At 62.9% G+C, this 57,671-nt stretch carries 48 protein-coding genes, 1 tRNA gene and 1 pseudogene (2 of these 50 cut by a window edge); 19 read left to right on the top strand and 31 right to left on the bottom strand.

Annotated elements, in window-relative coordinates:
• The 3 genes in view from ACQR1W_RS07445 to ACQR1W_RS07435 are tightly spaced (at most 12 nt apart) and all read right to left on the bottom strand, a layout consistent with a single transcriptional unit that may run on beyond the window.
• On the bottom strand, positions 1–247 hold the 5' portion of the coding sequence (locus ACQR1W_RS07445) for a succinate dehydrogenase/fumarate reductase iron-sulfur subunit (protein ID WP_434850167.1). It extends 512 nt beyond the left edge of the window; 247 of the gene's 759 nt are visible here — the first part of the coding sequence; it begins with the start codon at positions 245–247; its stop codon lies off the left edge, out of view.
• Positions 240–2,021 (bottom strand): fumarate reductase (quinol) flavoprotein subunit, encoded by a 1,782-nt coding sequence (gene frdA, locus ACQR1W_RS07440; protein ID WP_434850166.1) that lies wholly within the window; start codon positions 2,019–2,021, stop codon positions 240–242. The genes ACQR1W_RS07445 and frdA overlap by 8 nt, the downstream gene beginning before the upstream one ends.
• 12 nt (positions 2,022–2,033) lie before the next feature.
• On the bottom strand, positions 2,034–3,551 hold the full coding sequence (locus tag ACQR1W_RS07435; protein ID WP_434850165.1) for a DASS family sodium-coupled anion symporter: 1,518 nt from the start codon (positions 3,549–3,551) through the stop codon (positions 2,034–2,036).
• 357 nt (positions 3,552–3,908) lie between these two features.
• Here ACQR1W_RS07435 and ACQR1W_RS07430 point away from each other — a divergent pair, with 357 nt between their 5' ends.
• Positions 3,909–4,079 (top strand): Flp family type IVb pilin, encoded by a 171-nt coding sequence (locus ACQR1W_RS07430; protein ID WP_434850164.1) that lies wholly within the window; start codon positions 3,909–3,911, stop codon positions 4,077–4,079.
• A 97-nt stretch (positions 4,080–4,176) separates the two neighbouring features.
• Here the strand turns inward: ACQR1W_RS07430 and ACQR1W_RS07425 are convergent, their stop codons facing one another.
• Positions 4,177–4,581: a four-helix bundle copper-binding protein gene (locus ACQR1W_RS07425; RefSeq protein WP_434850163.1), complete on the bottom strand. Its 405-nt coding sequence runs from the start codon at positions 4,579–4,581 to the stop codon at positions 4,177–4,179.
• Between the two features lie 275 nt (positions 4,582–4,856).
• Between ACQR1W_RS07425 and ACQR1W_RS07420 the strand changes: the two genes are divergently transcribed.
• Entirely contained in the window at positions 4,857–6,374 is a 1,518-nt protein-coding gene (locus ACQR1W_RS07420) for an AMP-binding protein (RefSeq protein WP_434850162.1), read from the top strand.
• Positions 6,375–6,379: 5 nt separating this feature from the next.
• Here ACQR1W_RS07420 and ACQR1W_RS07415 read toward each other — a convergent pair whose 3' ends face one another.
• The gene (locus ACQR1W_RS07415; RefSeq protein WP_434850161.1) at positions 6,380–8,185 is read right to left on the bottom strand and encodes an ABC transporter ATP-binding protein/permease; all 1,806 of its coding nucleotides are present in this window, start codon (positions 8,183–8,185) and stop codon (positions 6,380–6,382) included.
• Between the two features lie 63 nt (positions 8,186–8,248).
• Positions 8,249–10,087, bottom strand: coding sequence for an ABC transporter ATP-binding protein (locus ACQR1W_RS07410; protein ID WP_434850160.1), 1,839 nt, complete (start codon positions 10,085–10,087; stop codon positions 8,249–8,251).
• A 530-nt stretch (positions 10,088–10,617) separates the two neighbouring features.
• On the opposite strand from ACQR1W_RS07410, the gene ACQR1W_RS07405 reads away from it, so the two are divergent.
• Positions 10,618–11,589 (top strand): S1C family serine protease, encoded by a 972-nt coding sequence (locus ACQR1W_RS07405; RefSeq protein WP_434850159.1) that lies wholly within the window; start codon positions 10,618–10,620, stop codon positions 11,587–11,589.
• Positions 11,590–11,656: 67 nt separating this feature from the next.
• Here ACQR1W_RS07405 and ACQR1W_RS07400 read toward each other — a convergent pair whose 3' ends face one another.
• Positions 11,657–13,597 carry a hypothetical protein gene (locus tag ACQR1W_RS07400; RefSeq protein ID WP_434850158.1) on the bottom strand — a complete coding sequence of 647 codons (1,941 nt, stop codon included), beginning with the start codon at positions 13,595–13,597 and terminating at the stop codon, positions 11,657–11,659.
• Positions 13,598–13,925: 328 nt separating this feature from the next.
• Between ACQR1W_RS07400 and ACQR1W_RS07395 the strand changes: the two genes are divergently transcribed.
• The 4 genes from ACQR1W_RS07395 (at position 13,926) to ACQR1W_RS07380 (ending at position 17,602) form a co-directional block, all read left to right on the top strand.
• The gene (locus tag ACQR1W_RS07395) at positions 13,926–14,996 is read left to right on the top strand and encodes a phospholipase (RefSeq protein WP_434850157.1); all 1,071 of its coding nucleotides are present in this window, start codon (positions 13,926–13,928) and stop codon (positions 14,994–14,996) included.
• Between the two features lie 139 nt (positions 14,997–15,135).
• Positions 15,136–16,485 (top strand): hypothetical protein, encoded by a 1,350-nt coding sequence (locus ACQR1W_RS07390; RefSeq protein ID WP_434850156.1) that lies wholly within the window; start codon positions 15,136–15,138, stop codon positions 16,483–16,485.
• A 3-nt stretch (positions 16,486–16,488) separates the two neighbouring features.
• The gene (locus ACQR1W_RS07385) at positions 16,489–17,307 is read left to right on the top strand and encodes a hypothetical protein (RefSeq protein WP_434850155.1); all 819 of its coding nucleotides are present in this window, start codon (positions 16,489–16,491) and stop codon (positions 17,305–17,307) included.
• Positions 17,308–17,395: 88 nt separating this feature from the next.
• Positions 17,396–17,602, top strand: a complete 207-nt coding sequence (locus tag ACQR1W_RS07380) for a hypothetical protein (RefSeq protein ID WP_008967721.1) — start codon at positions 17,396–17,398, stop codon at positions 17,600–17,602.
• A 72-nt stretch (positions 17,603–17,674) separates the two neighbouring features.
• On the opposite strand, the gene ACQR1W_RS07375 is transcribed toward ACQR1W_RS07380, so the two are convergent.
• From ACQR1W_RS07375 to ACQR1W_RS07355, 5 genes are all read right to left on the bottom strand, one after another.
• Complete coding sequence (locus ACQR1W_RS07375; protein WP_434850154.1) at positions 17,675–18,337, bottom strand: DsbA family protein; 663 nt, start codon at positions 18,335–18,337, stop codon at positions 17,675–17,677.
• Positions 18,338–18,359: 22 nt separating this feature from the next.
• Positions 18,360–19,145 (bottom strand): sulfite exporter TauE/SafE family protein, encoded by a 786-nt coding sequence (locus tag ACQR1W_RS07370; RefSeq protein ID WP_008967719.1) that lies wholly within the window; start codon positions 19,143–19,145, stop codon positions 18,360–18,362.
• A gap of 43 nt (positions 19,146–19,188) precedes the next feature.
• On the bottom strand, positions 19,189–19,911 hold the full coding sequence (locus ACQR1W_RS07365) for an LrgB family protein (protein ID WP_434850153.1): 723 nt from the start codon (positions 19,909–19,911) through the stop codon (positions 19,189–19,191).
• Positions 19,908–20,306 (bottom strand): CidA/LrgA family protein, encoded by a 399-nt coding sequence (locus ACQR1W_RS07360; protein ID WP_434850152.1) that lies wholly within the window; start codon positions 20,304–20,306, stop codon positions 19,908–19,910. The genes ACQR1W_RS07365 and ACQR1W_RS07360 overlap by 4 nt, the downstream gene beginning before the upstream one ends.
• Positions 20,307–20,408: 102 nt before the next feature.
• A complete protein-coding gene (locus ACQR1W_RS07355) occupies positions 20,409–20,897 on the bottom strand; it encodes a hypothetical protein (protein WP_434850151.1) in 489 nt (162 codons plus the stop codon).
• 194 nt (positions 20,898–21,091) lie between these two features.
• Between ACQR1W_RS07355 and ACQR1W_RS07350 the strand changes: the two genes are divergently transcribed.
• On the top strand, positions 21,092–21,358 hold the full coding sequence (locus tag ACQR1W_RS07350) for a PsiF family protein (RefSeq protein WP_434850150.1): 267 nt from the start codon (positions 21,092–21,094) through the stop codon (positions 21,356–21,358).
• A gap of 163 nt (positions 21,359–21,521) precedes the next feature.
• Complete coding sequence (locus ACQR1W_RS07345; RefSeq protein ID WP_434850149.1) at positions 21,522–22,607, top strand: AbrB family transcriptional regulator; 1,086 nt, start codon at positions 21,522–21,524, stop codon at positions 22,605–22,607.
• On the opposite strand, the gene ACQR1W_RS07340 is transcribed toward ACQR1W_RS07345, so the two are convergent.
• The gene (locus ACQR1W_RS07340) at positions 22,604–23,101 is read right to left on the bottom strand and encodes a disulfide bond formation protein B (RefSeq protein ID WP_434850457.1); all 498 of its coding nucleotides are present in this window, start codon (positions 23,099–23,101) and stop codon (positions 22,604–22,606) included. The two genes, ACQR1W_RS07345 and ACQR1W_RS07340, sit on opposite strands and share 4 nt — an antisense overlap.
• A 209-nt stretch (positions 23,102–23,310) precedes the next feature.
• Here ACQR1W_RS07340 and ACQR1W_RS07335 point away from each other — a divergent pair.
• Positions 23,311–23,395 (top strand) — tRNA-Leu (locus ACQR1W_RS07335).
• A gap of 1,167 nt (positions 23,396–24,562) precedes the next feature.
• Here ACQR1W_RS07335 and ACQR1W_RS07330 read toward each other — a convergent pair.
• The 7 genes from ACQR1W_RS07330 to ACQR1W_RS07300 form a co-directional block, all read right to left on the bottom strand.
• On the bottom strand, positions 24,563–26,026 hold the full coding sequence (locus ACQR1W_RS07330) for an FAD-dependent oxidoreductase (protein ID WP_434850148.1): 1,464 nt from the start codon (positions 26,024–26,026) through the stop codon (positions 24,563–24,565).
• A 96-nt stretch (positions 26,027–26,122) separates the two neighbouring features.
• Positions 26,123–26,986 carry an alpha/beta fold hydrolase gene (locus tag ACQR1W_RS07325; RefSeq protein ID WP_434850147.1) on the bottom strand — a complete coding sequence of 288 codons (864 nt, stop codon included), beginning with the start codon at positions 26,984–26,986 and terminating at the stop codon, positions 26,123–26,125.
• A 45-nt stretch (positions 26,987–27,031) separates the two neighbouring features.
• Positions 27,032–27,802, bottom strand: coding sequence for an SDR family oxidoreductase (locus ACQR1W_RS07320; protein WP_434850146.1), 771 nt, complete (start codon positions 27,800–27,802; stop codon positions 27,032–27,034).
• 24 nt (positions 27,803–27,826) lie between these two features.
• The gene (locus ACQR1W_RS07315) at positions 27,827–28,078 is read right to left on the bottom strand and encodes a DUF2798 domain-containing protein (protein ID WP_434850145.1); all 252 of its coding nucleotides are present in this window, start codon (positions 28,076–28,078) and stop codon (positions 27,827–27,829) included.
• A gap of 50 nt (positions 28,079–28,128) precedes the next feature.
• Entirely contained in the window at positions 28,129–29,382 is a 1,254-nt protein-coding gene (locus tag ACQR1W_RS07310) for a c-type cytochrome (RefSeq protein ID WP_434850144.1), read from the bottom strand.
• Entirely contained in the window at positions 29,375–31,153 is a 1,779-nt protein-coding gene (locus ACQR1W_RS07305; protein WP_434850143.1) for a GMC family oxidoreductase, read from the bottom strand. The genes ACQR1W_RS07310 and ACQR1W_RS07305 overlap by 8 nt, the downstream gene beginning before the upstream one ends.
• Positions 31,154–31,161: 8 nt before the next feature.
• On the bottom strand, positions 31,162–31,917 hold the full coding sequence (locus tag ACQR1W_RS07300) for a gluconate 2-dehydrogenase subunit 3 family protein (RefSeq protein WP_434850142.1): 756 nt from the start codon (positions 31,915–31,917) through the stop codon (positions 31,162–31,164).
• Positions 31,918–32,436: 519 nt separating this feature from the next.
• Between ACQR1W_RS07300 and ACQR1W_RS07295 the strand changes: the two genes are divergently transcribed.
• The 5 genes from ACQR1W_RS07295 (at position 32,437) to ACQR1W_RS07275 (ending at position 37,397) form a co-directional block, all read left to right on the top strand.
• Entirely contained in the window at positions 32,437–32,922 is a 486-nt protein-coding gene (locus ACQR1W_RS07295) for a sigma-70 family RNA polymerase sigma factor (protein ID WP_434850141.1), read from the top strand.
• A 293-nt stretch (positions 32,923–33,215) separates the two neighbouring features.
• On the top strand, positions 33,216–34,259 hold the full coding sequence (locus ACQR1W_RS07290) for a YkgB family protein (protein ID WP_434850140.1): 1,044 nt from the start codon (positions 33,216–33,218) through the stop codon (positions 34,257–34,259).
• A gap of 54 nt (positions 34,260–34,313) precedes the next feature.
• The gene (locus ACQR1W_RS07285; RefSeq protein ID WP_434850139.1) at positions 34,314–35,144 is read left to right on the top strand and encodes a haloacid dehalogenase type II; all 831 of its coding nucleotides are present in this window, start codon (positions 34,314–34,316) and stop codon (positions 35,142–35,144) included.
• Between the two features lie 326 nt (positions 35,145–35,470).
• The gene (locus ACQR1W_RS07280) at positions 35,471–36,475 is read left to right on the top strand and encodes an alpha/beta fold hydrolase (RefSeq protein ID WP_434850138.1); all 1,005 of its coding nucleotides are present in this window, start codon (positions 35,471–35,473) and stop codon (positions 36,473–36,475) included.
• Between the two features lie 85 nt (positions 36,476–36,560).
• Positions 36,561–37,397 (top strand): alpha/beta fold hydrolase, encoded by an 837-nt coding sequence (locus ACQR1W_RS07275; RefSeq protein ID WP_434850137.1) that lies wholly within the window; start codon positions 36,561–36,563, stop codon positions 37,395–37,397.
• A 56-nt stretch (positions 37,398–37,453) separates the two neighbouring features.
• Here ACQR1W_RS07275 and ACQR1W_RS07270 read toward each other — a convergent pair whose 3' ends face one another.
• From ACQR1W_RS07270 to ACQR1W_RS07245, 6 genes and pseudogenes are all read right to left on the bottom strand, one after another.
• On the bottom strand, positions 37,454–38,137 hold the full coding sequence (locus tag ACQR1W_RS07270) for a response regulator transcription factor (RefSeq protein ID WP_434850136.1): 684 nt from the start codon (positions 38,135–38,137) through the stop codon (positions 37,454–37,456).
• A 186-nt stretch (positions 38,138–38,323) separates the two neighbouring features.
• Positions 38,324–38,518 carry an ATP-binding protein gene (locus tag ACQR1W_RS07265; RefSeq protein WP_434850456.1) on the bottom strand — a complete coding sequence of 65 codons (195 nt, stop codon included), beginning with the start codon at positions 38,516–38,518 and terminating at the stop codon, positions 38,324–38,326.
• Between the two features lie 18 nt (positions 38,519–38,536).
• Positions 38,537–38,926, bottom strand: a complete 390-nt coding sequence (locus tag ACQR1W_RS07260; protein WP_434850135.1) for a response regulator transcription factor — start codon at positions 38,924–38,926, stop codon at positions 38,537–38,539.
• 89 nt (positions 38,927–39,015) lie between these two features.
• On the bottom strand, positions 39,016–39,687 hold the full coding sequence (locus ACQR1W_RS07255; RefSeq protein WP_434850134.1) for a response regulator transcription factor: 672 nt from the start codon (positions 39,685–39,687) through the stop codon (positions 39,016–39,018).
• Between the two features lie 103 nt (positions 39,688–39,790).
• The gene (locus ACQR1W_RS07250) at positions 39,791–45,316 is read right to left on the bottom strand and encodes a trifunctional serine/threonine-protein kinase/ATP-binding protein/sensor histidine kinase (protein WP_434850133.1); all 5,526 of its coding nucleotides are present in this window, start codon (positions 45,314–45,316) and stop codon (positions 39,791–39,793) included.
• A 491-nt stretch (positions 45,317–45,807) separates the two neighbouring features.
• Positions 45,808–46,256 (bottom strand): annotated as a pseudogene (locus tag ACQR1W_RS07245) (MarR family winged helix-turn-helix transcriptional regulator).
• Between the two features lie 935 nt (positions 46,257–47,191).
• Between ACQR1W_RS07245 and ACQR1W_RS07240 the strand changes: the two are divergent.
• Together ACQR1W_RS07240 and ACQR1W_RS07235 are read left to right on the top strand one after the other, a co-directional pair.
• A complete protein-coding gene (locus ACQR1W_RS07240; RefSeq protein WP_434850132.1) occupies positions 47,192–48,031 on the top strand; it encodes a hypothetical protein in 840 nt (279 codons plus the stop codon).
• A gap of 67 nt (positions 48,032–48,098) precedes the next feature.
• Positions 48,099–49,034, top strand: coding sequence for a LysR family transcriptional regulator (locus ACQR1W_RS07235; RefSeq protein ID WP_434850131.1), 936 nt, complete (start codon positions 48,099–48,101; stop codon positions 49,032–49,034).
• Positions 49,035–49,581: 547 nt separating this feature from the next.
• On the opposite strand, the gene ACQR1W_RS07230 is transcribed toward ACQR1W_RS07235, so the two are convergent.
• Entirely contained in the window at positions 49,582–50,985 is a 1,404-nt protein-coding gene (locus ACQR1W_RS07230) for a PLP-dependent aminotransferase family protein (protein ID WP_434850455.1), read from the bottom strand.
• A gap of 246 nt (positions 50,986–51,231) precedes the next feature.
• On the opposite strand from ACQR1W_RS07230, the gene ACQR1W_RS07225 reads away from it, so the two are divergent.
• Complete coding sequence (locus ACQR1W_RS07225) at positions 51,232–52,149, top strand: NADP-dependent oxidoreductase (protein WP_434850454.1); 918 nt, start codon at positions 51,232–51,234, stop codon at positions 52,147–52,149.
• Between the two features lie 292 nt (positions 52,150–52,441).
• On the opposite strand, the gene ACQR1W_RS07220 is transcribed toward ACQR1W_RS07225, so the two are convergent.
• From ACQR1W_RS07220 to ACQR1W_RS07205, 4 genes are all read right to left on the bottom strand, one after another.
• Positions 52,442–53,035, bottom strand: a complete 594-nt coding sequence (locus tag ACQR1W_RS07220; protein WP_434850130.1) for a DUF1349 domain-containing protein — start codon at positions 53,033–53,035, stop codon at positions 52,442–52,444.
• Between the two features lie 129 nt (positions 53,036–53,164).
• On the bottom strand, positions 53,165–54,088 hold the full coding sequence (locus ACQR1W_RS07215; RefSeq protein ID WP_434850453.1) for a substrate-binding domain-containing protein: 924 nt from the start codon (positions 54,086–54,088) through the stop codon (positions 53,165–53,167).
• 37 nt (positions 54,089–54,125) lie between these two features.
• Positions 54,126–55,463, bottom strand: coding sequence for an ABC transporter permease (locus ACQR1W_RS07210; RefSeq protein WP_434850129.1), 1,338 nt, complete (start codon positions 55,461–55,463; stop codon positions 54,126–54,128).
• The gene (locus ACQR1W_RS07205; RefSeq protein WP_434850128.1) at positions 55,460–57,091 is read right to left on the bottom strand and encodes a sugar ABC transporter ATP-binding protein; all 1,632 of its coding nucleotides are present in this window, start codon (positions 57,089–57,091) and stop codon (positions 55,460–55,462) included. Before ACQR1W_RS07205 ends, ACQR1W_RS07210 begins: the two co-directional genes overlap by 4 nt.
• A 166-nt stretch (positions 57,092–57,257) precedes the next feature.
• On the opposite strand from ACQR1W_RS07205, the gene ACQR1W_RS07200 reads away from it, so the two are divergent.
• A protein-coding gene (locus tag ACQR1W_RS07200) for a GntR family transcriptional regulator (protein WP_434850127.1) crosses the window boundary here: on the top strand, positions 57,258–57,671 show its 5' portion. Its footprint extends 300 nt past the window's final position; the window shows 414 of its 714 coding nt (coding positions 1–414); its start codon is at positions 57,258–57,260; the stop codon falls past the right edge of the window.

The following is a 57,671-nucleotide window of genomic DNA, read 5'->3' as shown; positions in this document are numbered from 1 at the left end:
TGTTGCAGGCCAGCATCGGCGCGCCGTTGACCATCATGCCGCAGCTGCCGCACACCGCCATCCGGCATGACCAACGGAAGGCAAGGCTGCCGTCGAGCTCCGCCTTGATCTGCTGCAGCCCTTGCAGCACCGACATGTCATCGGTGTAGGGCACCCGGAAGGATTGAAAGGTGGGCGCCGCGTCCTTGGATGGACAATAGCGCAGCACGCGCAACTCGATCGTCTTGTCAGATTTGGTCTCAGGCATGGGTCGTCTCTTTGCGGGCGGCTTCGAGTTGTTCGCCGAGCGCGCCATAGGCGCGCTGTCCGGGCAGCGAACGCGTGATCTTGACGGGCATCGTGCTGATGCGCGGCGCAGCGTCGTCCTGGTAGTGAGCCAGGCTGTGGCTGAGGAAGTTCACATCGTCGCGCGCATCGAAGCCATCGAGCCGCTGATGCGCGCCTCGCGACTCCTTGCGCGCAAGCGCCGCATGCGCCATCGCTTCGGCAACGTCGAGTTGGAAGCCGAGCTCGATCGCGGAGATCCAGTCGGTGTTCCAGGCCCGCGAGCGATCCTCCAGCGTGAGCGCCTGATAGCGCTGCTTCAGCCTGGCGAGCGCGTCGCAGGTCTCCTGCATCTCATCGCCTAGGCGATAGATGCCGCAGCCTTTCTCCATGCTGACCGCCATGTCGACCCGCAGCGCGGCGTGGCGCTCGCCGTCGCCTTGCCGCTGCAGCAGCGCAAGCGCCTTGGCTTCGGCCGCCTTGGCCGGATCACCGGCCTTGGCCGCGGGCGCCTGGCGCGCGAAGGCCGCCGCCTGCTCGCCGGCGACGCGGCCAAACACGGTCAGCTCGGCCAGCGAATTCGATCCCAGCCGGTTGGCACCGTGAATGCCGACGCTGGAACATTCGCCGGCCGCGAACAGGCCGGGCAGCGGCGAGGCGGTGTTGATGTCGACCAGAATGCCGCCCATCGTGTAGTGCACGGCGGGACGCACCGGGATCGGCGTGGTCGCAGCGTCGATCCCGGCGAAGTGCTGCGCCAGCTCGCAGATCAGCGGCAGTCGCTCCTGCAATTTCGCGCGGCCGAGATGGCGAAGGTCGAGCAGCACCGCCTCGCCCTGTGGCGTGGTGACCGTGCGGCCCTTGCGCTCCTCATGCCAGAACGCCTGGCTCAGCCGGTCGCGCGGACCAAGCTCCATGAACTTGTTGCGCGGCTCCGGCGTCACCGGGCCGAGGCCGTAATCCTGCAAGTAGCGGTAGTTGTCCTTGTTGACGAGCAGCGCGCCCTCGCCCCGGCAACCCTCGGTGATCAGGATGCCGGTGCCCGGCAGGCAGGTCGGGTGATATTGCACGAACTCCATGTCACGCAGCGGCACGCCGTGGCGATAAGCCAGCGCCATGCCGTCACCGGTGACGATGCCGCCATTGGTGTTCTGGCGAAACACGCGGCCGGCACCGCCGGTGGCGATCACCACCGCCCGCGCCGTGATCGCGGTGAACTCGCCGCTCGCCATCGACAGCACCACCGCGCCCTGAACACGGCCGTCGTCCACGATCAGGTCGACGCAGAAAAATTCGTCGAAGCGCCGAATCTGCGGATACTTGGTCGAAGTCTGAAACAGGGTGTGCAGGATGTGGAAGCCGCTTCGGTCGGCCGCGAACCAGGTGCGCTCGATCTTCATGCCGCCGAACTTGCGGACATTGACATGGCCGTCCGGCAGGCGGCTCCAGGGACAGCCCCAATGCTCGAGCTGGATCATCTCGCGCGTGCAGTGGCCGACGAAATAGTCCACCACGTCCTGCTCACAGAGCCAGTCGCCGCCCTCGACGGTGTCGTTGAAGTGATTGTCGAGGCTGTCGTTCGGCCTGACCACGCCGGCCGAACCACCTTCGGCCGCCACGGTGTGGCTACGCATTGGATAGACCTTCGAGACCAGCGCGATCGTCATGTCCGGCGCGGCCTCTGCGGCGGCGATCGCGGCCCGCAATCCAGCGCCGCCGGCACCAAGGATCAGGATATCGGCGTCAAACTGCTCCATCGTCTTTCCTTCTCAGCTCAGAAACATCAGGCTCGGCACGCCGACCAGCAGGAAGACCGCCAGGAAATAGGCGCCGAAGATCGCGCCGAGCCGCCAGTAGTCGCGTCCCGGAAGAAAGCCGCTGCCGGCATAGACCGGGCTCGGGCCCGTGCCGTAGGGTGTGATGATGCCCATGATCCCGAGGCTGAGCGCGAGCGCGAGCGCCGAGGTGGTGATCGACAGGCCGGGGATCTTGGTTGCCACGGTCAGCATCAGCGGCAGCAGCGCGGTGGTGTGCGCGGTCGTCGACGCGAACAGATAATGCAGGAGGAAGAACAGCCCGATCAGCCCGACCAGCCCCCCGATCGGCGACATCGTTGCCAGCATCGGACCGACAAGTCCGGCCAGCCATGCGACGAAGCCCGTCTGCGCCAGGCCGCTCGCCAGCGGCACCAAGGTGCCGAACCAGATCAGCGTGTTGAAGGCAGGCTTGTCGTCCAGCACGTCGCTCCAGGTGATGCAGCCGGTGATGACGAGCAGGCTGACCACGAGCAATGCGACGGTCGTGGGATCGAGCACGGCGGTGCCGAAGATCCACAGTCCCAGCGCCAGCAGCACCAGGATCAGAAGCGTGATCTCGTGCCCGGACAGCTTGCCCATTGCCGTCAGCTCCTGGCGCGCCCATTCCGGCACCTGGGGGCTTTCCTTCAATTCCGGCGGGTACAGGACATAGGCAAGCAGCGGCGTGGTCAGCAGCAGCACGAGACCCACCGGGAGAAAGGCTAAGAACCACTGCATCCAGCCAAGCTCGACATGCACGGTCTTGCGCACGAGTTCGATCGCGAGCACGTTGGGCGCGAGCGCCGTCAAGAACATCGATGACGTCACGCAGGTCGAGGCGATCGCGGTCCACATCAGGTAGCCGCCGATCCGGCGCGATGACGGGTCGTTCGGCCGCGACTGATAGAACCCCGGGATGTTCTTGATGATCGGAAAGATCGTGCCGCCACTGCGGGCCGTGTTCGACGGCATGAATGGCGCGAGGATGAGATCGGCGAGCATCACGGCGTAGCCCAGCGTCAATGTCCGTCCGCCGAGCCGGGACAGCAGGAGCAGCGAGAGACGCTTGCCGAGTCCCGTCTTCTCGTAGCCGAGCGAGAACACGAAGGCGGCGAAGATCAGCCAGACCGTCGCATTGGAGAAGCCGGACAAGGCCCAGTTGATGGCAGCGCTGGTCGGGTTCGTCGATGCGAGCTGCGCGGGAGAAAAGAGAATGTAGCGCCCGAGCACGGCCCCGATCGTGACGCCGAGAAAGCCGACGGCAGCCGCTGGGATGGGCTCCGTGATCAAGCCGATGATGACGGTGACGAACAGCGCGAGGTACCACCAGCTGTATTGCGCGAGGCCGGCGGGTGGCGGCAGCAACGCCATCGCGACGCCGACCGCCAGCGGAATTGCCGCGGCTGCGATACGTCGATTGAAATGAGGAAACAGACCTGCGCCGTCTTGGCGCGATTGCTCGAACAAAAAGGCAGCCGAGTGGAAGTTCATCCTACGTCCCGTTCTCGCGTGAGGCATTGCGGACGGGCACAAATCTGCACGGCAATGACAGACGCCGCTTGACTTGCCTCAAGACGGTGGAGGCCATCGCAAAATGTCACACGGCTGTGATGCTTCCGCAGTGTTCAGAACGCAGTTGCCGCTTGTTGTTGTGAGCACCTCACGTGAGTTGCACAGGGATCTGGCGCAACGACACGGGCGTGCACGGCGCTCGCATTTGCGCATTTTTTGCGCACATTGAAAAACTTGCAGCCCTCGTGTTTATACTACCTTAGGTTTTTCACGGCCATTCTGGCGCCCGAACAAGAGGACGGCTTGTTCGTTCAACCAGAGATTGGCGGGAAACTCATGAAGTCATTGATTTTGCGGTTCTTGCGCGACGAGTCCGGCGCAACCGCAATCGAATATGGCCTGATCGCGTGCGGAATTGCGCTCGCGCTGATCGCGATCATGAACAAGCTCGGTCTGACGCTGGTCGGCATCTTCACGTCGCTGACCAACCTGCTCGGCCCGAGTTGACCGATTTAAATTGTCTGCAAATCCGTTTTAGGATCGGGCAATATAGCGGCCAGTGATCGACAGGTCGGGCACCTGTGCCCGGCCTGTTGAGAACGCATCAATGCGCCATGCTGCGCCCGGCCTCCTCGCAGGCCTTCATGCAGCTGCGGCAGGCATCAGCGCAGATCCGGCAATGCTCATGCATCTGCGCATGCTTCTCGCATTCCTCGGCGCAGAGGCGACAGGCCGCCGCGCAGGTGTCGAGCATGCGCCGGATCACCTCCTGGTCCGACCCGGTGCGCCGCGTCGCGATCCGCCCCGTGATGTTGCAGATGTCGGCGCAATCGAGATCGAGCCGGATGCACTGCGTCAGCGACTTCACCATGTCCTCAGCAAGACAGGCGTCGGCGCAGGAGGTGCAGGTCTGGGCGCAGGAATAGCACTCTTCGATGCAGCGGATCAGCGCGTCATTGATCTGGCCGCGGACATGCGGATGGCTGGAGATCATCTCTTGAGCGTGCATAGGGAACTCCCATCAGCTAGGCCCCCGCCGCTTCAATGATCGCTGCCGGCAAAAGTTCGAATTGGACGTCTCATGTCGGCGACACGTTTCGGTGCACGCAAGACGAGCGCACACTGTTCGCCATTTCGCGGGGCGGCATTTCCCGAGGCGAGCTGCACGCATATGGACGAAGCAGCATGAGTTAGGGCACAACATCTCCCATCATGGGCGCGCGAACGATCCGCGCGACCAGAACAACAGGGCGCACGCGAACGCCTGATGATGTGGAGGAACCGATGCTGATCCCCCTGGCGGATGTGCCGCGCTGGTATGCCGAGCGCAAGCCGAAGGATACGATCGCGATCCAGCACGGCACTGAGGCGCTGACCTGGGAGCAGCTCGAGCGCCGCGCCAACGCCCGCGCCCGCGCGTTCATGGCCAAGGGCGTCCGGCCCGGCGACTTCGTCGCGATCGGTCTGCCCAACGGCAACGCGTTCTTCGAGACCAGCTTTGCGGTGTGGAAATGCGGTGCGACGCCGACCTCGCTGTCCTGGCGGCTGCCGCGCGGCGAGGCCGCCGCCGTGCTCGAGATCCTGCAACCCTCGCTCGTGGTCGGCGGCGAAGCCGACTGGAATGCGCCGAATTCGCTGCCCGCGACCTTCGTGCCCGAGGGTTTCTCCGAGGAGCCGCTGACCGCGCCGGTGGCACGCTATTGGAAGGCGATGACCTCGGGCGGCTCGACCGGCCGGCCCAAGGTGATCCTCGATCATCAGCCGGCGGTGACCGACACCGCGGCCGAGCCGCCGCTCGGGATCCCGAAAGATGTCTCGCTGCTCAATCCCGGTCCGCTCTACCACAACGCGCCGTTCATCGTGTCGCATTACGGGCTGTTCGCCGGCGGCCGGCTTACCGGCATGGTGAAGTTCGATGCGGAGGAGACGTTGCGCCTGATCCAGGCCGAGCGCATCCAATGGGTCAATTTCGTGCCGACCATGATGCACCGGATCTGGGCGCTGCCCGCCGCCGTGCGCAATTCCTACGACGTCTCCAGTCTCAAGATCGTGTTCCATATGGCCGCGCCGATGCCGCCATGGCTGAAGGAGAAATGGATCGAGTGGGTCGGTCCGGAGAAGATCTACGAGCTCTATGGCGGCACCGAACGGCAGGGCCGCACCGTGATCTCCGGCACCGAATGGCTGAAGCACAGGGGTTCGGTCGGCAGGATCGACGACTCCTGCAAGCTCCGCATCATCGGGCCGGACGGCAAAGACGTCGCGCCCGGTGAAAGCGGCGAGATCTACTTCCTTCCCGATGACGGGCCCGGCTGCACCTATCACTATCTCGGGGCCGAGCCGAAGCGGCGGCCGGACGGCTGGGAGTCGCTCGGCGACATCGGGCGGCTCGACGAGGAGGGTTATCTCTATCTCGGCGACCGGCTGGCCGACATGGTGCTGCGCGGCGGCGCCAACATCTATCCGGCCGAGGTCGAGGCGGCGCTGATGGCGCATCCGGACATCCGCTCCTGTGTCGTGGTCGGCCTGCCCGATCCCGAGCTCGGCCAGCGCGTGCATGCAATCGTCGAACTCGACGAGCGTGCGGATGCACAGGCGATCGTCGACGGCATGAGCGGCTTCCTCGCCGAGCGGCTCAGCCGCTACAAGCATCCGGAAAGCTACGAGATCGTGAACATGATGCTGCGTGACGATTCCGGCAAGGTCCGCCGCACCCTGCTGCGCGACGAGCGCGCCACCTGGCTGAAGGAGGGCCGCGACTTCCGCATCATGCCTGCGCGCGCGGGGGCGGAGGCCGGGTAGGCTCGTCAGCCGACGCGCAATTCACCCACGGCGGCGCCCGGCGTCAGCGGGGTGTCGGAGACGATCACCGCGCCACCCACACACCGCGCGATCGTCAGCTTGCGATCGTGAAAGGCTTCAAGCTCCGGCCGGTGACCGACGCTGACGATGGTGGCGTCCGGCAGCTCTCGCGCGATCACGTCCATCAGCTCGGCCTGCCCTTCGACATGCAGTGCGGACGTGGCCTCATCGAGCGCGATGATATCGGGCCGGTGCAGCAGGAGCCGCGCGATCGCGAGCCGCTGCTTCTCGCCTTCGGACAGGATCTTGTCCCAGGCCGCGATCTCATCGAGCTTGGGTAGGAATGGACCGAGACCGACTGTTGCGAGCACGCGAGCGACCTGTTCGCTGGCCACGTCGCGGGCCCCGAACGGATAACTCACGGCGTCGCGCAGGCTGCCCGAAGGGACATAGGGCCGTTGCGGGATGACAAGGACGCGCTGGTCTGCAGCGGTCACGATTCGGCCCCGTCCCCAAGGCCAGCAGCCGGCGATGGCACGCACCAGCGAGCTCTTGCCGGTCCCGGACTCGCCGGTGATCAGCACGCGCTCGCCGCGCCGAATTGCCGCGCTGGCACGGCGCAGTATCGGCCGTCCGTCATGGAGTGACACGCGCAGATCGTGCAGGCGGAGCGCCGCGTCCCCCTCCTGCTGCCACGCAATGCCCGCCGTTTGCTCGTCGGCCTCTGCGACATCGAGCGCCAGCATCAACGCGCCGACGCGGCGTGCGGACGCGGTCCAGTCCGCAAGTCGCGTGTAGTTCTCCATGAACCAGCTGAGCGCGCCCTGCACGATGGTGAAGGCGGAAGCCACCTGCATGATCGCGCCCAAGCTCATCGAACCATCGAAATAGCGTGGCGTGCACAAGAGGACCGGCACCACGCCGCAGAGCTGCGCGCTGCCCTGGGAGACGATCACCGTGCGCATGTTCTGTACCATCAGATCGCGCCAGCGCGCGACGACATGGCTGAAAGTCTCGCCCAATCGGTCATCTTCCGCCGGCGCGCCTCCCAGCAGCGCGATGCTCTCGGCATTCTCGCGCACCCGGGTCAACGCATAGCGGTACTCGGCTTCGGCCTGGTTCTTCTGCTCGGTGAGCGGAATGAAACGAAAGGCGATCGCCAGCATCGCGCCGTTGGCGATCAGCGCATAGACAACCGCCGCGATGACCAAATAACCTGGAATGGTAAACGCACGACCGCCAGCTTCGAAGCCTAAGGCGCCGCCGACAGTCCACAGCACCGCGATGAAGGTCGCCGCCGAGAGCAGCGAGGTGACGAAGCCGGTGACGAAATCGACCGGCATCTCGGTCGCGATCCGTAAGTCGTCATTGATGCGATGCTCCGGGTTCTTGTGATCGCCGCCGACAAGCTCGAGCTTGTAGAAGCGGTTCATCGCAAGCCATCGCCGTACCAGATCGGCATTGAGCCGCGCACGCCAGCTCCGCTGCATCGTCATTCGCGCCCACATCGCAAAGACGCAGAGCGCGAGGTAGAGGCCGACCAGGAGCGGAAACAGCGCGGCCTGATGGAGTGCGACAGCGCCGTTTCTGGCTTCAAGCGCGTCGTAGAAATGCCGATTCCAGAGATTGAGGCTGTAGGTGATGCCGAGGCTGACGAACACGACGCCGATCAGGCTCACGGTTACGAGCCAGGCCTGGCCTGCGGTATTGCCGCGCCAATAGCTCCCCGCGCTGTGCAGGAAACGACGGAGGCGCGATGGGGCAGCTTTCGCGGCAGACCTGCTCGACAATCCCAGGCTGATCCGGCTCATCATCCGCCCCCCTCGCTTTCCCGACGCAAGTAGAATGAAACGTACCAGCGGCGGCGAGGTTCCTTATTCCAGGTTTCGCGGCGCCAGGATCGCGGACGGATCGACATCATTGTCGATCAGCCCGCGGTGCTGGCGCCGCACCAGCGAGGCGTAATAGCCGTTCTGGCGCATCAGTTCGGTGTGGCGTCCGCTCTCGATGATACGTCCTTCCTTCAGCACGATGATGCGGTCGGCATTGACCACGGTCGAGAGCCGGTGCGCGATCACGAAGGTGGTGCGTGCCGCGACGAGCTGCTCGAGCGCGGTCTGCACGGCCTCCTCCGATTCCGCATCCAGCGCCGAGGTCGCCTCGTCCAGCACCAGGATCGGCGGGTTCTTCAGCAGCGCCCGCGCAATGGTGATGCGCTGCCGCTCACCCACCGACAGCAACGCGCCGCGCTCGCCGACGATGGCGTCGTAGCCGTCCGGCAGCCGCATGACGAAGTCATGCGCATAGGCCGCCTTCGCCGCCGCCTGGATCTCCTCGTCGGTCGCCTCGGGGCGGCCATAGGCGATGTTGGCCTTGATGCTGTCGTTGAACAGCAGTGGGTCCTGCAGCACCACGCCGATATGCCGGCGCAACGAGCTCTGTTTGATCCCGCGCAGGTCGCGCCCGTCGATGGTGATCCGACCCTCCACCGGATCGTAGAAGCGCATCAACAGCGCCATCAGCGTGGTCTTGCCGGAGCCGCTCGGTCCGACAATGGCGATGGTTTCGCCGGGCGCGGCTTGCAGGGTGATACCGTCGAGCAGCGGACGCTGCGGCTGCTCGTAGCGGAAGTGCACATTTTCGAAGCTGACCGCGCCGATGACGACGGTGAGCTCGACGGCGTCCGGACTGTCGCCGAGATGCTCCTGCACATTGAGGATGCCGAAGATCTCGTCGAGCGAGACCGAGGCCTTGCGCAGGCTGGAATAGACGCCGCTCAAGCCCTGCACCGGACCGAACAGTCCGCCGATATAGCCGAGAAAGGCGACCACGGTCCCGACCGTGATGTCGCCTTGCAGGACAAAATAGGCGCCGAGCGCGAGCCCGCCGAGCCGCGCCAGCGCCACCACGAGATTGCTGGCCGAGGCGTAGCCGGCATCGACGGCAACGCCATGGATGACGACCTTGTTGGCCGCATCGACGTCGCGCAGGAAGCGCGCCTTCTCGGCATCCTCCATCGCGAAGCTGCGCACGATCACGATGCCCGACAGCACCTCGTTGAAACGCGAATAGATCTTGGCCCAGCGGTCGAGCAGCGTGCGCTCGCGCTGCATCTGTTCGGGGCCGGCGCGCGCGGCGATCAGCGCCGGCACCGGAGCGAACATGAGCACGAGCAGCGCGAGCCGCCATTCCAGCCGCAGCATGATCACCACCGCGATCAGGAGAAAGATGACCGAAGGCATGATGCTGAACAGGATCGCGGTCACCGCGCTGGTGAACCCCTGGATGCTGCGATCGAGCCGGGTCATGATGGCGCCGATGCCTTCGCTGCGCTGGATGCGCAGCGGCATCCGGTGCAGCTTGCCGATGGTCGCCTCCAGTAGCGCATATTGCAGGCCGATGCGGGTACGCCAGGTCAGCCAGTTGGCGAAGCCATCCATCATCTCCCGGGTCACCGCAAAGCCGAGCAGGAGCAGGATGCCGGCCAGAATGGCGCCGGCATGTTCCGGTCCGGTGAGCTGATCGAACACGCCCTTGAGCACCAGGGGCTCGAACGCGTTGATACCGGCCACCGCCAGCACCAGCACGACGATCAGCAGGATCGCATGTCGCTGCGGCAGCGCGAAGCGCACCGCGGCATGCAGCCGCCGCAGCCGCGCCAGCGCCTGGCCTGCGGCTTCGGAGTTGGAGCTAAAGGCTGATGCCTCGACCATGGCTGGCACCTCGTATGATTATGCGTGATCATTCAGCGCGCACGCGCCGTCGCGACGCGCTCATGATCGCCTCCCGCTCCGCGCCGTGGATTCTCGGAGCCAACGGAAGGCCCAAGTCTCCGAGAGCGTCTCCCGAGAACGTCTCCCGAGAGCTTCTCTCGATTGCGTCTCTCCACTGCGCTCCCCACTTCCGACAATCGCAAGTGAAAATGCCGGTTCCGGGGGATATGATTGCAACCGGCGGCCGATCGCGGACCTTGCGCGATCGTGGCCCGCGAGCCGGCAGTCCATTGGATTGCGACGGTTGCGGATTTCGATGGAGCTTTGACCGAATAGAGGCGTTCCCTGCTCGGCCGCAGATCGCCACCTGGCGGCGCGCCCGGCCATCATCGACGGGGATGCAGCCGCAGCAGAGACCTGGAACCGCTGCAGGCAAAGGTGTTAAGCTGGCCCTCGCCGCGGCCTTCGCAATCGCCAAACAGAGACTTGATCGGCGCAAGACGCACGCCGACGGAGCGGGAGACTTAAGAATGCCCTCTTTGACCGAATGGAAGGTGCCGTTCGCGTTCCAGCCTCGTGCGGGCGATTACAATTTCGATCTCGACCGCGTGCTGGCCTCGGTCGTCGGCCTGCATGCCATCATTCCGCCCGACGCGTTCAGCGCCGAGACGCTCGGCACCGAGCGGGCCGGCAATGCCGTGGTGATCGATGACGGGCTGGTGCTGACCATTGGTTACCTGATTACCGAAGCCGAGAGCGTCTGGCTGCATCTCAATGATGGCCGCGTCATCGAAGGCCATGTCCTCGGATTCGACTTCACCACCGGCTTCGGACTGGTGCAGGCGCTCGGCCGGCTCGATCTCGATCCTGTGCCATTCGGTTCTTCAGCAGCGACCCGGATCGGCGAGCAGGTCGTGCTTGGCGGCGCAGGCGGCCGCACCCGCTCGGTGGCCAGCCAGATCATCGCCAAGCAGGAATTCGCCGGCTATTGGGAATATCTCCTGGACGAAGCCATCTTCACCCATCCGGCGCATCCCAATTGGGGCGGCACCGGGCTGATCTCCGCGAAGGGCGAATTGATCGGCATCGGCTCGCTGCAGCTCGAGCGTGAACGCGACAGCAGGTCCGAGCATGTCAACATGATCGTGCCGATCGACTTGCTCAAGCCTGTCCTCGACGATCTGCGCCGCTTCGGCCGCGTCAACAAGCCGGCGCGTCCCTGGCTCGGCATGTATTCCACCGAGATCGATGGCCGCGTGGTCATCATCGGGGTCTCTACCAACGGTCCGGCCGCGCGCGCCGAGCTCAAGGCCGGCGACGTGATCCTCGGCATCAACGGCGACAAGATTACCGGGCAGAGCGAGTTCTACCGCAAGCTCTGGGCGCTCGGCAGCGCCGGCGTCGACGTCCCGCTGACGGTGCATCATGAGGGCGTGACCTTTGACGTCACGGTCACCTCGACCGACCGCGCCAAGCTGCTCAAGGGCCCGCGCCTGCACTGAAGTGGAGCGGCAGGCCGGGGGCGGCCGCAGCGTTCAAGCGCCGCGTCGCGCGATCCGACCTTGGTCGTCAGACGTTGACATGCCACGTGCCGGCGATGATCTCGTGCAATTGCGCATCCGACGGCATCTGTGAAGCGACGGTCGGATCGAAGCCTGGATGGGCCTGCGCATAGGCCGACATCGCCTGCACCAGCTGCGACACCTTGCTATCGATCTCCAGCCCGCCGGCCTTGATCTCCTGCAGCTGATAGGAGCCGCCCAGGAACCAATCTGCAATCGTCACCTGCTGATGGGTGCCCAGGATATCGATCTGCAGGTCATTGCCCGATTTCACGAACCACAGGGAGTTGGCCGAAGCGGCGTTGCCGAAATCGAGCGTGCCGGTCGGCGTCGATTGCGATGCGGTGCCATTGATGATGAGATCGCTGCCGTCGCCGGTCTGGTAGAGGTAGGAGGCGTTGGCCCCACCCACCAGAATGTTGGTGCCGGCACCACCGTCGAGCTTGTCGGCCCCGGCGCCTCCAATCAGCAGATCGTTGTTGCCGGTTCCGAGCAGCGTGTCGTTGCCGGCGCCCGCCACCAGCAGCGCGCCGGCGGACGCAGCGATGGTCACGCCTGGCACGGCGACCAAAGCCACCGTGGTCGCGGCATCGCTCAGCGCCGCGCTGAGCCAGTCGAGATTGCCGGTTTGCCCGCCCCACAACGTCGTGATCGCGCTATCGATCAGCCCTGCATTCTCGCCATCGGCGATCGCGATGGCATCGATCAGCGCAGTCTTGCCAATGATATCGACGGCCGTTCCGGTGTCGGCGCGCTGCCACAGCTCCGGCGAGAAATCCGCGACCAGCAGATTCGCCGCCAAGTCGTCGTAGATCACGCCGTGTTCGTGGCCGATGACGCCGGGGGTAGCCCCCGTCACCTCATCATGGTTCTGCGCCAGCAGCGCGGAATATTCCACCACGATATCGGCGATCGCCGTCTGCACGCCGGTGGCCTTCAGATAGCCCGCGGCCGAACTCGCGCTGACGGCGTCCGCAAACGCATCACCGCCGTGGAACAGGGCCTGCACCGCGGTGTCGCCATAGCCGGACGCATCGGTCACTGTCGAATAGGCGATCATGTCCTTCATCTTGGCGGACGGCGAGCCTTCACCGGTGGCAGCGCTGGCCGCGGGAATGCCGACCGCGGACGCGATCGCATCATCCTGGAGCGGTGCCAGCAGCGCCGCAGCCGCCTGCTTCCAGTCGGAAAGACCGTTGTCGCTCGCCCACTGCATCATGGTCAGCAGCGCGATCGAATGCAGGCTGACCGGATCGAGCCCGAGATTGGTCCCGGAGCCGAGCACGCCGTCGCTTTCCGATGCGATGCCTACCGCCGCATGCGCAATCGCGATCGCGCCATCAACTGGACCGAGCTGCAGCAGCGCCAGCGGCGCCTCCACGACAGGTGCGGCATCCCGCACATATTGCAGCACCTCGCCGGAGACGGACACCATGTGGATATCGGAATAGCGCGCCACCGGGTTCGAGGTCAGCGCGCCCCAGAAACCGTGCAGCTGATCGTAGCGGACTTCGGCGGCGAACTCGAACGGCATCGCGTCGAACGCATAGGCGGGCTTGTCGTACAGGGCTCCGATATAGCCGGCGAGGCCGCCGCCCAGCGAATGTCCGGTCAGCGCGACGTTCGATGTCGTCGCCCAGACCTTGTAGTAGGCCTCGGCATCCGGGAATTGCGTCGGCCAGCCGGTGAGTCCGGCGCCACCGAGCCACGCCGGAACGTCGGCCAGGCTGTCCGTGCCGCGAAACGAGATGATCCGGGTCGAGGGATCGCCGACGAGCTGATAGGTCGCGGCCTCGAAATTGTCCGGAGCCGACGTCACGCTTCCCGCAATCAGTTGGTAGCTGCCGATCTGCTCGAAATTGACGACCAGCGCCGGGTTGACGCCCCTGTTGTACACGTCCATCGCAAGGACGGCGTTGATCAACGCGGCCGACGGCTGCTGTGTCATGATGTCGATCCCCCCTTGGCGGCAGATTTTCCCCCAAGCATGGACAAGTCCCCGTGTGGAGCGCCACGCTGTGCCGTCGCTTCTCTAAACAGCTTATCTCGTCTATTCTTTGTCAATCGTCACGGCCGGGCGAGAGGCAGAAGATGCTCCGGCGTGACCTGACGGCCAGCATGGCTACACGCGATGCTGGCAAAGCCTCATCGACCGACCAGGTCGCGCGCACGATCAAGCGTACTTTGTACTCGCTTTGGTGCAGCGGTCGGGGCCATCTGGTCGCCTGCAGTTCCCAATCAGATTGCGTCGTCCGGCAAACCATGAGGAGAGCAACATGAGCGAGGCGGTGGTGGACGACATCGTGGCGGTGCTGCCACCTTTGTTGCAGTCGCTCCAAGCGCTCTCCTATGTCGCGCGCTACCTGAACCCACCGGACTTCGATCGTGTCATGGCCGACGTCGGGTCGCCGGATCAGATGCTGCAGGCCGCGCGGGCGCAGCTCACCATTTGGCCGGCGGACTTCGCCCATATCCGAACTGCGTTCGATGCAGCAAGCGACGCGGCGCTCGTCGCATTCGCCGGCTTGCGCGCGGTCCAGCAGGGCCACGGCGATTTCGTGGCTGTGTTCCGCGCGCTTCGCCACATGCCCCGCGCGCTGGAGGCGCTCTATCCGTTGGCCGGCGCGCTGCCTCCGGTGAGCGACTTCTTCCTGGTCCCCGATGTGCGCGACGATGACGCGCTCACCCAATGCCTTGCTCAACCGCCGGCAGCGAACACCGGCGCGTTCCATGATCACAATGAACGTGGCGAACGCGGCGGCTTCTCGCTCTACGTCCCCGAATATTACGCGCCCGATCGGGCCTGGCCGCTGGTGATGGCGCTGCACGGCGGCCACGGCCATGGGCGCGATTTCCTGTGGAGCTGGGTGCGCGACGCGAGAAGCTTCGGCGCAATCCTGGTCGCGCCGACCGCGACCGGGCGAACCTGGGCCTTGATGGGCGAGGACACCGATACGCCCAATCTCACGCGCATTCTCGAGATCGTCCGCACCCGCTTCAACGTCGATGCCAGCCGCATGCTGCTGACCGGGATGAGCGATGGCGGCACCTTCTGCTATGTCAGCGGGCTGGAACGATGCTCACCCTTCACCCATCTGGCGCCGGTCGCCGCCACCTTTCACCCGTTGATGGCGGAACTCGCGGATCGCGACCGCCTGTACGGGCTGCCGATCCATATCGTGCATGGCCGGCTCGATTGGATGTTCCCAATCGAGATCGCACGGCATGCCGACGAAGCGCTGGCTCACGCCGGCGCCGACGTCACGTATCGCGAGATCAACGATCTCAGCCATTGCTATCCGCGGGAGATCAACGGGGAGCTTCTCGGGTGGATCAACAGCAAATGATCCGTCCGTGTCGTCGCCCATATTGCGGATCGGCAACCCAATCGACATAATCTCGTCGGATTATTTCCGCATTGATGAAAGCTCAGCCGAACAGCGGGGGCAACGCTTGAGGCGGCCATGACGCCGCCGAGGATTGTTCATGCCCGTGCCGTCCGCCCCTGTGTCCCCGCTCTCGCTTGCCCGCTCCCCCACCTCTGTCGTGCTCGTCAATGGGGTGCAGCGCCTCGAAGTCATCCTCAAGCTTACAACCGCCATCCTGGCGCTTGCTGCCGGCGTCTACACTTATCTCGGTGTCCGCGAGCTGTTGAACGGCAGTCCGACCACGGTCTTCTTCGCTGCTGTGATCTATTCGGTGGCGGTCTCGGTCGGCATCTACACCTTCTGGGTGTTCATGATGCAGTTCATGCCGCATCTCACCAACAGCATCGGCCGCGGCCTGATGGCCGCATGCATGCTGCTGGGCTCGCTGATGATTGTCGCGATGTCATCCTGGCTGAATGCATCCGCCCTCGCCGGCGCGGCGGCGATCCAGCAACATCTCGCGATCACCGTGCAAAACTACACACGCGATCTTGACCAGGCCAACACCAATGCGATTGCGGCGCAGGGGCTGCTGCCCGACATCCAGCTTGCCTCGTCGCGCTTTGCCAAGCTGGCGGACTCCGAGCGCGCGGGATCGCTGACGGGCACCGCCGGCTCGGGCACCGTCGTGCAGCTCTTGAGCCAGATGTCGACCCAGCTCGACGGTCTCGGCCAGCAGGTCCAGGACTCGGCCAAGCGCGTCTCGGCGCTCTACGAGCAGGGCACCAAGAGTCTCGCCAAGATGCGTGAAATGATCTCCGACCGCGGACCGATCGCGGCGCGCAGCGATGCGTTCGCGGCGGAGTCGCTGAACCTGATGGGCGTGATCGCCAACCTGCAGCAGACCTCAGTCGCCCCCGCAGTGAAGCGCGCAGCCTCCTCACTGTCGTCCGGCTTCATTGCGCCGGCAGCAGGTGGCCGCACTGGCGATCTGGCCGAGCGCCAGACCGCTGTCGTGGGCAAGGTCGAGGGCTCGATCGGGACCCAGGCCGCCTCACTCGCCGATGCCGCCGACAAGATCCTGGCGATGCCGCGGGTCGAGCCGGCGCGCTTCCAGACGCTGTCGCCGGCCGAAGCGGTGCTGCGCTATGCCGGCGATTTCGTTCCGAGTTGGGCCGGCGCGATCTCGATCGACCTGATGCCGGCCGTCTTGGTCTTGATCCTTTGCGTCGTGCATGCCGCCATCCGCCGCGAAGGATTGCCGGCCGTCAGCGCCTCCAATCTCACGGCCGGTGACCTGGTGGCGGCGCTGCAGGTCGCGCGCGAGGTCGAGGATGCGCGGCGCGCTGCGGATGCGCGCGAGGTCGCATTGGAGCCACGCATGCCCTCGGCGGCTGAGAGCGCGCCGCCTCCGACAGCCGCAGAAGAGAACGTCACCTCGTTCTCATCAGCGCGCACTGGGAAGTAACCGGTGCGTGCGGCCTTGTCAGAACGGGTGCACGCCTGGCTGGCGGACAAGGCAGATGAGAGCATCCTGCGCTGGATCTTTCGTTTGGTGTTCGTCGTCACCATCGCAGTGCTCGGCGCCGATCTGGCCGAACGCGCCGGCTGGCTGGCGACGTCAGATCCATTGTCCCAGACGGAGGTCCAGCAGGACGCGCCGATGACGGACGCGCCGCCCGGCGCGCCATCGATCCTTGCGCCGCTGATCAAGCGGCTGATTCCACTGCCGCAGCCCGATCCTGCGCTGGCGCGGCCGATCAGCTTCGAACTCGGCGGCGGCGGGCGGCTGCTGGCGACCGGCACGATCACGCCGGGCAGCTCGCAGGCCTTTGCGGCCGAGGTGGATAAGCATGGCGAATACATCAAGACGGTGGTGTTGAATTCGCCGGGCGGCGCGGTTGCGGATGCGTTGGCCATCGGCCGCCTGATCCGCGCACATAAATTCGCAACCGAGGTCGAGGCCGGTAAATATTGCGCCTCGTCCTGTCCACTGGTCTTCGCCGGCGGGATCGAGCGCCGCGCCGGCGAACGTGCGGTGATCGGCGTGCACCAGATTGCAGCCATGCGGTCGGCAAACGGAGCGCCGCGCGACGAAATGAGCCTGGGACAAACCATCTCCGCGCGCTGCGAGCGCTATCTGGCCGAGATGGGCATAAAGCTCGACGTCTGGGTGCATGCGATGGAGACGCCGCATGACAGACTGTTCATCTTCAAGCCGGACGAGCTGAAAGGGCTCAATCTGGTCACCTCGCAGCCAGATTCAGCGCCTGAAAAAGCGCGTACTTGACGATTTAGCTGCGTCGCTGCGGGTCAGACGCGGGCGCGGAACTATCATTCGAAGCCGGCGTTGTTGGCCGTCACTGGAGGATTCCGTTATGCAGACCTTCTTGGGGATGATCCTGGGTGCGCTGCTGTTGGGCTTTGGCGTCTACATCTACGATTCCATGCAGACGTCTGATGTCGCCAACGGTCAGGCCGCTCAGGCGCATCGGACGATCGTGAACTGGGACGTCGCGGCTGCGAACTGGCATGCCATCAAAGAGCGCGCGCACGACGACTGGGTTCGCATCTCGTCGAAATAACATTTATTAGATCAAACAAGGCGAAGGCGCCGTCGCACCATGCGATGGCGCCTTTTTCTTGCAGATCGGTCGTCAGTTCGCGGCCTTCACCTTGCGCGCGTCAGCGATCACCTGCTCGAACTGCGTCATGGTGAGGGCGCCCGGCACCCTGAACTTTCCAACGATGAAGGACGGCGTGCCGCGGAAGCGCAAGCCGCGCGCTTGCGCGTCGTTGCGCGCCAGCATGGCGTCGATCGCCTTGGTGTTGGCAGTCAGATCGCGCTTGGCACGGTCGACATCGATACCGGCCTCACCAAGCACCTCGTCGATCCGCGATTCCGTCAGCTTCGAATTGCCGCCGATCAGTGCATCATGCGCCTGCAGATATTTGTCCTGATATTTGCAGGCGAGCGCCATTCGCGCCGCCACCACTGAGCCGGGCCCGAGGATCGGCCATTCCTTCAACACCCAGCGGACCTTGCCATCGTCATGCACAACCTGCTGCAGCTCAGGCTGCAGCTTGCGGCAATACGGGCAGTTGTAGTCGAACCATTCGACGATGGTGATGTCGCCGTCGGCGCTGCCGGTCACGGGGGCTTCGGGGTCACGCAGCACCGAGGCTTCGTCCGGCTCGTCGACCTCCTGCGCACGTGCGATGCGCGGCAGCAGCGGCAGCGCGATGCTACCGGCTGCGAGCAACGCCAACATGGTCCGCCGGCTTTGGACAGCGACGATCTGATTGGAAACATGTTTCATGGTCGCCCCCCGGCTCATGAGCTCAGAACAAAATATGCAACAGGCTGCGCGTCAGCATATAGAGCGCCACGGCCGTGATCACGACAGAAAAGACGATGTTGAGGGCGCCGCGCCGCTCCGAGAGCCGACGCGCCGACCATGTCCCCACCAGGCCGCCGAGAACGCCGCCGGCGATGAACAGCCCGGCGAGGTCCCAGGCGACCAGGCCCGACCAGGCATAGCTCGCCGCGGTGGTCAGGCCGAAGGTGGTCACCGCGACCAGCGAGGAGCTGACCGCATTCATGATCGGCATGCCGGTGGCCGCCATCAGCGCCGGCACGATCAGAAACCCGCCGCCGATACCGAAGAAGCCAGACAGCGACCCGGTCGCAAGGCCGAAGCCGATCACCGCTGGCAGGTTGGCCATGCTCATCTTGACGTCGGGGACGCCGACCCGCGCCCGCGTTTTCAGCATCAGCATCGCGATGACAAGCATCACCAGCGCGAACAGTGCGAGCAGCTTCTGGCCGTCGACCATCTTGCCGAGCAGGGAGCCAAAGAATGCCCCGATGATGCCGGCCACCGCAAAAACGGCAGCGACCCGCCAGATGACGGTGCCGCCGCGGGCATGGTTGAAAAGGTTGATGGCTGCATTGGTCGCAACCGCGATCGCGCTGGAGCCGATCGCGATATGCGGCTCCGGCACGCCGACCACATAGACCATCAGCGGCACCGCGAGCACGGAGCCGCCGCCGCCGACCAGCCCCAGCGAGAAGCCGACCATGGCGCCGGAGATGAGCCCCAGGATGCCTTGGAGTGTCGAGATCATCGTCGCAGCAGGCACACGTCTCGAAGCGAAAGGCAAGTCTGCATCAGCGCACCAGCAATGTGATTACAAGCGGAACGATAAACGAGGTTACGAGCGCATTCAGGCCCATGGCGATGCCGGAAAAGGTGCCGGCCAGCTGGTCGACCTGGAACGCACGTGCGGTGCCGATGCCATGCGCGGCAAGGCCCGCCGCGAAGCCGCGTGCCCGGAAATCCCTGATGCCGGTCCGGTCCATCAGGGGTGTCACGATGATCGCGCCCATGATGCCGGTCAGCACCACGGCCACGGCAGTCAGCGAGGGATCGGCCCGTAGCGATTCGCTGATGCCCATCGCCACACCGGCCGTCACCGACTTTGGCGCGAGCGACAGCACCACCTCGCGCGGCAGGCCGAAGGCTTCGGCCAGCCACACCACCGAAACGATCGCGGTGACCGAACCCACGGCCAGGGCGGCCAGCATCGGCAGGATCGCCTGCGTGACCAGCCTGCGGTGCCGATAGAGCGGCACGGCGAGCGCGACGGTCGCGGGCCCCAGCAGGAAATGCACGAACTGAGCACCGGCGAAATAGGCCGTATAGGGCGTGCCGGTCAGCAGCAGAAAGGCGCCAATGATCCACATCGCGTGCAGCACGGGATTAGCGAGCGGATGCCGTCGCGTGCGCAGGGAAATCGCGTCCGTGACGGCGTAGACGACGAGCGTCACGGTCAGCCACAGCAGCGGCGACTGCGACAGATAAACCCAGAGCGAGAATGGCCTGGTCGTCATGGCTTGCCCGGGCTCCGCGCCAGCCATCGGCTGATCGCGAGGAAGACCGCGACTGTCACCAGCAGCGTGATCACCACCGAGATCAGCAGGACCGCGACGATTGCGAGGCCGTGCGCGGCGATGAGATCGAGCTTCTGCACCACGCCGACGCCAGCCGGCACGAACAACAACGAGAGATTGGCGAGCAGCACCCGGCTGACGTCCTCGACGCCGTCCTTCGTTTCATGTTTGGAGAGCGGACCGATCGCGAGTCCGGCGATCCGGTCGCGCAACAGCAAGAGGACCAGCAGCAGCACCAGCCCGAGCACCGGTCCGGGCAGCGGCAGCGCTGACGCCCGGACCACGACTTCGCCGACCAGTTGGCAAAGCAGAATGAGACTGAGGCTTGCAATCATTGCAGATCGATCATGGCGGCCGCCGCCAGGGCGGGGCCTCCCAGGAAGCTAGCAGGTCTGCGGCCGGACACGTCCGTATCCGGCCGCCCGTCAATCGGCCGGTCAGGCGGCGCCCTTCAGGCGCTTGGTGCACTCGCTGTAATAGCCGCCGCCCTTCTGGATCCACTTCAGCCCGCCATTGGCGTTGGTGGCCTTGTTTGCATTGTACTGGTCGACGCAGGTGTGCATGCGCGCCTTGCCGGCCGTTTCCTTGGAATATTTCTGGTCGACTGCCGAGGGGAAAACCGCGTTGCCGACTGCGGCCGGAGCGGCCGGGGCCGCCTCCTTGGTCGCTTCCTTCGCCGGCTTGGCCTCGGCTGCCGGCGCAGCCGGAGCGGCGGGCGCTGCCGCCGGCGCCGCGGCGGTCGCGTCAGCGCCGCACTGGGCCTTGCGGAAGTCGTTCCACTTCTGCCCATTGAGCGTGCCGGCGTCCTTGGCCTGCTTATACTTCGCGCTGCATTCCTGCATGGTCAGCGCCTGGGCCGGCGCGACCGCGGCGAAGGCCGCGAAGCCTGACACGGCGGCAATCAATAATTTGGCTTGAAAGGTCATCCTTGGTCTCCCTGAAGGGTATGACAACAAATGAGACGGTAATACTACCGGCAGCGTGCCGAACTGACAAAGCGGTCCGACGCAGTCTTTGCGAAAATATAGTCCGATCGAATCGGCATTCCGCACTGCGCCATTCATGCGCGGTTCAGCATCAAAAGCCGAGCTTTCGGCTTTCGTCACATAGGGGTTTCGACATGACACTGACCGCCCGCCTCGCAGGTGCCGCCCTTGCCACGCTCCTGCTCGCCGCCCCCGCCTTCGCCCAATCCTCGGCTCCCAAGGCCGATGCTCCCGCAGCGGAGAAGGCTGCGCCGGCCGACAAGAAGGCGCGCAGCGCCGCCTCGCTCGAATGCTCCAAGGAAGCCGATGCCAAGGGCCTGCACGGCAAGGAGCGCAAGAAATTCCGCTCCGAATGCAAGAAGCAGCAGAGGGGGGCCGCGACCGATACGAAGATGAAGTAATCCCTGCCGAAGCCAGACAAGCCGGGCGCGCGGGGCCACGAGCCCTGCGCGCCGGTGACCTTCGCCGGCCGTTTTCGCGATCGGCTCTCCCGCGCCCCCTCCTGCATTGCTGCTCCGCAAGCCGAATGATTGTTCGCTGCAGCGCGATTTGGCATAAGGCAGCGTGCGCCAGATCATCTCCTCCCTCGCTATCGATCTTCCCAGCCGCGCCAAGGCCTTGAGCGCGGTCGAGACGCTCGCCATCGGCACCGCCGGCGGCCTGATCTTTCTCGTCGCCCACCTGCCCGGCGGCCTGATCTCGGGCGCGATGGTCGCGACCGGAATCGCGGCGATCGCCGGGCGGCCGCTGTCAGTCCCGCCGATCATCACCCAGACCTTGCTGCTGTTGCTCGGCATTTCCATCGGCTCGGTTGTGTCGCGCGACCTAATCAACCATGTCAGCGCCTATCCGGTGACCATCGGCCTGCTGGCGCTGGCGACGTTCTGCTCGACCTTCGCCTCCAGCATGTATCTGCAGCGCATTCACGGCTGGGACCGCACCTCGGCCTTCCTCGCCGGCAGCCCCGGGGCGCTGTCGCAGATCACCATTCTCGCGGTCGAGCGCGGCGCCGACCTGCCGGCGATCGCTGTCGTGCAGACCCTGCGCGTCATCATCCTGACCGCCGCGCTGCCCCTGGTGCTGGCGCTTGCCGGCGTCACCTCTGCCTCCTCCCCGGCCATGACCATGGCGGTCGCCTCGCCGCTCGGGCTTGCCGCCATGCTGGTCGGCTCGCTGGCCGTCTCGCTGCTGCTGCAGCTGATCAAGTTTCCGGCGAGCTGGCTGTTCGGCGCGATGCTCGCGGCCGGCATCCTGCATGGAATCGGCTGGGTCGACGGCGGCCTGCCGCCCTGGATGCGCGGCGTGGCGCTGATCGGGATCGGCGCCCTGATCGGCAGCCGCTTCGCGCGCATGCGCGTCAAGACCCTGGTCGGCCACCTCCACGCGGGCCTCGGTTCATTCGCCGTGGCCGTCCTGATCTCAGCCGTCTTCGTCGTGGTGATCGTGCTGAGCACCCATGTGCGGTTCTCCGACACCATCGTCGCCTTCGCGCCGGGCGCCATGGACGCGATGATGGCGCTGGCGCTGACCCTGCACATCGACCCGATCTTCGTCGGCGCGCACCATCTGTCGCGTTTCGTGTTCGTCACCATCGCCACGCCGGGCATCGTCCATCTGTTCGGACGGCCGCAGGATGATGTCGACGATTAGGCGCTCCGCGGCGCCCGGCTGATGCCCCAGGCGGCGATCGCGGCCATCAGCAGCGAGATCAGCACGTTGTATCCGGCGAGCGACAGGCCCAGGAAGCGAAACTGCACCTCGTCGCAGCGCACGACCTTGACCTTGTCGAGCTGCTCCAGCAGGCTTCCGGCGCTGCCGAAATTGCCGACGGGCCCGGTGCATTCGGTGGGGCCCTGCCAAAACCCCCATTCGACGCCGGAATGATAGACGCCGAGCCCGGCATTGCCGAGGGCGGCCAGGGCGATCAGCACAAGTCCTGCCACGAGCAGCGGCCGCGGCGTGCCCCGGCTCGCTGCCAGCGCCAGCAAGAGCCCGAGCGGCACGATCGCGTAATAGGCATAGCGCTGCTTGAGGCAGAGCTCGCAGGGCTGCAGGCCCCAGACCAGCTGCATGTACCAGGCGCCGGCGAGGGTCGCCGCGGCAATGCCGGCGGCCAGCAGCGCCGCCGTGAGCGCCGGATTCATCGTGGTGCCTGCGGAGCGCGCCAGCGCTGAAGTATCGGTGGTCACGTCGCTCTCCCTCGCCTGCATTCGGGTCGGTCTGCCTGCCTCCTATCCCCACCGCGCGCCGCTGTCGAGATCGGGAACAATCACGTCCGCGCGGGTTGACCCCGCCTCGCCGCCCGCTATAGTCCGCCCGTTTCGCGAGCCCCGGCCACGGGAGACAAGCGAATGCCCCTGTGGCGGAACTGGTAGACGCGCTCGACTCAAAATCGAGTTCCGCAAGGAGTGCTGGTTCGATTCCGGCCAGGGGCACCACGGAAAAAATTATAATAATATCAATAACTTAAGCTACTGGTCGATTCCGGATTTTTCGGAAAAATTTGCGCGACGTATTGGAAATACAAGTAAAAGTCCACTGCAGCCGTCCGCTTTGCTGGTATTTGCTGGTATCGCCAAGGCAAACGCGCCGCGGCGGATTTCGATATTCCCGACGAGGAATTCAGCGCGGGCACGCCCCGTTCGCCGCTTTACGCGTGACGATCGGACGTCAATCTCAATGACCCATAGAGGAACGCGCACGCGTTCACGATTGCTTCGATGCTGATCAGGCTTTCTTCCCGGCTGGCTGCATGTAGAAAGCTAATTCCGTCCTCGGCGATTCCTTCGCCATGGCCCACGCGAGCGCTCGTGACCCAGCCTTCGCTGAGTTCAACGTGCATAGTTCGGCCTGCCGCGAAGCGATGCGCTGGCGTGGCTCATCAAGTACTGGCCCACCTTTCGATTTCCGTCGGGCGCTGGACAGCGGGTTGTTGGCGTTTGCCCTCCGAAGGCAAAGGTCACACGTTCGAAACGTGTCGGGTGGGCGCCCCCCTCTACGTTAGGCATCGAGACCCGAATGCGACAGGAAGGCACCAATCAGTTGCTGCTATTCTGCCACTGCTTCGCGCTGGTCTGATAGACTGTTCGCCTCGCGCGGTTCAAGTTGCCCAGCGGCCGAAACGGGGGAGGAGCGTTCCAGGGATTAAACGCCATGGCATTGACCTCTTTGGCACGCATCCGCGCATCTACGCTAAGAAGATCCTGATGGGGAATTGTCAGCGTCAATGGCTCCATCCCTGATCGGCGTCCTGTCCTCGTCAATGTAGCACTGTAGCGCCAGCCGGAATTGGATGTTGCCGTTGTTGAGACGTCCCGCCAGCTCAGCATGTAGATCAACCGCAGGATGTCTGACGTCACGGCGATGGTCGGACGGAGATCGAATCGGACGGGCCCGCACCTCGACTCCAATAGCGCTCCGACGCCAGACTGACGCAGGGCCGCGCGCCGCGTTGGATATTATTCAGCATTCGCTTGGCCTCGGCTTCGCCGAAACCCACGATGAGCCGCAACGGCAGCGGTACATAGCGGGCAACGGCAGCAGGAAACAAAACGCCATAGAGCTCAAGCGCACGTCGAAGACCCCGCGGCGAATTTACGTTTGGATCATTCATTGTCCGAGGCATTCTTTAAGCCGTCCTCGCAAACACGGTGTCGGGCTTCTGAAGCTTCCCTCGCAACGCGCGGCTGTACGTTTCCAAGAAGAGGTCCCAAGCCTTCGGCCATGGTGAGATGTGTGATCACCGCGTCACGCAGCGTCGTGTAAGGAAGCGCTCCGAGCATCGCGGTCTGCACTGCGGCCATGACCTCGCCCGCCTCGGATCCGATCATGGTGAATCCAAGGATACGATCGTCCCTGGCGCTGATGACCGCCTTCATGAAACCTTGGGTCTCGTCGGTTGCCTGGGTGCGCAACACCCTGCTCATCGGCAACTTTGCGACGCGGACCTCGACGCCCTGCCGCTCCGCCTCAGCCTCGGAGAGACCGACGCGGGCAAGCGGCGGATCGGTGAACATGACATAGGGAACCAGCCGATCGTCAGTTCTACGATCGCCGCCCGCCATGTTGTCCCGCACGATCCTGAAATCGTCGACCGAGACATGGGTGAATTGGGGGCTGCCGGCGCATTCGCCGATCGCCCAGACGCCGGATGCCGTCGTCTCCAGCCTTTTTGTGACGCGGACGTAGCCCCGCGCGTCCAGCTCTACGCCTGCCTTCTCGAGGCCGATGTCCGCGACATTTGCCCCGCGCCCCACCGCCACAAGCAAATCGCTGCCTTCCAACGCCTGCTCGCCCTTGTTCGTCTGGACCGTCAGGGTGATCGCATCACCGGACAGGCCGTGAACATTGGCAGGCCGTGCGTTGAGCAGAACTTCAATACCTTCTGCGCCTAAAACGCGCTGCATCTCTTCGGCGACATCGGCATCTTCTCGACCCATAAGCTGCCGGCCCGGTTCCACGATCGTCACGCGACTGCCGAATCGCCGGTAGGCCTGCGCCATCTCGATGCCGACATAGCCGCCGCCCAGCACAATCAGATGCGCCGGAAGATAGTCGAGCTCCAGCGCCTCGATGTGGGTCAGCGCGCGGGCGGCCTCAAGGCCGGGGATATCCGGAATTGCCGCGTGAGTACCGACATTGATCACGATCTCGTTGCCCGCGAGCGACCTGGTGCCTCCCTGATTCAGGCGAACTTCGATCGTCTTAGGCCCGGCAAAGCTGCCGCTGCCCATGATGAGCTCGGCGCCGCTGGCCTTGTAAGCGTCAATATGAAACTCGGCCTCACGATCGACCATGTCCTGCTTGCGCCTGAGGATCCTGCGCATGTTGGTGCTGACGGGCCCGGTCAACGTGCCGAAATGCCCGGCGTTTCGCACCGTTTGGGCAATCCGGGCGCTCCACAGCTCGTTCTTCGACGGCAGGCAGGCGACGGCCGGGCATGAACCACCGACCCAGCGGCGTTCGACAACGGCCACCTTCTTGCCGGAACGGCCGAGGTGCCATGCGAGCTGCTTGCCGCCCTGCCCGCTGCCCAGGATCACGACATCGAACTTCTCGATCGCAGACATGATTGTTCTCTCGGTTTCATCCGCCAATCGCCCTTCGGCAACGACACTGCGTATCTGCCTGGCCGCGCTCGCGGCTGCGCCCTGGGCGTTGCCCGGCTACTGCACGTGCTTCGACAAGAAGCCCGCAATCGCCGAACCTATTTCCGCACCATGGGTTTCGAGCGCGAAGTGGCCGGTGTCGAACAACCGAACCTCCGCGTTTGGAATATCGCGTTTGAACGCCTCCGCGCCCGGAGGAAGGAAAAACGGATCGTTCTTTCCCCAAACCGCAAGCAGCGGAGGTTTATGGGTTCGGAAGTAATCCTGAAATTTCGGATAGAGCGCGACGTTACTTTTGTAGTCGCCGAACAGGTCGAGTTGCACATCGTCGGCACCGGGCCTTTCCAGGTAGTGGTTGTCCAGCGAATAGCCGTCCGGAGAAACGGCGCTCTTGTCCGGCACACCTTGTGTGTATTGCCAGACCGTCGTCTCGGGCCGCAGGAACGTCCGCAGCGCCTCACGATTTGCGGCCGAAGAGTCCTTCCAATACGCCCGAATGGGATTCCAGCCTTCGCTAAGTCCTTCTTCATAGGCGTTTCCGTTCTGGGAAACGATCGCCGTGATCCGCTCCGGATGACGCATGGCGAGACGGAACCCGGTCGGTGCGCCGTAGTCGAACGCATAGACCGCGAAGCGCTTCAAGCCCATGACTTCGGTAAAGCGCTCGATACGGTCGGCGAGCGCATCGAAGCTGTATTTGAATTCCTTGTGCGACGGCATGTCCGACTGGCCAAAGCCCGGCAGATCCGGCGCGACGACCCGATACCTGTCCGCCAGCAGCGGAATCAAGTCGCGAAACATGTGGCTCGACGTCGGAAACCCGTGAAGCAGCAGGAAGATCGGCGCGTCCTTTCGACCCGCCTCGCGGTAGAAGATCTTGAAACCGTCAACGTCGACTTTGTTGAAGTGGACCTTGTTCATTGGCATGGCTCCGATGTGTTGGTAATCTGTAAAATCGCCGACGCTTCAAATCGATTTGACTTCGCCGCCGTCCATGCGGATCGCGCTGCCGGTCATCCAGCGCGCGCCCGGAGATACCAGGAAAGCCATCAGGTCGGCGATCTCCTCCGGCCGGCCATAGCGTTCGATGCCGGCCTCACTGAGGAACCTTTGCCTTGCGTCTTCCACCGAGACGTTATGCGCAGGCGCCCAGTGCGCCAGATAGGACTCGCGCCGGCCCGTCATCACAGGTCCCGGCAGTACGCTGTTGACCTGGATGCCGTCCGTCAGCCCCCTGTCGGAGAACGCCTTGGCCAGCGCAACGATCGCGGCGTTGATGGTGCCGACCGCGCCGTATCCCGACTTCGGAAACACCGCGGAATTGCCCGACATCAGCACGACCGCTCCCCGGCTCTCTTTCAGAGCGCCCCACGCCCTGACCGTGAGACGACGCGCGCCGTGGAGTTTTAATTCCATCCCGTCATTCCACTGCTGATCGGTCATCTCGAGAATGTCGATCTGGGGAACGGCGCCCGCGATGTTGAGAAGCGCATCGATGCGGCCAAATCGGCCGAGCGATCTTGTCACGACGGTGTCGGGCGCCGCTGTCTTGCTCATGTCGAGTTCGAGCACCATTGGTTCGGAGCCACGCGCCTTCACCTCATTGGCGGTTTCCTCGAGTTTCGCGCCATTGCGCGCAACGAGCACTACGCCGGAGAAATCCAGCGCCAGCCTGATGGCGGTGGCCCGGCCGATGCCCTGGCTGGCACCGGTAACGATTGCGACTGCATTCTTCATGGCTGCCTCATCTGTCGTTTTCGCTCAACCGGCGTTTGACTTGAGCCGATCGGGTTGTGTCAACAGGACCGAGAATCGATTGAGAAGCGGCGCAAAGACGGTCACGACCGGCAGCATCAGGAGCCACGCGAGCAGCCACGATTGGAGCCAGTGCCGAAGAAACATGCTCTGCGCGAGCAGGTTGACGCTTGCAGTCGCGGCCGCGATAGCGCTGGTCAACGCGGCTTGCATGACGGCAAACAGGAAATGCGAATAGCGTCTTGGAATTCCGAGCATCACTGATCTTCCTTCGCCTGCTCGCGTCGAGTGGCGCGATGATGGCAACTTCAATCGGGCCGCAAAGCGGTGTCCGATCGGACGCGGCTGACGTCCTTTGCGTCGACGGCCGGCGCGGCACCACCCCAGGAATTCCTGATGTAGTTCAGAACGGCTGCGACCTGTCCGTCGTCGAGTTGCCATCCATACGAGGGCATCCCTGGCGCCGTCGGTTCCGCGCGGGTCCCTACGCTGCGCGCGCCCCGCAGCACCATTCGTATCGCCGTGGTGGGATCGTTCGATCTCACCATCGAGGAACTGGCCACCGACGGGAAAAGTTTCGCAACGCCCTTGCCCTCGATTCCATGGCATGCCGAACATTGGTCACGATAAATCGCGTTGCCGGCGCTCATCGTCGCACTATTCGCCGGCAACGGCGTCTCGATTCCTGCCTTTCCCGGCAACGACTTCAGATAGGCCGCGATCGCCCTGGTGTCTTCATCGGTCATGTGCGACGTGGACAGGGACACGGCTTCGGCCATCGGACCCGTAGCGGCCGAGATCCGATTGTGACCGGTCTTCAAGTAGCTCGCGACGTCCTGGGCGCTCCACTCGCCCAAACCGGTGCGTTTGTCATTGGTGATGTCCGGCGCTGACCAGCCCTGCAAATAAGAGCCCTGCAGATATTGATCGGTGCGATCGCCACCGAGAAACGTCTTCGGCGTGTGGCAGGCGCCGCAATGCCCTGGACCGTCGACGAGAAACGCGCCGCGATTCCACTCGGCGGATTTGGCCGGATCAGGTTTGAATTCACCTGCCTTGAAATATAGCGCGTCCCAGACCCGCATGGTTGCGCGGATGTTAAACGGAAATGGCAGGGTGTCGGCGTTCACGGCGTTGCTGACCGGATCGAGCGAGTTGAGATACGCCCGGATCGCATCGACGTCGTCGCGCGACATCTTGGTGTATGCGTTATAGGGCATTGCCGGATAAAGACGCGCGCCGTTGGGCCGAACGCCCTTTCGGACCGCTCCGTCGAACGCTTCCTCGCTCCACGCACCGATTCCCGTCTCCAGATCCGGCGTGATATTGGGAGCAACGATATTGCCGAATGGGGTTTCGATCGGCCGCCCGCCCGCGAACGGCTTCCCGCCGGGAACCGTATGGCAGCTCGCGCAGTCCGACGTGATGGCAAGATAACGACCCCGCTCGATCTCGGTGAATTCCTGCGGATCGGAACCGCCGGCCTGCGCACGCTGGGTGGCCACAAGCCACAGCGCTGCTGCGCCCGCGAGGAGAACGGCGACGCTCTTGTTCTCAAGCATCGATCAATCTCCCGGAATTCTTCAGGTATTTGTCACGAATCGCCGCTGCCGCCCAATAGGCCAGCGCGCCGACAGTCAGCGTCGGGTTGTATCCGGCGTTCTGCGGGAAAGCGCTGGCGCCCAGCACGAACAGGTTCGGCACGTCCCAGTGCTGCAGATAGCGGTTGAGCGCGCTGGTCGAGGGATCGGTGCCCATGATGGCGCCGCCGTTCACATGCGTGGTTTGATATTGCGTAATGTCGTAGGGGGCAGTTCGATAATGTTTAGCGACATGATCCGCACCCATGGCCTTGATGATCTCAGCGAATTTGTCGGTCAGGAAACGGTTCTGCTTCACCTCATTGTCGTGCAGATCCATCGTGATCTGCATCAGCGGGCGCCCGAAGCGGTCCTTGTAGGTGGGGTCCAGTCCCAGATAGACGTCACGATAGGCATAAGAGCTGCCGTGGACGCCGGTGCCTGGCTTGACCGTGCTCAGATAGTTGTCACGCACCGCGCTCTTCCACGCCGCGCCCCATTTCGGCGTACCGGGCGGCGTCAGCGTGCTCTCGATCGGTCTCGCGCCTGTTTGCACCTGACCGACATATCCGCCGCCGACGAAGCCGTGCGGACCATGGTCGAAATTGTCGCCGTTGAACTCGTCGATGCACATGCCGATGGCGCCGGAGGCAATGAAAGGATTGAAGTTGAACTTCCTGTGGTCGAAGAAGCCGTTTACAGTCGAGATCGTCTGATGGGTGTAGTTGCGCCCGATCACCCCGGTATTGGAGGCCGGGTCGTAAGGCATCCCGATCTTCGAATGCAGCAAGAGCTGGACGTTGAACAGCGAGAACGCCGACAGGATCACGAGATCGGCAGGCTGTTCCCATTCCTCGCCGCCGGTATCGACGAAGGTAACGCCGGTCGCATGCTTGCCCGACCTGTCGACATTGATCTTGACGACTTCGGAATTGTCGCGCGCCGAAAAATTCGGCTTGCGGATCAGGTAGGGAAGGATCGTGGTCTGCGGACTGGCCTTCGAATAGTTGCTACAGCCGAACCACTCGCAGAAGCCGCAATAGGTACACGGCCCCATCTGCAGGCCTAGCGGATTGGTGTAGGCTTGGGAGAGATTGCCGGACGGTTGCGGAAATGGCTTATAGCCGAGCTCGCGCGCGGCCTTGCCGAACAAGGTGTGACTGAACGGCTGGGCCTGGGCCGGTGTCGGATAGGGCCGCGACCGCGGCCCTTCGAACGGGTTGCCACCCTCCATTATCCTTCCATTGAGATTGCCGGCCGTGCCCGAGGTCCCGCAGAGATACTCGAATCGATCATAGTGCGGCTCCAATTCATCGTAGGTGATGCCCCAGTCCTGGATCGTCATGTCTTCGGGCAAGAAATCCTTGCCGTAGCGCTCGGTGAGATGCGTCTTCAGAACGAAGTCGGATGGCAGAAAGCGCCACATCTCGGCATTCCAGTGCACGCCGCCGCCGCCAACGCCGTTAGGGGGCATGAAGGCGCCCCACGAACGGATCGGCAGCGCGGTCTGGTCGATCTTGTTGCGAAACGTGAACGTCAGCTGATCGGGCCGTAGAAACAGTTCGTGCCGGACCCGGTAGCGCAGCTCGTCCTGCATGTAGCCCGGTGGGAAGTCCGTCGGCGCGTCACGCCAGGGACCACGCTCGAGCGCGATGACGTCGAGACCTTCGTCGGTGAGTTCGTTGGCCATGATGGCTCCGGTCCAGCCGAACCCGATGATCACGACATCTTTTTTTGGAAGCTTGCGTGGCATGTGCAATTTCACCGGGCCTGAGAGGTCCATTCCGCGCGGCCGGTCATGCTGACCGGTGGAAGCGGGAAGCGTTCGTTGTGACGGTTGACCCAATCGAGATAATTGTAGCGGGCCCCCGGATAGCCGATCATCTTCCACGCCACCATGTCGCGATTGCCGCCATAGATCGGGTCGGCGAAGAACCCCATCTGGATGTCCTTGATGGCCTGCTCGAAGAACGCCTTGCCATCGGCGCCGTCCAACTTCAGGTCGCCGCTTTCCAGCCCTTTCAGGACCGCGTCCTGTTCTGCCGCAGACAGATCAGCGAACGCCTTGCCGGAATATTTCGACTTGCAGGCCCGATCGAACGAGCCCAGCGCCTCGCGGTACTTTTGCGCCGGTCCCGCTTCGGATTGAGATCCCTGGCTTTTCGTTCCCATCACGAAGGGAGGCCGAATATAGAGTCCGTCCTGTTGGCCGTAGGGACCGGCAAGCTGCCGATCGATAAAGACCGCGCAGCCCGCTTCCTTGCCGCCGGGTGTTTCCGGGTCGGGCGGGATCACGCAATCGGCGATGGCTTCCATCGCGCGGCCCTCTTCGCCCGTGAAGAATTCCCAGGGCCCAAGCTTAATCCGCGAGGGCGGGCTTCCCGCATTGGGTGTCCAAGGCAGTTGTCCTGAGATGGTCGCAGCGCCGAGAGGTGTGGCGTTAAACAGCAGCATCGCCGTGCCCGCGAGGAATTCGCGCCTTCGGACCGACGTCGGGGTCTCGTTCTTCTTCACCATCCAAGGTCCTTCCTGAAGTTCCGTCCCGTGCGTACCCACGATCAAAGGATCAGCTGACAATTCGCGGCGCCATCGTATCAGCGCACAACCACCCTATTCGGACGAGCGGCGAGAGCGGTTACAGCCGACTGGATTATTTCGACGGCTCATTCGAATTCACGGCCAGCGGCTATGCTCGGCCTTTCACAATTGCTCCAATTATGGGCCAGCAATGGTTGCACCGCGGCCTGGATCACCGCTGTTCCGGGCAACCAAGATGCCCGTCGAGTCTACCCGGATCATCGGAACCCATACCAACGTATGGGCTCTGGCATCAGAACCGAGAGCTTGTCCGGGTCCGTGGCCGAAAGCATTTTGCTGCTAAGCACTGAGCTGCACTTCGATGCGGGTGCATTTCTCTTCACGGGAGACAACGACATGCATATCCGTGCACGGACGCCTTCGTCGGTCGAACGTGGGACACCGACAGCAGCGGGAGCGGAGAGCTGGGACTGCCGTTCGGAACGATGGGGTCGCCTCATGACCGCTGCACAAACCGGCGACGGCGACGCCTACGAGCAATTGCTCCGGGAATTGGACCGATGGCTACGCGGATACTACGCGCGACGACTCCCCGGCCCTGCAGCCGAAGACGCCACGCAAGACGCCCTGCTGGCGATCCACAACAAGCGACACACTTACCAGCCGTCGAGGCCGTTCGGGGCGTGGGCGATGGCCATCGCGCGTTACAAATGGGTCGATCGTATTCGTGACGCGTCCCGATTCGCGGCGCTCTCGCTCGAAGACGACATCGCAATCGAGGATCATGGCGAAGCCGCGATAAGCGCCGCCGCGCTGGACGATCTACTTGGCCGGTTGAAGCCGGCGCAAGCAAGCGTGATCCGTCTCGTGAAGCTGGGCGGCCTCAGTATCACCCGTGCATCCGGCGTAACCGGGCAATCCGCAGCGCTCGTCAAGATCAACATCCATCGTGGTCTGAAAAAGCTGTCTGCACTGGTCTCGTGACGTCCGTTGATCGGCCTCCAGATCAGAGAAGAGCACAGCAGAAGCCGCTGGCGAGCCGGACCAGATCGGGCACGGATATCGCGCTCAGCCGGCTGGACTCCCACGGTATATCGCCGCGAATTCGAATAAGCCGGCACATGCGCGCGACACAGGCTGTAACCAAAGCCGCCCGGCCCGCGAACGTAGTCAGTTGAATGGGTCTGCTGACGCTCCGCGCCAGGACAGAGCAGCGATTCTTCGTCCGAGAATCAGGACGACAGCCTGACCGCCAATTCAGGAACGAGGAGACGACAATGATGAACCAGCTCTCGCGCATAGTGGCAAGGTCAGGACTCCTCAGGGCGGACCTCGACTACCATCTCATTAGGGCGTCGATGCTGATCATCTTCCTGTCGTTCGGATATCAGAAATGGTTTGAGTACGAGGCCCAGGTCCTGATCCCCTTTATCGGCAACGGTCCGCTGATTTCATGGATGTATCCCGTCTTCGGCATTCGCGGAGCCAGCATTTTTCTGGGCATCACGGAATGGACGATTTGCCTGCTGTTGTTCTGGGGGATTTGGAACAGGACTGCAGGCGTCCTTGGTGCAGTTGGATCATGCAGTACTTTCGTGGCGACGGTTACGATCATTCCGTTCATGCCGGACGGCTGGGACGAGGTTGCCGGCGGCTTTCCGGCGATGACCAATAACATCCCGTTCCTGGTCAAGGATGTCGTACTGCTCGCGGCCTCCTTCTACTTGTTGAAGCAGGATGTCACGAGGGCCGGCGGTACCGGCGCGACCAACCATCTGATCCGGCTCATCGCAACCGTAATGGCCGCGCTCGGCCTGCTCCGCGACAATCTCGAATATTATCTGCTGCGTGCAGCGATGGTCTATATCTTCGCGGCCTTCAGCTACACCAAGTGGCACCAGTATGGGGCGCAGCTGATGGTTCCCTTCATCAGCCATAGCCCCTTCATTTTCTGGCTGTATCCCGCTTTCGGAATTCGCGGCGGCGCGCGCTTCCTGGGCGCGTCGGAGTGGATCATCTTCGCGTTACTGTATGCCGGATTCTGGGACAAGAGGATCGGAGCCCTTGGCGCCCTCGGCTCAACTGTGACCTTCTTTACGACGCTTACAATCATCCCGTTCATTCCGGGCGGCTGGGATCCGGCGGCCGGGTTCCCGGCGATGGCCGGGCCGGTGCCGTTCCTGATGAAGGATTTGGTCCTGCTTGCGGTGTCCTTCTATCTGCTGAAACAGGATTTCATACGGATAACCACGTGCAGCAGGGATACCGAGAGGGTCCCGAGCCAGCCGCGAGCCGCCGGGCAAATCAGCGCTGCAATCTGACTGGCGCGCCTCTCGTTTCAACATCACGACAACCAGTCCATGGGAGAACCAGCCATGATCGACGACGTCACCTTCTCATCGCGCCGCCGCAATTTGCTTGCGGGACTCGGAATCGCCGCAACCGGCAGCCTCACCGCGAGCCTTGTCGGGCGAACCCAAATCGCTCGTGCTCAAGAAAGCAAGCGCGGCGCAGTCGTGCCATCGATCCTGGCGTTCGATGTCAACGATTCGACGCTCGACATCAATCATCTTCAACCGCTGTTCAAGCGACTGTTCGGCGACGGCAAAGTGGTGAACGAATGGTACTGCCAGCTCGTCCTCTATTCGGAGGCGATAACCCTGGCGGGAGGGCCCTACACGCCATTCTTCGAACTGTCCCGAGCGGTTCTGAAGCTGATCGGATCGGTCCATGGCGTAACGATTCGGCAGGCTGACATCGACGAACTGGACGCGCTGTCGGCCACGATGCCTCCGCACCCAGATGTGCCACCAGGGCTCAAGCAATTGAAGGACGCCGGCTTCCGTCTGGTCACGTTGACGAACTCTCCGCCTGACGCGCAGATCAAGCAGCTCGGGCATGCCGGCATCAACGGGTTCTTTGAAAGGTTGTTCAGTATTGATCGCGTGCGTCGATACAAGCCGGCCCCACAGACCTACCACATGGTGGCGGAAGAGCTGAATGTTTCGACCGCCGAGATTTGCCTGATATCCGCGCATGTATGGGACAACGTCGGTGCGCAAAACGCCGGTTGCCAGTCCGCGCTGATTGCCAGGCCTGGCAATGCTCCGACTCCCGTGCTGGAGGTGCCCGGCTGGCCGGTGCCGGCGGCGGTCGGGCCGGATCTTCCGAGCGTGGCGACGCAATTGATCAAGCTCTGGCGTTGATAGGGCATTCGATCGGAAGTGATCAAGTTCGTGAGCACAGTAAGAGTCAGGCCAAATAGGGTGGAGCAATTGCCCGAGCTGCCGGTCTTAAAACTGAAGCCGGGCAGCGGCCCCGGCACTTGCTCGTATGAACCACATCTTTGCGCCGACCGGCGAGACGGCAAGCGATTTTTTGCCTCGACCTGTAACCGCGCCGCTCCCGCATGCGAATGAAAGGCCGTGGGCGGGCCGATGCTTCCGTGAACGCAGCTACGTCATCGCTCGACCAGCTCGGCGACAAATGCGGCCCCCAAATGCTCCGCAACCTTCTCAGGGAGTCATGACAGATGACAACGACCGACATCGAACGTCGCACGCTGCTCCGCGCCATGAGCGTCGCGTCCGGCGCCGCCGTAACTTCCGCGGTTCTCTCGCGACACGCTGCAGCTCAATCGGTCGGCGAAACAAGAGCGCCTGCATCCGATCATTTCGAGACAGCAGAAATCCTGGTGGGTGACAACACCATCTTCATCAGACGTTACGGTAAGGGATCGCCGCTGCTGATGGTGCATGGCTTCCCCCGGACCAGCCTGATGTGGCGCCATATGGCGCCGCAGCTCGCGAGCAACCACACCGTGATCTGCGTCGACCTTCGCGGCTATGGCCGCAGCGGCGTGCCCTCCTCAGCCGAGGATCACTACGCCTACTCCAAGCGGGCGATGGCCACTGAGCTGGTCGCGGTCATGGATAAACTTGGATTCGCCAGGTTCGACCTCGTCGGCCACGATCGTGGCGGCCGCGTCTCCTATCGCCTAGCCCTCGATCATCCGCAGAATGTACGGCGTCTCGCCGTGTTCGATGTCATCCCGATCTCAGAGGCATGGGCGCGCGCCGATGCGAAGTTCGCCATGAATTGGTGGCCCTGGAGCCTCCTTATGCAGAAAGCACCGCTTCCGGAAAAATACCTCCTGGGTGCGCCGGACGCTGCATTCGACAACCCGTTGGGCGAAGGCTCCTTCGGCCCCGAAATAAAGGCAGAGTACCTGGAGACGTATCGCGATCCGGAGCGGGTGCATGCAGTCTGCGAGGAGTACCGGGCGGCTGCAGGCATCGACATCGAGCATGACAAAAAAGATCGCGAGCAATCTCGCAAGATAGCCTGCCCGATGCTGCATCTGTGGTCGGCCGGCGGCCCGCTCGATACGTTCTACGGAGAGGACGGCGGCGCGTTGGGAATCTGGCGCAGGTGGGCCGACAACGTCCAGGGACAGGCCATAAAGGGAGGTCACTTTTTTCCCGAAGAAAATCCCACCGAGACGGCAGAGATCCTGACGAAATTTCTGGCGGCCTGATGCCGGAAACCATCGTTGCCTCCGACGCGGCGGCCCTGCGTTTCGACGGCCGTCACCGCAGCCTACCCATGGAGACCATGAAGAGATGACAAGAAAAACAGACATCAAGCGTCGCGCCGTGCTCCGCACACTTGCGACAGCTTCCGGCGCGGCCCTGACATCGGCCATCCTATCGCGTCGGGCGGGCGCTGCCTCCGATTCCGCGAAGACGCAAAAAGCAGCAGCCATGAACAAAGTGAAGGGCCGCGCGACAATCATCCTCGCGCATGGCGCCTGGGCCGACGGATCGAGCTGGAGCGCGGTTATTCGGCCATTGCAGTCGATGGGGTTGCAGGTGATAGCGGCTCCCTTACCGCTCAACACCTTCAACGACGACGTTGCTGCACTAGATCGGGCAATCGAGCGAACCGAGGGACCAGTGATCCTGGCGGCGCATGCTTACGCTGGCGCCGTTATTTCGGCGTCCGCAAGCGAGAGGGTCAAGTCGCTGGTTTTCATCGCGGCGCTGGCGCCGGACGAAGGGGAAACCGTGGGCGACGTGTTCTACCGCCTGCCGGCGCATCCCGATACGGCCAAACTCGCGCCGGATGCCAATGGCCTGATCTGGATGGCTGAGCGCGACTTCGGCAAGGCGTTCGCACAACACGCCGCGCCCGCGGAAACGCACCTGCTTTATGCTACGCAGCGCCCTATCGACGTCACCTGCATCAAACAGCCGGTGTCGAAGCCGGGCTGGAAAACAAGGCCATCCTGGTTCTTGATCGCGGAGGAAGACCGGATGATCAATCCTCAAACGCAGCACTTCATGGCGAACCGGATGAAGGCCCACATCACTTCGCGCCAAGTCGACCACGTTCCTCTCGTCACGTCCCCGGACGACGTGGTCGAAATAATCCGTCAATCCGTAGATGCGCTCGGTTGAAGGCCGACGGCCATGCGTCCGCATCGCCCGGACTCTCAGTCGCAAACTGCCCGGCGCTAGTCGTTCATTTCCCGTCCGCGGATTCCAAGTTTCTCCGCAAAAAGCACCAAATCGGCTAACGATCGCGTCCCCATTTTCCGCATGACGTGGCCGCGATGCATCTTCACTGTAACTTCACTTATGCCAATCTTGTCGGCCACCTGTTTGTTCAAGAGCCCGGCCGTTACCATCGCCATGGTCTGGCGTTCGCGCGCCGTCAACGACTCAAATCGCTCTCGCAGTCGAGCATTGTACCTTTCTTCGCTGCGACGTTTCTGGTCTCGGTCGAGAGCCTTGGCCACCGTATCGAGTATATCCTGCTCGCGAAACGGCTTGGTCAGAAAGTCGAACGCACCGGCCTTCATGGCCTTGACCGACATCGGAACGTCGCCATGCCCAGTGATGAAGATGATCGGCATGTTGATGCCCAGGCGGCCCAGCTCGGCCTGCAAGTCGAAGCCGCTCAGCCGCGGCAGTCTGATATCGGAGACGAGGCAGCTCGTGACAGCGGGCAACGGATATTCGAGCAGCTCGGTTGCCGATGCGAAGACTTTCACGCCAAGTCCAACTGAACGGAACAAGCTGCTGAGCGCGCCAAGCGTGAGTGGGTCGTCATCGATGACGAATACGGTCGCGTCCCCCGCAGCTTTAACAGGGGAGGCAGCAGGCAAGTCTGCCCTCATTGCCGATTCCCATTTCATTTCTTGATCCTAGGGCACGCCGGAATCGGGGGCCCATCGCCGTGAGAGAGATGGCTTTCAGCCGACCAGCCGCGGAAGGATAGTTTATTCAGAAGATTCCGTAACATCACGAAACGCGGAGATCGCACAAGCATGATTCGATCGCATCCGCAGCATTTGCGGCCCTCCCCGGTTCCAGTTCCGGCCTCAGGCACTTGAACGTTCGGCCGTTACGTAGCCGCGATCCACGGGCACCGTGAACTGAAAGACGGCGCCTCGCCCCTTGTCGGCGGTTACCCATAACTGTCCGCCATGCGCGTCGATCATCGAGCGGCAGATCGACAGCCCATGCCCATGCCATGCGTTTGGTCGTGAACCGGATTCAAGGCCGGACGTCGGGATTTTTCAGCCGGCCCCCGGTCAGGGATGCGGCCCTCGCCGCTGTAGAGCTCGCTCGACACATTCCGCAAGCCGTCGACCCTGCAGGTCCAGCGGTTTGTGGAGGAAGCAGACCGCCCCCGCGTTCAGCGCCCGTGCCTTGAGCGCCTCCTCTGGATGGGCAGTTATAAAAATGACAGGTATATCGAACCCCGAAGTCGACAAGCGCTCGTGCAACTCAAGGCCGTTCATTTTTGGCATCTGTATATCGGCGATCAGGCAACTCGTCTGATTCACCAGCGACGATTGCAAATACGCTTCGGCCGACGCGAATGCCCGAGTGCCCCATCCAAGTGACCTCACCAGATTTTCCAGAGCCGCGCGAAAGACGTCGTCGTCGTCCACGATCACTATAAGCGGTTTATCTGTCACTCGCGCCGCCATGTAGAGACGTTCGATGATCCGCGTCTATCGACCGCGTTTACGGATAATGCCATGCGACAATGACGAAACAATACAACCTAGGTGCTAGTGTTGCGTCTTCGCGAGCGAACGCCGAGAGACTCGGCGATCAGCACCAGATCAGCCAGCGACTCAGTGCCCATCTTTCGCATGACATGGCCGCGGTGAATCTTCACCGTTCTTTCGCTTATGCCGATTTCGCTGGCCACCTGCTTGTTCATGAGACCGGCCGTCACCAGCGACATGACCTCGCGTTCACGCGCGGTCAACGTATCAAATCTGGCTCTGATCTGTTCGGTGCGCCGTTCTTCAACACGCCGCTTTTGATCCCGATCGAGCGCCCTGGTTACAGCCTCGAGCATCTCGTGGTCGCGAAACGGCTTGGTCAGGAAGTCGATTGCCCCGGCCTTCATCGCCTTCACCGACATCGAAATATCGCCATATCCCGTCATGAAGATGATCGGAATCCTGTTGCCCAGGCGGCCCAACTCGACTTGCAGCTCAAAGCCGTCGAGCTGCGGTAATATGATGTCCAACACAAGGCAGCTCGGGGCGGAAGGTATTGGATATTTCAGCATATCCGCAGCCGATTCGAAGGCCTGAACGCCGAGACCAACCGAGCGGAACAGGCTGCTTAGTGCGCCGCGGGTGCGCAGATCATCATCAACAACCAGCACGGTCGGGCGTTGCCGGGCAAACGTCGCGGGTGCACAAGATGCATCTTTCCTCATCGTGCCGCTTTCATTCCATGAACCTCAACAGTCCCGAGGATATTCCGGCTGGACTACCGCTGAAAAGCCGTGGAATTCCGGCAAGAGAACTTGCTCCCCTTCGCTATTTCCTTTCTTCCTGCGGCGCGAGCGCAGGCAGCGTAAACTGCACTACGGCGCCACGTGGCAGGTTCGCGTTGGCCCATAATTTCCCGTCGTGAGCCTCGATAATCGAATGGGAAATCGACAACCCCATGCCCAGGCCGCCGGGTTTGGTTGTGTAGAACGATTCGAACAGCCGCTCGGCACCTTCGGGGGGAAATCCGGGTCCGGAATCCCGCACGGCCACCAGCACGGCTCCAGAAGGCGACTGCTCGGTGCTGACAAGCAATTCACGTGGTCCTTCGCTTGTTCCGCTCATGGCTTCGATCGCATTGATCAATAAATTGAGCATCACTTGTTGAATCTGAACACGGTCGGCCCACACGGACGGTAAATTCTCCGCAAGATGGGTCTTCATCGAGATGCCGTTTTTTGCCATCTCGCCACGTACCAATTCCGTGACCTCGAGTATCTCCTCGTTGATTTCGAGCCTGTTCTGCCGCGGCGGGGCCTTCTTTACCAGAGCGCGGGTCCGATCGATAACCTCGCCTGCCCGCACATTGCTTTCGACGACGAAGCCGAGGGCCTGCCGGACCTCCTCCAGATCCGGAGGACAGGCCCGGAGCCAGGATAACGCGGCATTGGCATAGGTGACTGCCGCCCCGATCGGCTGGTTCAACTCATGGGCGATCGATGCGGTTAGTTGCCCCATCACCGCAACCCGGTTGGCATGCGCCAGCTCCATCTGCACCTCGCGGTAACGTCGCTCGCTCTCGCGCGCGCTCGCTTCGACGCGTTTACGCTCGCTCAAATCCAGGACGAAGGTTACGCCTCTGTCCCGTCGCTCGTCGAATGCAGCCGAGCCAACGAGAACCGGCACCCGGCTGCCGTTCTTACGTAAATATTCCTTCTCGAAGGGCTGGACAGCCGCCGTCATCTTCATTTCTTCTTGAGCGCGGATGCTGCGTTCACGCCATTCCGGCGGAGTGAGGTCCATGTAACGCAACCGGCGCGCGATCAGATCCTCTCGGTCGTATCCAATGCTCATGAGGAAGGACCGATTTGCATCGACGATGACGCCCTCCTCGTCGAAGATATGGATTCCGATGACATTGGAGTCGACCAGACGGCGGATTCTGGATTCGCGTTCCTGAAGCTCGCGATAGAGGCGCGCGTTGTCGAGCGACGTCGCGGCCTCGGAGGCAAGAAACTTCAGGACCGCGAGTCGCGGCGGCGTAAACGCTCGCGGAGCGAGATTGTTTTCGAGATAGAGCAGCGCGACCAGCCTGTCATGCTTCACAAGCGGCAGGGTCAGGATCGACTGGACCTGCTTGCGTCGGAGATAGCCGTCATTGGCAAATATGCTCTCCATCAGGTGATCGTCGAGGGCAACGGGTTGCTGCGTCCGCGCAGCGTACATGACGATCGATTCCGCGATTTCGGCGCCGCAAATCTGTTGATCACGTAGGCTAATCGTAATCGCAGCGTCGTTAGTGATCGCTTCCGCGCCGATTCGCAGCTCGGTACCCTGCGGCAGAATCACTAGCCCGCGTTGCGCGCCGGCGCTCTCGACGGCCGTCCGCAATAGCCTGTCGATCAGATTCTCCAGCACGATCTCGCCCGAAACCGCCTCCGACACTTTAAGGACTGTAACAAGATCGAGGTGGTCGAGTGACGCCCCGATCGTGCTAGTCGGGCCCAGCGCGGACTCTTTCTCCTGCAACTGCGGATACATTCGCATGAGTTGCCGCACCTTGGCTTCGGCACCCCACCGCAAGTAGCAATCACGTGCAGTGGTCAGATAGGCCACAACGGCGGTTCGAATGCCGTGCGCCTCGTAGAAGTGCGCAGCGCACTCTGCAGCGATTGCTTCGATCTGCACGAATCCAGCGTCCCGGGCCAGCCGGATCGACTCCTCATACAGCTGTTCTGCCTCGAGTTCGCGGCCTTCGATACGAGCGATCTCCGCTGTGAGCAGTGCGTGTCGCGCCGCGAAGTTCGCCGGACAGCGAGCGGACCAGATCGTGAGCTTGCGGTGCTGCTCACGGAGGCCTTTGACGTGTTTTTCACGGTCGGATCCCGACGCGTGATGAGCAGCGGCATGGGCGAGCCCCGTGTAGAAGCGGTATTCGGTGAACTCCGAATAGGCTCGGACGCACCAAGAGAGTTGGTCTGCACGCTCAGCGAAAGCAAGCGCTATATCATGACGTCCGGCAAGCAGGTTGAGCTGGATTTGCGCGGCGTAGTAGAAGAAGGTACTCAGCGGCTCCTTAACGTGCGAGGGGAGAGGGCCAATGCTGGCTGGCACTTCGAAGCTGTGCTCGTCATCGCGTCCCATCAGGCCAAGCGCCAGATTTCTTTGCAAGGACAGGAATTCGGCGGATAGCCGGATGCCCGAGGCTTCCGCGAACGCCAGGGCCTGCTCGGCGTGCAAGCAGACTTCCGGGAGTGGGTCGCCACAGAAGAGAGCCACTGACAACAATCCGCGATGCGAGTAGGCAGCAAAGGCGAGGTCGCCGATCGCCAAGCAAATTGCAAGGCTGCGCTGCATGAACGGTTGGCCGGACCGGATCGGACGAACCCATGGGGTCACATGAAGTCCGAATACCAAAAGCGCCCGTCCGCTCAACCCCAATTGCGGCTGATTGTCAGCGAGAGCAGCCCCAAATCGTGATAGTCGAAATCCAAGTTCCGCATCGGCCGAATTGCTGGCGAGAACGCCGAATGCGGCGGTCAATGGATAGCAGGATTCAGGGCAGATGCCATGCTCGATTGTAAGCCGTGTGGCGGCCATGAGCATGATGTCAGACAGGTTGCGATCAGTCAGAAAGGCGGGTGTGACGAGGTCAGCCAAAACTCGCATGGTCGCACGGTGGTAGGGATCGGCCATCGACGGCAACGCCTGCAGTTCGTCGTCCGACAGTTCTTGTGCCAGACTTCGCAGCCGTTGCCGGTCTTCGTCGACTTGACTGCGGTTGGGGTGGGGGAGCCAGTCGATCCCGACTTGGCGCAAAAACGCGAGACAGACGTCAACGGCGTGCTCAAGTCGGCCCGCAGCGGTGTATAGCTGCGCCCGAAGCCTGACGACGTCCGCGCTAGACGGTATGTCTGAGCAACTCTGCGAGAGGACCAGCAGGTCCGCTTCCGCGTCGTCCAGACGACCGACCAGGAATTCGCACTCCGCGTGCAGCAAGGCCACGGCGAAGGCGGTCCGGCTGGAGCGCGGATGCGCATCCTTCCCGAGTAACTCGCGGCCGATCTCAAGGTAAGCTATGGCGGCTTGGTAGGCCGTCGCATTCCGGGCGCGGCGTCCAGCAGCGAAATTGACGGTAATGATCTGTTCCCGTTCAGCCTCGCGAGTCAAAGCAGTGACGCCGCGGTTCAGTTGATTGGCAACAACGTAGAGCCCCTCGCTTGTCTCGTCCGGCGCGAGGTGTGTAGCGAGTGCCATGCCAATTCGGAGATGCAGAGCAGCCCGCTTGTCGTCGTTCGGCTGGAGCCCATAGGCGGCTTCCTGCACCCGGTCGTGCGCGAACGTGTAGGAGCCATCAACAAACCGGACCAACTCGAGACGAGCTGCTTCGCGAAGATCTGCGTGAACGTCCTGCTCGGATTTTGCGTGCACAAGGGAGAGCGTCGTCACCTCGGCACTATTGCCTAAACAAGCCAGTTCCAGCAGGGCCTGCTGTGTCTCGTCGTGCAAGCCCCTCAGCTTGTCGACCATAAGATCCGCGACGTTTTCCGTGTAGCCTTTGGTACGGATCCGCCCTAGGTCCCAGCGCCATTGCATCTTGTCATGATCGAACGTCAGCAACTCTTCTTCAGACAGCGTTTGCAGAAACTGGATGAGAAAGAACGGATTTCCGCCGGTCTTTTCATGCATCAACAGCGCCAGCGGCGCGGCGCGCGCCGGCTCGCAGCGAAGCGCATCGACAGTCAACCGCTCCACGCTGCAGCAGGGGAGGGCCGCCAGGCTGATCTCCTGCAAGCGCGCACCGGATTCACGAATTGTGGCCAGTCTTTGCGTCAGCGGATGCTTGGCATCGACCTCGTTGTTGCGATAGGCGCCGATCAGGAGCAGATGTCGCAGACCGAACCTAGTTAGGAGATTCTCCATGATATCCAACGTGGCGAGGTCCAGCCACTGTAGGTCGTCAAGGAAGAGAGCAAGAGGATGGTTTGGCTTGGCGAAGACGCCGATGAAGCGGCGAACGATGAGCTGAAAGCGTCGCTGCGCGTCTTGCGGCGAAACCTCGGGGACCGGCGGCTGGTCGCCGATGACCAGCCGTAGCTCGGGAACGAGATCGACGATCAACTGGCCGAGCGGGTCGAGCGCAGCGCGGAGGGCGTCACGCCAGGGCGTCAGATCGGAGTCGCTTTTTGCAAGAAGCTGCCGAATCAGATTCTGAAAAGCCTCGGCGAGCGCCGCATAGGGGACGTCGCGCTTGTACTGGTCGAACTTGCCGGAGGCGAACAGCCCGCGATTCGTAACCAGCTCCTTGTGCAACTCGTGGACGACGGCGGACTTGCCAACGCCGGAGTATCCAGAGATCAGGACCAACTCCGGTGCACCGCTCCTGACCACGCGATCGAACCAGCCTAACAAGGCTTCGATCTCGCGCTCTCTGCCGTACAATTTCTCGGGAATCAGCAGCCGGTCGGGCGCGTCGTGTTCGCCGAGCGGGAAATCCTCGATCCGGCGTTCCGATTTCCAAGCTGCAAGGCAGCGCCGCAGATCACTCTCGAGGCCGGCGGCGGTCTGGTAGCGTTCCTCGGCCGTCTTGGCCAGCGCCTTCATGATGATTGCCGAGATCGCGCCGGGCACCCCCCTCACCCGCTCCGCCGGCGGCATCGGCCGCCTCGCGACATGGCAATGCACCCACTCCAGCGGATCGGTCGCGGCGAACGGCAGCACGCCCGTGATCAGCTGGTAGAGCGTGACGCCAAGTGCGTACAGGTCGCTGCGGGAATCGATCGAGCGATTCATGCGTCCGGTTTGTTCGGGCGCCATATAAGCGAGCGTGCCGACGATGGTCTCGGGCGGTTCGAGCATCCGCCGCTCGCGCGTCAGACGCGTCGCACTGCCAAACCCGGTAAGCCAGGCCCGGCCGGCCGCAATATCAACGATAATATTGGCCGGCTTGACGTCCTTGTGAACGATACCGCGATCGTGCAGTCCACCGATGGCCGAAGAAAGCGAGATGGCGATACGAAGGAACGATTGCACCTCCATCGGCGCACCGAGAGCATGGTGCAGCGGCCCACCTCCAGGATCGCTGAGCACGAGCATGGTCCGGCCACGCTCACGCAGCATTTCCAGCGGGCGCGCCGCCCAGGTCGCATCGGCCAATTCATGTTTCAGATCGAATTCGTGGGCGAGCCGCTTGAGACCGCCGGCGGTCGGAGGATTGGCCGCGAGAACTACAACCAATACGGCCTTGGGACCATCAATGCCTTCGTGCCATCCCCTGTAGAAGATGCGTTCGCCATCCTCCCATGCCGGCTGAAGGTTGCCAAACCCACTTTCATGATTTGCCGGAGATACCATCTCGGGGCTCCGCCATCGAACAACGCCTTACAACCAAACGGAATTCAGCCCCTTGGTCATGCCTATAGCGCAAACATGCTTTGATATCCACCAACCGCCTCGAGGGAAAGACCACATCCTTCCAGATATGAACCGTGGGGCTGCAAGCTTAACTGGCCACGCGGTGCTGGGCGGACGTTTGATAATGGAAAAGTTCTGCCAGCGCGCTCCGAAATGGTGACCACTCTAATCGCGCGGATGTCCGATTTGCTCGCCCCAAGATCCGAATCTACGACGCGTGCGTGGCCGACCTGTACCAATGGGTCTGCGTGCGGTTTTGGGCCAAAACCCACCATTCGACCTACGGCAACAACTGGCATTTTGCAATTGGCCTCTCGTCCCAAGCATCGCAGAAAACCCGAACATCATAGGTTCAGACCTGTCACTGCCGCTGGTTATTACCCTGCACGTTGACCACGGATAGGCCACTGCGACGGCTCCGTTCCCAGCGTTTAAGACGCACGATCGCTCGGTCGGCGGAGTTTTAGACGTACCATCGCCAACGCGCGCCTCAGAGAGGTCATTCCCTCCGCTCCGACGTCAATTGCACACAGGAACTTCTCGAACGCGCTCCACTCCATTGGCTCGAGCGCGCATCCGGGATCGGCGAGAGTTATGCGAGCCTGTCTGTTGTCCGTCGGATCACGTTTTCGGCGGACATACCCAGCGGCTTCCAGTCGTTTCAGAAGGGGCGTCAGAGTGCCGGAGTCGAGGAAGAGCCGAGCGCCTAGCTCGTTGACGGTGTCGTCGTCGCCCCCAACACGATCATCACCAAAAATCGGGGGCAGGTCAGACGAAGCGGATCAAGCAGCGACTTGTATGCTTTGAACGCGAGGGCGGTCGCGTACACCGCGAAGCTCACGTCTTCATCCAGATCTATCGCTCCTGAACCATGCGTCATCGGGATCGTGTGTCATGTGCATCCGCGACTTAGCGCCCGTCGACCCCGTGCGCGTGCATTAGCCATAGATACCTGCGGTTTGCGCGGTGACCAAGGTTATGCTCGCGGACAGGCCGCAACCACCTTTATCGCGCTACTCGTTGTTTTTGCTATCGCTTCGAACGATGCGAAGCAGAGGAGAACCGTGTAGTGGCGAAAGAACCCTCCTCCGAACCCACGGCAAGAAACTACAGCTTGCGCGAGGAATTAGCGCAAAATCGCGGAGTTCTCCGGTGGTCTGGGAGTAGATTTGAACAATCGGATAATGGGGAGAGCTGTGGCGCAGAAATGGCGGAGAGAGTGGGAGTCAAACCCACGATTTCGATCATTCCGCTCGAACAGCTGAGACTAACCTCGCGGTCGATCCCGCCGGAGGTTCGGTTAGAGTCGGGTTCGATTCCGATCGGCGCGATTGTGGAGTCCGGAACCGCATAGGCGTGCCCGCTACGGGAAGCCCGCCGTTTTATTTTTGTCGCCAAATACCGCGCGTCATCTGCTGGTATTTGTGTTGGTATCGGCGGCAATCAACGATAAAAGTGGTTTCAAATTCAAATGGTTATGGCTCTAGGCAATTATCGGCCAGGGGCACCAACTAGGCTGTTCAAGCTCGTTCTCAAGCGTCCGCCACAGTCCGCGCAGCGCTCGGAAACCCTTGAAAATATGCCCTTCCACGTACATCGGTGTTCGTCACCGTTTGTTCTCATCCGATCTCAGCCGTCCGATTTGTTGGTAATTTTGTTGGTATCGGGAGAACAAACGTTCGCGCCGACTTTCGCTGTTCCGAACGAAAGAATTGAGGAGAGGGCCCGCAAGAACGATGGCGCGTGCGCCAACCCCAAGCAGATCCGGACCGACGTTGACTGCCGCACCGCCCGACCCAAATTCGATGGGGCCGCGTGGAGCCCGGCGGACTCTATCTCCTCGTCAAGCCGGACGAGAGCAGGCTGGGTAACGCTGCATCCAAGCTTTGGCGGATGGGTTACCGCTTCCACGGCCGCCAGGCCGACGAGTGGCTTGCGAAGAAGAAGGTGGAGAAAGTCAAACGCGGCAGGATCGTCGCGGTGCGGGACCCCAAAACCATCGAAGTACTTGAACTCCGCGTCGGCTACATCAAGGGTCGCTTCGGTAAGCTGTGCAGGCGGGACATCAAGCGTCCGGACGTGCTCGCTTTCATGCGTTCATACGAAGCCGTGGGAAAACTGGAAATGCGCGACCGCGTGCGCAGCATCGGTGTAGCGTTGAGCTTCGTTGAGGCGAATGCACGGTCGCCCGCCTCAATGCGTTCACATCCCCTTGGCGAGCGCGAACAACCGGAAATCCTCGAGCGCCGCGTGCCGATGCGGGGCGGCTTCGCGCCGGTAAGTCTCGGTGTCGATGATCGAGCGGAAAGTGGCGAAATCGCCGTATTCATTGATCGCGGCTTCGTCCCAGCGTTCGCCTTGCGGGCCGACCAGGCTCGCCAGGACCGGCCCGGAAAACATCCGTACGAGCGGTCTGCCGGCCGCGAGACGCCGGAATGCCGGTCTATAGCGTTCATGAAAGGCTTCGCGGCCCGAACACGGCGCGGCCTCGAAGCCGTCCTCGTAACGCGCATACGGGCGGTAGCGGAGCAGATTGAGCATATAGACCGGCTGGCCGGGGGGAATTGCGCGCTCGGCGGCGTCGAGGGCTTCCAGGGTGATTTCGATGGGGTTCATGGGACTTCCCGGTTTCTAGCGGCGCAGGATGCGCGCTGACGGTCCCCATTTGGCCCCTCGGAACGACCTCTTGTAGCGACCGCGCCGCCATGACTATGTGGACTGAATGTCCACAACGACCTTGCCTCCCGACCTCTCGCGTCTCCTCGCCTTCGTTCGCGTCGTCGAGGCGGGCTCCTTCGCCGAAGCCGCGCGGCGAGCGGGGACGACCACCTCGGCGATGTCCAAGGCGGTCGCCCGCCTCGAACAGGCTCGCGGAATGCGGCTCTTGCATCGCTCCACCCATTCGCTGGCGCTGACCGCGGAGGGCGAGCGGCTGATGGCGGCAGGACGCACGCTGGCCGAAAGTCTCGCCCGCGTCCAATCCGCGCTCGGTGAAGCCGCGCGCGACGATGGCGGACGGGTGCGCGTGACGGCCCCGGCCTCGTTCGCGCGCGCCTGCATCCTGCCGCGGCTGCCCGCGTTCCTGCGGGAGCGACCGGAAATCGAGATCGAGGTCAAATTCCGCAACGAGATTCTCGATCTCGCGGCCGAAGGCGTCGACGTCGCGATCCGCTCAGGACCTCTCGACCGCGTGCCCGGCCACCAGGCGCGGCGGCTTTGCACGTTCTCCTGGATCGCTTGCGCCTCGCCCGCCTATCTGAACGCGCGCGGCGTACCGGCGACTCCATACGAGCTTTCCGCGCATGACCACGTCGGCTTCCGCAATCCCGCGAACGGCCAAATCCTGACTTGGCGCTTCACCGATCCGCGCGGCAAAAAACCTGTTCGCGTCGCGCCCAAGCCCAAGCACATTTGCGACGACGCGCACGCTTCGGTCGCTTTGATCGCGAATGGATTCGGCATCGGCTGGGGGCCGGCGTGGCTCGTCCATGAAGACCTGCGCACCGGCCGGCTCGTCGAAGTGCTTGCGCCCTGGCGCGCGCCGGCGGAGCCCCTGTGGATGCTGCGCACCTCCAACCGCCGCCCGCCCCTGCGCACGCAGCGCGTGATGTCGTTCCTCGCCACGCTTCCCGCCGCGTTCAGCGACAAGGCGGGATGAAGCGTCGGGCGGTCAGCCGGGCTCCGCGGTCGGCGTGTAGGACGCGATCAGCTTGGGAAGGAAAATCGAAGGACTTGAGGCCCTGTAGTAGATCGATGCCTCGTAGTTCGGATCGAGTCCTGGACGGTTTAAGCGTTTCCCTGCGCTCCCGGAACTCTTCATCGCCATCTGGAGGGAAAGCAAAGCCGCCTGAAGCCATTCTCTTCGCGCCCTGCTCTGAGCCAAATGGACGTACGAATCCGGCTTCGAACTCGTGGCTGCGCGTGGGGCACGACAGGGGCGAAAACCAAGAAGAGGATCAATAATTGATACGCCCTCACCGGGCTATCAGGCTGGCCCGGCTCGATCCCGTTGAACGAGCGATCATGGACCCCCGACGGTATGACAGGGTTGAGTGTGAAGGCCCGCCATTTGGCCTACGTTCTGTCGGAGTACTGGCAAGCCCCGCTCAGTCAAATCGCTTGGGAAGGACGAGCGATACGTCTGCTCATTGAAACGATAGCGTCGAAACGGACGACAATGCGTAGCTGCCGTGCTTTCATGAGTGCTATCGCGCCAATTCCAACAACCGATGACAGTCGGCCTGCAGCCGCCGTTCATTGAGGTTGGTCACGCAGAGCAGCAGTCCCTGCCGCCGCGGAGGCTGCCTGTACCACGGCGAGAGGGGAGCCGGGGCCAGGCCGAACTGTAGGGCGCGCAAAGCTACGTCCACGTCTGACACAAACTCCGGAAGCAAGATCACCACAGCCAGACCGGCGGTTGCCTGCAACTTTATCGAGTCTGATGCCGCCTCTCCCAGATAACGAAGCAGGGCCTCCCGTCGAGCGGCGTAAAGCCGCTTCATGCGGCGCAGATGGCGAATGTAGTGCCCTTCCCGCAGGAATTCCGCCACAGCGCGCTGCACGGCTGCAGCCGGCGCCGGTGCCAAGCAAGCAGCGAGCTCAGCGAACCGACCACTCAGTTCCGGCGGCACGACCATGAAACCCAGGCGCAGCGCCGGACTGATCGTTTTGCTGAAACTGCCTATGTGCAGCACCCGTCCTCCATGATCGAGCGATGCAAGAGCCGGAGCCGCCCGTCCTTTCAGCTGCAGTTCGCTCAGGTAGTCGTCCTCAATGATCCAGGTGTCGTTGCGCCGAGCCCAGGCGAGCAGCGCAAGCCGCCGCGGCAGCGACATTGGCATCCCGAGCGGCGCCTGCTGGCCTGGTGTCACAACCACCAATTTCGCTCCAGCGGCGTTCTGGACACCAGCAGCAACATCTAGTCCTTCCGCATCGACCGGGACAGCTGTCACGGCCAAGCCAGCCAGGCCGAGGGCGGTGCGGGTGAGCGGAAAGCCTGGATCCTCGATCCAAGCTCCGATATTTCCAAGCTGAAGCCCTCGGATCGCCAGACCGAGCGCACCGGAGAATCCACCTGTTATGAGCACCTGAGAGGGGGTGCACCGGATGCTGCGGGCGAGCCCCAAGTAAGCAGCGACTTCCTTTCGCAGCTCCGGATCGCCACGCGGATCCGGATACGTCACCGGCGCGACCGCAGCCCGGCGGGTCTCACGAGAGAGGACGCGCGACCACAGCTTGAATGGGAAGGCGTCTTGAGCGGGAACGCCCATCTGAAATGCCAGCGGCGCCTTTCCGAACTCGTAGAAGAGGTCCGGCAAAAGCGGGGCTTCCGGCGACCAATCAGGTGTTGAGGATCTGGACTGCCGCTCGGCCACACGAGTTCCTGCCGCCCCAAGACCAATCGCGAATTGCTCGGCAATGAGACGCTCGTAAGCCACACGGACGGTGCCGCGAGAGACGCCGAGTTGAGCGGCCAGATCCTGCCAGGAGGGCAACCGCGCGCCCGAGGCGAGCCGTCCGTTCTCGATGCCCTCTCGGATCGCCGAATAAATCTGGGCAGCCAGCGGAGTCCTTCTGGCACGATCGAGTTGGATGCGGAGGGCCGCCATCGTGTGATGGTACTGCCAAAATCGGCAGTCTTGGTACTGTTTTATGATCAGGCGCAACGCATCTATTCGCCAGCACCAGCGGCTGGAACGATTTCCGATCCATCAGGCTTCGTGGAACTCGGTCGGCGCAGATCGCAGACGCGCAGACAACAGTTCGACAATGGCCGGCATTTGTGGAGTGCCGGCGCGTCCACGCCGCCTGCAACATTTCGAGCAAAGAGACAAATGACCGAGGAGAAAATGATCATGAAGGCAATCGTTGTGACGGATCAGGCCGCAGGAACGGGTGGAATGAAGCTGGCGGAGCGACCGAAGCCGCAGGCAGCGATAAACGACGTTATCGTTCAGGTTCATGCGTCGCGATTTGTCCCGACTGAGCTCGAGTGGCCCTCGACCTGGACCGATCGCCTCGGCCAAGACCGAACACCGTCGATCCCCGGCCACGAGCTGGCCGGAGTGGTCACCGCTCTCGGCTACGGCACAACGGGGCTGTCAGTGGGACAGCGCGTGTTCGGCCTCGCCGACTGGTATCGCGACGGCGCCCTGGCGGAGTATGTGGCCATGGAGGCACGCAACCTCGCGCCGCTCGCGGGCGACGTCGACTTCACGGTGGGCGCGAGCCTGCCGATCTCGGGCCTCACCGCTTGGCAAGGACTGTTCCAGCATGGCCGCCTTCAGGCAGGGCAGAGCGTGCTCGTGCACGGCGCGGCCGGCGCAGTCGGTTCGATGGCGACACAGCTCGCACGAGAGTTCGGCGCCCACGTCATCGGCAGCGGACGCGCCGCCGACCGTCAGACGGTGCTCGACTTAGGCGCGAAGGCGTTCGTCGACCTCGACAACGGCGCCCTGGAAGACGTCGGCGGAGTCGATCTGGTGTTCGACGTCATCGGCGGCGACATCGGGAAGCGGTCCGCACGCCTCGTTCGAGCCGGTGGAACGTTCGTGTCCATCGTCGGCCCGGCCGAGGCGCGGCCCACCGACGGCATCGTAGTCGACTTCGTCGTCGAGTCCGATCGTGCCCAACTGAGTGAGATCGTCCAGCGGGTGCGGGACGGACGACTGCGGACGAACATCGGCCACGTCTCGACCCTCGACGAGGCCGTCGTCGCCTTGAACCCGACCAAGCGACGCAAGGGGATGACGATCATCCGCGTTCGTCCCTGAGCGACGCCCCCCATTGATGCACGGAGCCGGCCGGCGCTGTCCAGGTCGCCAGGCTGGCGAGGTCTGGGTAGGCCACAGGAGCGGCAGTGAATAGCCCATTCGGTCACATCGTCGGCAAGGTCAGGCCTCGAAACTCATGGCATTCGTCTAGATGGTTTTCCAACCTGCATCGTTCTTTTATTGACATGTTCACTCGACGCTGACGCGCGCCTCTCTCGGCGAATCGCGCTTCGGCTTATCGCAGACCAATCCGGATCGGCGGACATCACGGCTGCCGCGCTAGCAGCGACTTTCAAGCGAGATCGTGCAGCCCCCTCCCAAGCGGCGCCGTCAGGCGAAACATCGAAAAGGCCACCTGCAAGCCGGCGCGCTCGGGTGTGCAGGCCATGGGTCCGACGCGGTAGCTGCTTGCCCTCGGGAACGGCGACAATCGCACAAGCGGCCAGACGCGGCCGTCGTGTGAAACCTGTAGGCGAAGCGTCCCGTTCGCGACGGTTGCGCGCACCCAGAAGTCCCTAGGGTCACGCTCATAGGGCGCAGTAGCCCAGTCCGATCGCCCGTCAGTCAGGACGCTGGCGAGCATGGCTCGACCATCTGAGAATTCGATACCGGCCTTGACCCAATGTTGCGCATCGATGCGGACCATGATGCCAGCTTGATCGTACAGCGCCTGAAAATCGCCCTGCACCCGCATCTCGGCCGTAAAAGCGTCGGTGGTCGGAAAGCCGAGGAAGTGCCCATTATCGCGGTGGAAGCCGTAGTGGGTTTCCTGCCAGAAATCGGTGGCGCGATCGGTGACGACATGCAGACCGCCGGCAAGCGCAGTCCATTGTTCCGGCTCGTTCAGCCACACTCCGTCCCTTCTATCGAAGATTGGATCGTCCACACTGACCTCGGTTTGGGAGGGCCTGATCTTGCGCAGTCGACGCGCGCGATCGGGCCCCCGATTTGAAGAGTTCTGCTCGAGGCTCGTTAGCCCGAACTCCGCGCCAGGTTCAAAATAGGCTGAACCGGCTCAGAGCAATCCGTTCTTCTTGAGAATCTCCGGCGCGTTCTCCTTGGTGATCAGCATCGTCGGCAGGGTGATGACCGGTTCAAGTTTCTCGCCCTTCAACAGCTTGGCGGCCTGCCGCAGCCCTTCTGCGCCAGGTGTCGCGTAAAGGAACGTTGCGGTGAGCTGTCCCTTGGAAACCCAGGTGACGCCTTCGTCCGGCAAGCCATCGATGCCGATGATGAACTTGATGTCCTTGTCGCGGCCGGCATCCTTGGCAGCGAGATAGGCGCCATAGGCCATCGGGTCGTTGTGGCCATAGATCAGGTCGATCTTCTCGTTGTTGCGCAGCGCCGTCGTCATGATGTTGTAGGCCTTGTCCTGCTTCCAGTCGCCCGACTGGTTGTTGAGCAGGTACTTGATACCCGGTTCCTTGTCGGTGTGCGCATGGAAGCCGTCGTGCCGGTCATGCGCGGGCTGGGTGCCCATGCCGCCCCAGATCTCGACGACATTGCCCGCCGCCTTGCCGGAGCCGCCGAGCAGCTTGACTGCATGCTCACCGGCCGCCTTGCCGATCGCGACGTTGTCGCCACCGATGAACTGGGTGATACGCTTGGTATCGACGTTGCGGTCGAGCACGATGACCGGAATCTTGGCGTCGATCGCCTTCTCCACGACGCCGGTCAGGCCCGCCGATTCCTTCGGCGAGATCAGGAGCACGTTGACCTGCTGCACGATGAGGTTCTCGCAGTCGGCGACCTGCTTTTCGGTCTTGTCCTGGCCGTCGGTGATGATGAGGTCGATATCCGGATGGTTCTTCGCCTCGGCTTGGATGTCCTTGTTGAACTGCACGCGCCACGGCTCGAGTGTCGTGCATTGGCTGAAGCCGACCCTCGACTTGCCGGCGGCCTTCGCCGGAGTCCAGCCGACCGGCAGGTAGATCGTCATCGCGGCACCGGCCGCGGTGGTCGACAATTTTAGGAATTCACGACGCTTCATCGAGATCCTCCCTTGCGAATTGCGCCTTTGCGGCGTTTTGCAGCCGATGGGGCTCGGCTGTTTGCGGATCGGCACGCGCTTCGCCCGAGTGGCTGAACCGCCATCGCGCAATGAGCTGGCCGAGATTCTGCTCCTGCACCAGCACGGTGCACACGATGATCAGCCCCTTCATCAGGAGCTGAACGTTGGAGTCGATGTTCTGAAGCTGGAGGATGTCGGAAAGCAGGCCGAAGATCAGCACGCCGACAAAGGTGCCGGCGAGACCGCCGCGTCCACCCATCAGGCTGGTGCCGCCGATCACGACTGCCGCGATCGCGTCAAGCTCCAGCCCCGCGCCCGCATCGGGCTTGCCCTGCCGGTACTGCGCCACGAACAGGACACCCGCGATTCCGGCGAGCAGGCCGGACAACAGATAGGTCGTGAGCTGCACCCGCGCGACCTTGATGCCCGAAAGCTTCGCGGCCTCGACGTTGCCTCCGATCGCGTAGGCGTAACGACCGAAGGTCGTGAACCGCAGGACGGCGCCGAAGAGGCAGATGGCGGCAAGGAAGAAGACGCTCGGTACCGGCAGCACACCCCACAACATCGAACGCAGCAGCTCGAACGCCTCGGTCGCATTGGTACCCGTGTAGACCGGCACTACGGCGTTGTCAGAACCCGCGGTCAATCGCGCGATGCCCAGCGCGCTGACCATCATCGCGAGCGTCGCGATGAACGGCTGCAACCGTCCGGTGACGATCAGGACGCCATTGAGCGCTCCGAGCAGCAACGCAAGACACGGCGCCACGAGCAGCACACCGAGAACACCGAATTTGGTCGGTACCTGATTCGTCACCCACCAGCCGACCGCAACTGCGGTGATGAGGCCGAGCAAGCCCGGAAGGCCCAGGCCTTGCCACCGCGAAAGCGCGACCTCACGGCGCCGTCCGGCGCTGACGTCGCGCCCTCGAGCGAGCCCCGCGACCACGAAGCGCGCAGCGAGTGCCACGGCAGCGCCGCTGACGACGATCGCGGCCGGCACGCCCATGATGGTCGCCGAGGTCCAGCCCGGCTTGGTAAGCAGCATGGCGCAGATTACTGTCGAGAAGCCCATCACGGAGCCGACCGACAGGTCGATCCCGCCGAGCAGGATGACCATGGTCATGCCTGTCGCGACCAGCCCGGTGATCGAGACCTGGCGCAGCACGTCGGTGAGGTTGCCGTAGGACAGGAAAATGTTGTGGCCGGACGAGGTCTGCGGCGAGGTGAGAGCGCCGATCAGACAGATCAACACCAATCCCCAATAGAGCTTTGTTCGGGAGAGAAGGCGCAGGAGCGCTTTCATGATGCGGATTCCTGCGACCACGCGGCCATGCCCGGCGCCGCAAGACGCATCACGGTCTCCTGCGTCGCATTCTCGCGCGCGAGGATCCCCGTCTGCCGTCCCTCGCACATGACGAGTATCCGATCGGACAACAGCAGGAGCTCCGGCATTTCCGAGGTCACCACGATGATGCCGAGCCCTTGCGCGGCGAGATCGAAGATCAGCCGATAGATCTCCTGCTTGGCACCGATGTCGATGCCGCGGGTCGGCTCATCGAGCAGCAGGATGCGAGGATCGGTCGCCAGCCACTTGCCGATTACGACCTTCTGCTGATTGCCGCCGGAGAGCGCGGCCACTTCCTGGCCAACACCGGTGCAGCGGATCGAGAGCCGCCCGATCATGTCGATGGCGAGAGCGCGTTCGCCGGCGAATGAACGCAGGCCAAATCGCGAGAGCGCGCCGATCGAAGGCAGGGCGACATTATCGCAAATCGACGCCGTCAGGTGCAGGCCACGCTCCTTGCGGTCCTCGCTGACCAGCGCAACGCCAAGATGATAGGCATCGGCCGGTGAGTTGATCTCGACGACCGAACCATCGATCGCAATTGTGCCGTCGCGCCATCCCTTCGCCACGCCGAAGATCGATTCCAGGATCTCCGTCCGGCCGGAACCGAGCAGCCCGCCAATGCCGAGGATTTCGCCAGTCTTTAACTCGAAAGTGACGCCGTGCAGCGTCCGTCGCCACCCGTGCGGACCGAGCGTATCCAGGGTCAGGTTCCGGACCGAGAGGACACCCGCGCCGTCCTGCGCCGTCATGCCACGCTCGTTCGCGGTCACCTCGCGTCCGACCATCGCCGAAATGATCGCCCCGCGCGAGAGTTCGCCGATCGGCGCGGTCATCACCCGCCTGCCGTCGCGCAGCACGGTGACACGGTCCGCGAGCTCCAAGACCTCCTCGAGGCGGTGCGAAGTATAGATGATCGCTACGCCTTCGCTTGCGAGCTGGCGTACGATCTTGAACAACGTGTCGCATTCCGAGGAGGACAAGGCCGAGGTCGGCTCGTCCATGATCAGAATGCAGGCATTGAGCGATAGCGCCTTGGCGATCTCGACAAGCTGCTGCTCGCCGACGCGCAAGCCGGCAATCCTGGTTTCGGACGCGATCGACACGCCAAGCCGCGCAAGCAGGCGTTCCGCCGCACGAACCAAGCGGCGCCTGTCGATCAGCACACCACCGATCAGCGGCTCGCGGCCAAGGAAGATATTCTCGGCCACGCTCAGCTCGGGGACGAGATTGAGCTCCTGGTGGATAATGGCCACGCCGGCGTTTTCGGCATCACGCACGTCGCTGAACGACACTGTGCGGCCCGCGATCCGGATGTCGCCGTCGTAGCTCGTGTGCACGCCGGCGAGGATCTTCATCAAGGTGCTCTTTCCGGCTCCGTTCTCGCCCATCAACGCGTGCACTTCGCCGTGGCGCAGATCGAAATCGACACGATGAAGGGCTTGGACGCCCGCGAAGGATTTGGAGATTTGCTCTGTGCACAGCACATCATGACCGCACGGCCCCCCGGCGCGACTGCCAAGCTCGACCACGCGAGACGAGACGCTCCCTCCTTCGGCGCCGAGCGCGGCCAAGGGTGCCTCCATGGAATTATTCCTCCCGGCCGTCTCTGGAAGACGATCCGAGGCGTAGGTGTTCATCGCTTCTTTAACTGATATGCTAGTTATGTCAGTTGGCGCTCGTCAAGTCTTTTGGCTGCGCGGCTGGCGATCATGGCGTCGGAACGTGTAGATCGCTCCGGGGGAACACAGCATGCATTCGGTCGGCGGGGCCAACGGCGGCACGGGAACAGTGCGAGGGCGCAGAGCGGGCGGATCGAAGGTCGATCAGGCCTATCTCGCGCTGAAACGGGCGATCGTGTCGGGGGCGCTCGCGCCCGAGACGCCGATCGACAAGAACGAGTGGTGCGCGGCTTTCGAAGTGTCGAAACTGTCGATCACGACGGCCATCAACCGGCTCGCCTTCGAAGGCCTTGTCCTGGTCGAGCCGCAGAGTGGCTCCTACGTTGCGAAGATTCACCTCGAGGATGTCCGGCAGTGGATGCTGATGCGCCGCGCGTTGGAGGTGGAGGTGGTCGGCGTCTGCGCCGCAAGCATGTCGGATGATGCGATCGCGGCGCTTGGTCAGAATCTCGCCTATCAGAAGGCAGCCATCGCGAGCGGAGAT

This window comes from Bradyrhizobium sp. HKCCYLS1011 (assembly GCF_051167795.1).
Classification (GTDB): Bacteria; Pseudomonadota; Alphaproteobacteria; order Rhizobiales; family Xanthobacteraceae; genus Bradyrhizobium.
Note: the sequence above shows the minus strand (reverse complement) of the source record. Positions and strands in the feature narration are given on the sequence as shown.

Bases quoted from the DNA above. Each gene is read 5' to 3' on its own strand.
- frdA (WP_434850166.1), bottom strand. From the start codon at position 2,021: ATGGAGCAGTTTGACGCCGATATCCTGATCCTTGGTGCCGGCGGCGCT.
- ACQR1W_RS07350 (WP_434850150.1), top strand. From the start codon at position 21,092: ATGACACTGACCGCCCGCCTCGCAGGTGCCGCCCTTGCCACGCTCCTG.
- ACQR1W_RS07255 (WP_434850134.1), bottom strand. From the start codon at position 39,687: ATGAGGAAAGATGCATCTTGTGCACCCGCGACGTTTGCCCGGCAACGC.
- ACQR1W_RS07435 (WP_434850165.1), bottom strand. From the start codon at position 3,551: ATGAACTTCCACTCGGCTGCCTTTTTGTTCGAGCAATCGCGCCAAGAC.
- ACQR1W_RS07420 (WP_434850162.1), top strand. From the start codon at position 4,857: ATGCTGATCCCCCTGGCGGATGTGCCGCGCTGGTATGCCGAGCGCAAG.
- ACQR1W_RS07210 (WP_434850129.1), bottom strand. From the start codon at position 55,463: ATGAAAGCGCTCCTGCGCCTTCTCTCCCGAACAAAGCTCTATTGGGGA.
- ACQR1W_RS07365 (WP_434850153.1), bottom strand. From the start codon at position 19,911: ATGACGACCAGGCCATTCTCGCTCTGGGTTTATCTGTCGCAGTCGCCG.
- ACQR1W_RS07305 (WP_434850143.1), bottom strand. From the start codon at position 31,153: ATGCCACGCAAGCTTCCAAAAAAAGATGTCGTGATCATCGGGTTCGGC.
- ACQR1W_RS07410 (WP_434850160.1), bottom strand. From the start codon at position 10,087: ATGGTCGAGGCATCAGCCTTTAGCTCCAACTCCGAAGCCGCAGGCCAG.
- ACQR1W_RS07370 (WP_008967719.1), bottom strand. From the start codon at position 19,145: ATGATCTCGACACTCCAAGGCATCCTGGGGCTCATCTCCGGCGCCATG.
- ACQR1W_RS07285 (WP_434850139.1), top strand. From the start codon at position 34,314: ATGATCGACGACGTCACCTTCTCATCGCGCCGCCGCAATTTGCTTGCG.
- ACQR1W_RS07330 (WP_434850148.1), bottom strand. From the start codon at position 26,026: ATGTCTGCGATCGAGAAGTTCGATGTCGTGATCCTGGGCAGCGGGCAG.
- ACQR1W_RS07390 (WP_434850156.1), top strand. From the start codon at position 15,136: ATGCCCGTGCCGTCCGCCCCTGTGTCCCCGCTCTCGCTTGCCCGCTCC.
- ACQR1W_RS07375 (WP_434850154.1), bottom strand. From the start codon at position 18,337: ATGAAACATGTTTCCAATCAGATCGTCGCTGTCCAAAGCCGGCGGACC.
- ACQR1W_RS07355 (WP_434850151.1), bottom strand. From the start codon at position 20,897: ATGACCTTTCAAGCCAAATTATTGATTGCCGCCGTGTCAGGCTTCGCG.
- ACQR1W_RS07315 (WP_434850145.1), bottom strand. From the start codon at position 28,078: ATGCTCGGAATTCCAAGACGCTATTCGCATTTCCTGTTTGCCGTCATG.
- ACQR1W_RS07235 (WP_434850131.1), top strand. From the start codon at position 48,099: ATGTCCACAACGACCTTGCCTCCCGACCTCTCGCGTCTCCTCGCCTTC.
- ACQR1W_RS07300 (WP_434850142.1), bottom strand. From the start codon at position 31,917: ATGGTGAAGAAGAACGAGACCCCGACGTCGGTCCGAAGGCGCGAATTC.
- ACQR1W_RS07340 (WP_434850457.1), bottom strand. From the start codon at position 23,101: ATGAATCCGGCGCTCACGGCGGCGCTGCTGGCCGCCGGCATTGCCGCG.
- ACQR1W_RS07380 (WP_008967721.1), top strand. From the start codon at position 17,396: ATGCAGACCTTCTTGGGGATGATCCTGGGTGCGCTGCTGTTGGGCTTT.
- ACQR1W_RS07415 (WP_434850161.1), bottom strand. From the start codon at position 8,185: ATGAGCCGGATCAGCCTGGGATTGTCGAGCAGGTCTGCCGCGAAAGCT.
- ACQR1W_RS07360 (WP_434850152.1), bottom strand. From the start codon at position 20,306: ATGATTGCAAGCCTCAGTCTCATTCTGCTTTGCCAACTGGTCGGCGAA.
- ACQR1W_RS07215 (WP_434850453.1), bottom strand. From the start codon at position 54,088: ATGACGATCTACCTGCCGGTCGGCTGGACTCCGGCGAAGGCCGCCGGC.
- ACQR1W_RS07275 (WP_434850137.1), top strand. From the start codon at position 36,561: ATGACAAGAAAAACAGACATCAAGCGTCGCGCCGTGCTCCGCACACTT.
- ACQR1W_RS07270 (WP_434850136.1), bottom strand. From the start codon at position 38,137: ATGAAATGGGAATCGGCAATGAGGGCAGACTTGCCTGCTGCCTCCCCT.
- ACQR1W_RS07295 (WP_434850141.1), top strand. From the start codon at position 32,437: ATGACCGCTGCACAAACCGGCGACGGCGACGCCTACGAGCAATTGCTC.
- ACQR1W_RS07430 (WP_434850164.1), top strand. From the start codon at position 3,909: ATGAAGTCATTGATTTTGCGGTTCTTGCGCGACGAGTCCGGCGCAACC.
- ACQR1W_RS07405 (WP_434850159.1), top strand. From the start codon at position 10,618: ATGCCCTCTTTGACCGAATGGAAGGTGCCGTTCGCGTTCCAGCCTCGT.
- ACQR1W_RS07250 (WP_434850133.1), bottom strand. From the start codon at position 45,316: ATGGTATCTCCGGCAAATCATGAAAGTGGGTTTGGCAACCTTCAGCCG.
- ACQR1W_RS07310 (WP_434850144.1), bottom strand. From the start codon at position 29,382: ATGCTTGAGAACAAGAGCGTCGCCGTTCTCCTCGCGGGCGCAGCAGCG.
- ACQR1W_RS07280 (WP_434850138.1), top strand. From the start codon at position 35,471: ATGACAACGACCGACATCGAACGTCGCACGCTGCTCCGCGCCATGAGC.
- ACQR1W_RS07325 (WP_434850147.1), bottom strand. From the start codon at position 26,986: ATGAACAAGGTCCACTTCAACAAAGTCGACGTTGACGGTTTCAAGATC.
- ACQR1W_RS07400 (WP_434850158.1), bottom strand. From the start codon at position 13,597: ATGACACAGCAGCCGTCGGCCGCGTTGATCAACGCCGTCCTTGCGATG.
- ACQR1W_RS07425 (WP_434850163.1), bottom strand. From the start codon at position 4,581: ATGCACGCTCAAGAGATGATCTCCAGCCATCCGCATGTCCGCGGCCAG.
- ACQR1W_RS07205 (WP_434850128.1), bottom strand. From the start codon at position 57,091: ATGGAGGCACCCTTGGCCGCGCTCGGCGCCGAAGGAGGGAGCGTCTCG.
- ACQR1W_RS07395 (WP_434850157.1), top strand. From the start codon at position 13,926: ATGAGCGAGGCGGTGGTGGACGACATCGTGGCGGTGCTGCCACCTTTG.
- ACQR1W_RS07230 (WP_434850455.1), bottom strand. From the start codon at position 50,985: ATGGCGGCCCTCCGCATCCAACTCGATCGTGCCAGAAGGACTCCGCTG.
- ACQR1W_RS07225 (WP_434850454.1), top strand. From the start codon at position 51,232: ATGAAGGCAATCGTTGTGACGGATCAGGCCGCAGGAACGGGTGGAATG.
- ACQR1W_RS07290 (WP_434850140.1), top strand. From the start codon at position 33,216: ATGATGAACCAGCTCTCGCGCATAGTGGCAAGGTCAGGACTCCTCAGG.
- ACQR1W_RS07320 (WP_434850146.1), bottom strand. From the start codon at position 27,802: ATGAAGAATGCAGTCGCAATCGTTACCGGTGCCAGCCAGGGCATCGGC.